The sequence below is a fragment of the Streptomyces sp. NPDC001617 genome (assembly GCF_053596855.1).
The window spans coordinates 1-57,671 of record NZ_JBSFHA010000041.1 but is presented as its reverse complement, the minus strand read 5'-3'; the positions used below and the strand labels follow the sequence as shown (position 1 = coordinate 57,671).

Sequence of the window (57,671 nt, the reverse complement as noted above, 5' to 3'; positions counted from 1 at the left end):
CGGGAGAACCGCAGGCGCTCCTTCTCGACCGCCTGCAGGGCCAGCTTCTCGCGGGCGGCCTGCAGTTGCCGTACGGCCTCGGACAGGGAGAGGATCGCGGCCGTCACCATGGTCGACAGGAAGGTGCCGTAGCCGATGCTGCCCGGGTCCGACCCGCCGCGGAGAGCGGTGACGAGGGCGGCGAACGCGGCCAGCAGGATGCCCGTCCTGCCCAGCCACGGCCCGCGCACGACCGCGCCGGTCGCCAGGCCGAGCAGCGGGAAGAACATCAGCCAGTTGCCGCCGTAGCCGATGGCCAGACCCGTGGTCAGCAGGGCCATCACCAGCAGGGCCGCCCGGGTGGACCTCTCCTCGCGCTTCTCCTTCACAAAGGAGCGGAACGTCACATAGATGTACAGGGAGTTGAAGGCGAGCAGACCGACGCCGCCGATCACCGGGTTGGGGGTCTTGCCCTGGAGCAGGTTGGAGAAGGAGCCCATCCCCATCAGCAGCCAGGGCAGCAGAGCGAAGCCGGTGGCCGGCGGGCCCATGCTGTCGGGGACCTTCCCGCCCTTGCGGGCGGCCTTCTGCTGTTCCTTGAAGCGCTCCATGTCGCTCTTCCACACGGCCCGCGACGCCTGCCAGACCCCCAGCAGGCCCAGCACCTTCCGCCGCCATGTCATGTCACAGTCCATCTCATGCCCCCCGGTCAGATGTTCCCCGCGCTGCGTCGGTACGACAGCACAGCGTACGAACCGAATGCCAGCAGCCACAGGGTCAGCACCGCGAGCGCGCCGGGCGCCGGGGCGTGGCCGGCCGCGACCGACGTGCCCAGCTGGGCGAAGCGGTACGTCGGCGTGTATCCCGAGAGGGTGCGCAGCCAGTCCGGGAACAGCGTGACAGGGAACCACAGACCGCCCAGGACGGCCAGGCCGAGGTTGCAGGCCATGTTCGCCACGCCGGTGGTCTGCCCGGTCAGCCGGTAGCCGTTGCCCAGGCCCAGCAGCGTGAACGGCACCGAGCCCAGCCACAGCAGCAGCGCGATCGTCGCCCACTGCCAGGCGTCCAGCCGTACGCCGTTCAGCAGTCCGCCGGCCACGAGCACGGCCACGATGGCCGGCAGCACGGTCACGGAGCCGGTCAGCGTCCGCCCGATCACCACCTGACGCGGCGTCATCGGCGTCACCCTCAGCTGCCGCAGCCACCCGATCGCCCGATCCTCGGCGACCCCGCCACCGGTGTTCAGCGCACACCCGACGGCACCGTAACCGGCCATCCCGACCATCGCCCCGGTCTTCCAACCCCCGTCGTCCGCACCGAGGTGGGTGAAGAGCAGATACATCAGCACGGGCATCGCGATCCCGCCGATGACGAAACCGGCGTCGCGGAGGGTCCGGCGAACCTCAAGCCGCAGGTAGTCGAGCATTACGACGCCTCCGTTTCGCGCGGGCCATGCAGTGCCGGCCCGTGCAGCCCAGCCCGTCCGGGGGCGGAGCCTCCGTGCGCGGTCAGCAAGAGAAACGCCTCGTCCAGAGAGGCCGGCGCGACCTCCAACCCCCGTATCGCATCCAGCCCGGCGAGCGCCATCACCGTCGCGTCCGAGTCGTCGGTACGCAGTCGCACCCGATCCCCCCGCACCTCCAACGACAGCACTCCGGGCAGCAGTTCGAGCCCAGCGGTGCCCCGTCCCGCCAGGTCGAAGGCGACCAGGCTCCCGCCCACCGCCCGCTTCAGCTGTTCGCCCGTGCCGTCGGCGACGATCCGGCCGGCGTCGATGACGAGGATGCGGTCGGCGTAAGCGTCCGCCTCCTCCAGGTGGTGCGTGGAGAACAGCACCGTGTGGCCGAGGCGGGCGTACGACCGCATCGACGCCCAGAAGGCGTGCCGCGCCTCCACGTCCAGCGCTGCCGTCGGCTCGTCCAGGACGATCAGCGCGGGGTTCCCGGCGAGGGCCACCGCGAAGCGCACGCGCTGCGTCTGCCCGCCGGACAGCCGGTCCACCCGGCGCCCCGCGAGATCGGCGATCCCGGCCAGCTCCAGGGCCCGCGCGACCGGCATCGGCGCCGGATAGCGGCCGGCCACGAAGGTGACCAGCTCCCGCACGGTGACCCGGGGGACCGCACGGCCCTCCTGGAGCATGGCTCCGACCCGCCCCGCCCGCACCGAGGCCTCCGGTGGGCCGCCGAACAGCTCGACGCCGCCTTCGTCGGGCTCGGTCAGGCCGAGCAGCAGTGAGATGGTGGTGGACTTGCCGGCGCCGTTGCGGCCGAGCAGAGCCACCGTTTCGCCCCGCGAGATGCGCAGGTCCACGCCCTGGACAGCACGCACGCTGCCGAAACTCTTGACCGCCCCCGTGAAGGACACCGCGGGCGGTGTCCCCGTCGTCTTCGTCATGCCTACGACGCTACGAACCCCGGGCCCCGCCCGGCAGATGCGCTTGTAGGGACTCGGGCAGGACAAATGTCACGGATGGCCCGCGGCCATGGAACTGACACGGCGTCAGGAGCCTTCACAAGTACGGACCACTGGGCTATACAGAGGGCGCCGGACTGGAACGCGTTCTAGATCGGCCACCGTGACGACCTCGGCGCGGCCGACGGTGCGGACGGCCGCGCCGGGGTCTTGAGCCATCCGAACCACCAGGAGCCGTATGCCCATCGACGCAGCGAAGGCCCTCGCCGCCGAACCCCGGTCCGGTGAGATCACCTGGGACCGCAAGGACGTCCAGCTCTACCACCTCGGCATCGGCGCCGGCCTCCCCGCGACCGACCCCGACGAGCTGCGCTACACCCTGGAGTCCCGGCTGCAGGTCCTGCCGAGCTTCGCCACCGTCGCGGGCTCCGGCTCGCCCGGCGTGATCAGCGGTCTGTCCATGCCGGGCATCGACGTCGACCTCGCCAAGGTCCTGCACGGCGGCCAGTCGCTGACCCTGCACCGCCCGATCCCCGTCGAGGGCACGGCGACCGCCACCGGCCGGATCGCCGCCGTCCACGACAAGGGCAAGGCGGCCGTCCTGGTCATGCGCACCGAAGTCGCCGACGCTGACGGCCCGTTGTGGACCAACGACGCCCAGATCTTCGTACGGGGAGAGGGCGGGTGGGGTGGCGACCGCGGCCCCTCGACCCGCCTGGAACCACCCGCCGGTGAGCCCGACCGGATCGTCGAACGCGCCATCCGCGAGGACCAGGCCCTGCTCTACCGCCTCTCCGGCGACTGGAACCCCCTGCACGCCGACCCCGACTTCGCCAAGCGCGCCGGCTTCGAGCGGCCCATCCTGCACGGGCTGTGCACCTACGGCATGACGCTCAAGGCCGTCGTCGACACGCTGCTCGGCGGGGACGTGAGCCGGGTGCGGTCCTACGGCACCCGGTTCGCCGGGGTCGTGTACCCGGGGGAGACCCTGCGCATCCGGATGTGGCAGGGGGACTCCCGGGTGAGGGTCGCCGTCAGCGCGGTGGAGCGGGACGACGCGCCCGTCCTCGCCGACACGATCGTCGAACACTCCTGAGCCATAACGCCGTCGAGGGGAGCCGCACCATGCGAGCAGCCGTACTGCACGAGATCGGCCAGGACAAGCTGGAGGTCCTCGACGACGTCGAGGCGGTGGGCTTCGGGCCCGGGCGGGTGAGGATACGGGTGCGGGCCACGGGCCTGTGCCACTCGGATCTGTCCGCCATGAACGGGGTGCTGCCGCAGCCGGCACCCTTCGTGCCGGGACATGAGGGTGCGGGCGAGATCCTCGAAGTCGGTGAAGGCGTGAGCCACTTGAAGCCGGGTGACCGGGTCGTCGTGTGCTGGCTGCCGGCCTGCGGCGCGTGTCCCGCCTGCAAGCGCGGCCAGACCGAGCTCTGTCTCGCCGGGTTCATGAACGCCGGCACCCCCAACTTCAAGCGCCCCGGCGGCGATGTGTTCGGCTTCGCCGGGACCGGCACCTTCGCCGAGGAGGTCGTCGTCGACGCGGGCTGCGCGGTGCCGATTCCGGACGATGTCCCCTTCGACATCGCCGCGTTGATCGGCTGCGGGGTGACCACCGGGCTCGGTGCCGCCCTCAACACCGCCGATGTGGAGGCCGGTTCGTCGGTCGCCGTCATCGGGTGCGGGGGCGTCGGCATCTCCGCGATCCAGGGCGCGCGGCTCAAGGGCGCGGCGGAGATCGTCGCCGTCGACCCGGTCGCCTCACGCCGTGAGTCCGCGCTCAAGTTCGGAGCCACCAGGGCCGTTTCGCCCGACGAACTGGCCGCCGCCAAGCAGGAGGTCACCGGCGGCGAGGGCTTCGACTACGTCTTCGAGGTCGTCGGCAGGTCGGCCACCGCCCGCACGGCGTACGAGAACACCCGGCGCGGCGGCACCCTCGTGGTCGTCGGCGCGGGCGCCATGGACGACTTCCTCCAACTCAACATGTTCGAGCTGTTCTTCGACGAGAAGCGGATCCTGCCGTCGATGTACGGCGGCGGCGACGTCCTGCGCTCCTACGAGCGCACCATCGCCCTGTGGCGGGCCGGTCGCGTCGACCTGGAGGGCCTGATCACGCACCGGGTGCCGCTGGGCGAGATCAACGAGGCGCTGGACCAGATGCGGACGGGCGCGGCGCTGCGTACGTGCATCGAGATCTGACGGGGGTGTCCGTGTCGCTGCCACTCGAAGGACTGTCGGCCATCGTCACCGGCGCCGGCCGGGGCTTGGGCCGGGCCGAGGCGCTCGAACTCGCCCGGCTCGGCGCGGCCGTCGTCGTCAACGACTACGGCCAGCCCGGCCGGGACGGCTCGGGGGAGGCCTCCACGGGCCCCGCCGAGGAGGTCGCCGCCGAGATCCGCGAGGCCGGCGGTCGCGCGGTCGCCCACACCGGGGACGTGGCCGACTTCCAGCAGGCCCGGCAACTGGTGCAGTTGGCGGTGAGCGAGTTCGGCAAGCTCGACGTCCTCGTCAACAACGCGGGCATCCTGCGCGACCGCATGGTCTTCTCCATGACCGAGGGCGAGTGGGACTCGGTGATCCGGGTCCACCTCAAGGGCCACTTCAACACGACCCACTTCGCGGCCGCGCACTGGAGGGAGCGGTCCAAGGCTGAGGGCGGCCCGGTGTACGGCCGTATCGTCAACACCTCGTCCGAGGCCTTCCTGGCGGGATCGGCGGGACAGCCCAACTACGCCGCCGCGAAAGGCGGGATCGTCGGCCTGACCACCTCGACGGCCCTCGCCCTCGCCAAGTACGGCGTCACGGCCAACGCCATCTGCCCGCGCGCCCGCACCCGGATGACCGAGGACGTCTTCGCGGGCTTCGAGCAGCCGGTCGAGGGCCTCGACCCGCTCGCGCCCGAACATGTAGCACCGCTCGTCGGCTACTTGGCCTCGCCCGCCGCGTCCCGCGCCAACGGCCAGCTGTTCGTGGTGCACGGCGGCATGGTGGCGGTGGTGGACCGGCCGAGGGTGCGGGCGAAGTTCGACAGCAAGCAGGACACCTTCACCTACGACGAGTTGGACGCCGTACTCAGTCCGCACTACGCGGAGCGGCCGGAGGGGGAGACGTTCGGGGCGGCCGAAGTACTCGGCCTCAAGCGGACGTAGACACAAGGAAGGGGCCCGCACATCGTCGGTGATGTGCGGGCCCCTTCGTGTGTACCCTCAGGCAGCTGCCTCGGTGTCCTCGGCCGGCTTGCGGTGGCGGCCACGAGGGGCCGTGTCACCGTCCTGGACCGAACCCGCGCCCCGGTGACGGCCGTGACCGGCGTCCTCCTGGGCATCGGCGGACAGCGGCTGCATGGTGCTTGTGTCGCTCATCGGAAGGATTCACCCCGTCAACACGATCTTTCTTACAGCCCGGCGAGTTTAACCAGCGGACCTCGGGTCGAATCCAGGCGGGCACGCCCATCGGCACTACTTCGTTACAAGACGTGCCAGAGGAGCCTCCCGCAGCGGCACAGGACGCGGTGCGGCGGGCTCCGGAGGATCCGGTTCCGATGCCGACGTCGCCTGCACGGCCGTATCGGCCGTGCACGCTGTATCGGCACCCACCGGATCCTCCGGTCCCCCGTCCTCCGATCCCCCCGATCCCCCCGTTTCCCCCGAGGGCGCCGCCATCCGCGCCACGCCGCACGGCACCTCGGCCGTCGCGTACGGCAGATGCAGCACCCCGTCCCTGGTCCACAGCCCCGCGCCCGTCAACCACCCCTCCGGCGCCGGGAGATGGAGCATCTGCCGGCGGTCCGGCCGCCACAGCCCCACCCAGCCGCCCATCGGCCCGTCCACCCTGAGCGCCACCGCACAGCTCTCCGGCATCAGGACCAGCCCCGGCTGGATGGCGAACGGTGTGACCGTGCAGTCCGGCACCCGCAGGCACTCCGGGAAGCGGACCGGCAGGGTGCTGCCGAGCACGCCCCAGCCCAGCCGGTCCTCGCCCGGCGACGGCGCGTCCGAGCGGATGAGGAGCAGTCCGCTGTCCGGGTCGGCCAGCAGCAGCCGGTCGTCGCTGCCGTCGGTGATCTGGAGGAAGGGGGAGACCTCGCCGCCCCGCTCCAGGTCGACCACGATCGTCTTGGTCGGGCCGCCGACCTCCCGGTCGAGGGCGAGCATCCGGCCCGCGTGGTCCAGCCACGCCCCGCCCGAGCAGCGGCCCGGGATCTCCGTCAGGTGCTCGGGACCGAAGGCCCCGCCCGCCACCAGCCACAGCGTGCTGGAACGCCGGCCGACCGCGAGCGCGTACGCCTTCTCGCCGCACGGCGCCGGCGGCAGCAGCGACAGACGGGTCCCCTCGTCCGGGCACTCGACCGCGCCGAGCAGCACTTCGCCGGTGCCGGGGCCGCTCGGATAGAGAAGGGAGAAGACGTGCCGTCCCTCCGTCATCCGCCGGATCAGCACCCGTCCGTCACCCATCGGCTGCACCTCGGTGCCGGGCTCCTCGGGCTGGTTGCCGGGCAGCGGGACGGCGTACGGCTCCGGGCCGTCCAGCGTCCAGCGCTCCGGGAACCAGGAGTCGCCGTCCAGCGTGAGGCGGGCGGCATAGGCACCGTCCGCGGTGATGGCGCAGCCTGCCCGCGGGGCACCGTCCTCGAGGGCGGTCTCGGGCTCGTACGCACAGGCCGTCATCGTCTGGTCACCTCCGGCCACGACGCTAGTTTTCGCACGCACACGCGTGACATCACGAGGCTCCTGCTTCACACATAAGGGTGGCAGCGGAACGATTCGCCTGAGGGAACGGGGGCGGGTGTGCTGGGCGTGGCCGACCGGGAGCCCCGCGCCCTCGGTACCCGTCGGCTTCGGTTCAGCCGCCCGGATCAGCCAGGTAGCCTTTCAGTCGTGCCCCGTCTGTCTGAAGTCATCGCCGCGCTGGAGAACCTGTGGCCCGCCGAGCGGGCCGAGTCCTGGGACGCGGTCGGCACCGTCGTGGGCGACCCCGACCAGGAGGTCGGCAGGGTCCTGCTCGCGGTCGACCCGGTCCAGGAGATCGTCGACGAGGCGGTGAAGCTGGGCGCCGACCTGCTGGTCACCCACCACCCGCTCTATCTGCGCGGTACGACGACGGTCGCGGCCACCCACTTCAAGGGCCGTGTCGTGCACACCCTCATCAAGAACGACATCGCGCTCCACGTCGCCCACACCAACGCGGACACCGCCGACCCGGGCGTGAGCGACGCCCTGGCCGGAGCGCTGGACCTCCGGGTCGTACGACCCCTCGTGCCGGACCCGGCCGACCCGCAGGGGCGCCGCGGCCTGGGCCGTGTCTGCGAGCTCGACCATCCGCTCCCGCTCCGCGAGTTCGCCCGGAAGGCCGCCGAGCGGCTGCCCGCCACCGCGCAGGGCATCCGCGTCGCCGGCGACCCCGAGGCGACGATCCGCACGGTCGCCGTCAGCGGCGGCTCCGGCGACAGCCTCTTCGACCAGGTCCGCGCGGCCGGCGTCGACGCCTTCCTCACCGCGGACCTGCGCCACCACCCGACCTCCGAGGCGGTGGCCCAAAGCCCCCTCGCGCTGCTCGACGCGGCGCACTGGGCCACCGAGTGGCCCTGGTGCGAGCTGGCCGCCACCCAGCTCGACGAGATCTCCGACCGGCATGGATGGGACCTGCGCGTCCACGTGTCCAAGACGGTCACCGACCCCTGGACGGCCCACGCGGCCTCCTCTGAATCAACCGCAGGAGCCCCCAACTGAACGCCGCGCCCGCCGACCAGATCCGACTCCTCGACGTCCAGTCCCTCGACGTACGTCTGCAGCAGCTCGCGCACCGGCGCAGGTCGCTGCCCGAGCACACCGAGATCGAGTCGCTGACCAAGGACCTCACCCAGCTGCGCGACCTGCTCGTCGCCGCGCAGACCGAGGAGAGCGACACCGCCCGCGAGCAGACCAAGGCCGAGCAGGACGTGGACCAGGTGCGCCAGCGCGCCGCCCGCGACCAGCAGCGTCTGGACTCCGGCGCGGTCACCTCCCCGAAGGACCTGGAGAACCTCCAGCGCGAGATCGCCTCCCTCGCCAAGCGGCAGGGCGACCTCGAGGACGTCGTCCTGGAGGTCATGGAGCGCATCGAGTCCGTGCAGGAGCGGGTGCGCGAGCTGACCGAGCGGGTCTCCTCCGTCCAGTCGAAGATCGACGACGCGACCGCGCGCCGGAGCGCCGCCTTCGAGGAGATCGACGGGGAGGTGGCCACGGTGACGAAGGAGCGCGAGGTCATCGCCGGCACGATCCCCGCCGACCTGCTGGGGCTCTACGACAAGCTCCGCGACCAGCAGGGCGGCATCGGCGCGGCCAAGCTGTACCAGCGCACCTGCCAGGGCTGCCGCCAGGAGCTGTCCATCACCGACTTCAACGACGTCCGCGCGGCCGCCCCCGACACGGTGGTGCGCTGCGAGAACTGCCGCCGCATCCTGGTGCGTACGGCCGAGTCCGGTCTCTAGGAGTCTGCGCCGTGCGGGAGTTCATCGTCGAGGCGGACGGCGGGTCGCGGGGCAACCCGGGTCCGGCCGGCTACGGATCGGTCGTGCTGGACGCGACGACGGGGGAGACGCTGGTGGAGGCCGCCGAGTACATCGGCGTCGCCACGAACAACGTCGCCGAGTACCGGGGGCTGCTGGCGGGCCTGCGAGCCGCCCATCAGCTCGACCCCGCCGCCACGGTCCACGTCCGTATGGACTCCAAGCTGGTCGTCGAGCAGATGTCGGGCCGCTGGAAGATCAAGCACCCGGACTTGAAGCCGCTGGCGATGGAGGCGGCGCGGGTGTTCGCGGCCGACCGGGTGACGTACGAGTGGATCCCGCGCGAGCAGAACAAGCACGCGGACCGGCTGGCCAACGAGGCGATGGACGCGGGTGGTCGGGGCGAGCAGTGGTCGGCGTCGGCCTCCACGGCCGAGCTGGACGCCGCTGCTTCGTCCGCCGCGAGCGCCACGCAGGGCGGAGTCGCGAAGGCCGACGCCGACGTCCGGGCCGCCACCGCCGTCGCGTCCCCCGGCTGGGCCCCCGCCGACATGGGCGCCCCCGCGACCTTCGTGCTGCTGCGGCACGGTGAGACGCCGCTGACGCCTCAGAAACGGTTCTCCGGAAGCGGTGGCACCGACCCGTCCCTGTCCGACATCGGCCGGGACCAGGCCGAGCGCGCCGGAGCCGCCCTCGCCCGCCGAGGCACCATCCAGGCCATCGTCGCCTCGCCCCTCACCCGGACCCGCGAGACCGCCGGCATCGTCGCCCGGCACCTGGGTCTGGAGGTGAGCGTCGACGACGGGATCCGGGAGACGGACTTCGGTGCCTGGGAGGGCCTGACCTTCGGCGAGGTCCGCGAGCGCTACCCCGACGACATGACCGCCTGGCTCGCCGACCCCGAGGCCCGGCCCTCCGGCGGCGGCGAGAGCTTCGCGGCGACGGCGACCCGTATCGCCGCGGCCCGCGACAAGCTGGTGGCGGCGTACGCGGGCCGCACGGTCCTGCTGGTCTCCCACGTCACACCGATCAAGACCTTCGTACGCCTGGCTCTGGGCGCGCCGCCCGAGTCGCTGTTCCGCATGGAACTCTCGGCGGCCTCGCTGTCCGCGGTGGCCTACTACGCGGACGGCAACGCGAGCGTACGGCTCTTCAACGACACGTCACACCTGAGGCCTTAGCCCGGCGGCCGCGCGGGCCAGCGACTCCACCCGGTCCCAGTCCCGCGCGGCGATCGCGTCCGCGGGCAGCATCCACGTCCCGCCCACGCAGCCGACGTTGGGGAGAGCCAGATAGTCGGCCGCGTTGCCGGGACCTATCCCTCCGGTCGGACAGAACCGCGCCTGCGGCAACGGCCCGGCGAGCGACTTCAGATACGCCGTACCGCCCGCCGCCTGTGCCGGGAAGAACTTCATCTCCCGCACCCCGCGCTCGAGCAGCGCCACGACCTCCGACGTGGTCGACACCCCCGGCAGGAACGGCACCCCGGACGCCCGCATGGCCTCAAGCAGTACGTCCGTCCACCCCGGGCTGACCAGGAAGCGCGCCCCGGCCGCCACCGTCTCCTTCACCTGGCCCGGTGTGATGACGGTCCCGCCACCGACCACGGCCTCGGGCACCTCGGCGGCGATCGCCCGGATCGAGTCGAGCCCGGCAGGCGTCCGCAGGGTCACCTCGATCGCGCACAGCCCACCGGCGACGAGCGCGCGGGCGAGCGGTACGGCATCGGCGGCGTCCTCGATGACGACGACCGGGATGACGGGTGCGAGATCCAGCAGCGAGGGGGAGGACATAACGCCATCCTGCCCAAGTGATGCAGCATACGCAAAAGGCGTTGCGCAGAGTGCAATGTAATGGTCGATGCTGCGGATGATCTTCGTGTGCGGGTGGCGGTCGCACCGGTCGCCGACCTGTGGGCGCGGCTGAGCCGGGGCAGCGGGCTGTCGCTCGCCGGGCACTCGGGCGGGAGATGCAGCGGCTGGCCGGCCTGGCCGACGAGAAGGCTGCGCCGCAGCTGCTGGCGGACCGGCTGACCGACCGGGTGGCGGAGGCCGGCGGTCAGGCGCTGGTGCGGGATCCGCTGGGCTGGCTGCTCGGTCACGGCCTGGTCCAACGGCCGGCCTGCCCGGATCCGCGCTGTGATGACGGGACCCGCCTCGATACCCGGGGCGAGTGCGCGTCCTGTGCCTCGCTGCTCGCCGACCGGCGCGCGGTGCGAGCCCGGGTTCGTGCCGAGGCCGCGGCGGACCTACCGGGCGCGGGTGTTGCCGAGCCGCGAGCCGTGTCCGAGCTGCGGCTGCGGGAGCACGCCGTGCTCGAGGCGGAGCGGGTCCAGCTCCGGCAGGCCCGCGCGGCCGCGGAGGTGGAGGGGCGGCGTGCGGCCGTGGCCCGGCGCCATGCGGCGGAGGCGGAGGCTGAGGCGGCGCGGTGGGCGGCGCCGTGCGCGGAGTGCGGACTGCCGGGCGCGGCAGGCCTGTGTCCGCAGTGCACCTTCCAACGCCGTACGGACAACGTGGTGCGCGAGGCGGTCGACCTGGCCGTCTCGGTACAGGCGGACCTGACGGACCCGGACCAGGTCGCGGACCTGACGGCACGCTGCGAGGCCGACACCCGGGCCCTGATCTCCGAGGTGTGCCGTCGCCGCGGCGGCGACGAGGCCTGGATGGCCTACGCCGCGCAGGAGGTCGCCGAACAGGTCCGGGACGAGCGTCGGGTTGCCGCCCTGCGGCGGCTGACCGGGAGCGAGGAAGCTGTGGCGGAGGCCGACGCCGCGTACGAGGCGGCGCTGCGCCAGCGTCCCCGCGACCGCCAGGCCGCCGCGGATGACGCCGGCCGCCGTACCGCGGGATGCCTGCTGCGTAACCGGATGGGACAGCTGCAGTTGGTTCGGGCACGGGCGGCGGCCGGGCAGGCCCGCCGCAGGTCGGCTTAGCGGGCTGCCGGCATGTCAGTTCCGGCCGGTAGCCTGGGAGTTACTCCCAGTGGCGAGCCCGGCGCGCGTCGTCCGGTCAGACACTGGAGCACATCGGTTGAGTGAGTGTTTTTGAGCCCCGGTCGCTCTCGACTTCCTCGTGGTTTGATGGCGATGTGAGTCCGAATGTGGCCTGGTCCGACTGCCATCAGATCTCTGGTCACTCCACGCAGCGCTCGTTCGTGATCAACCGGCCACTCTCGGCAGTTCCTGGCACCGTATGGGCGCCGAGCAGTCGGTCAGAGCCAGTTCCTCTGGTATTGCTGGGGCACGGTGGCAGCGGACACCGGCACAGCGACCGAATCTTGTCGATGGCCGACTTGATCACATCTTCTGGCTGCGCGGCCGCAGCGATCGATGGCCCGTTCCACGGTGAGCGGATGGCATCACCTCTCACGCCGACGGAGTACCAGGGCAGGATGGCCGCAGAGGGCCTCGGTCAGGTGCTGGACCGCATGGCTGACGACTGGGTCGCCACCTGCGACGCTTTGGCCGGGGCGGGTATTGCCGACCGAACCCGTCAGGCCTACTTCGGGTTATCCATGGGGACCCGCTTCGGCCTTGCTGCGGCGCGCGCCCTCGGACCGGAGCTGAAGTGCGCCGTGTTCGGGAAGTTCGGTACGCAGTCGATCATCAATCCCGGGCTTCACGCTCCGGACCGCGTCTTGAACGATGCCTCTGCCATCACCGCACCAGTCCTCTTCCATCTGCAGTGGGACGACGAAGTCTTTCCACGCTCGGGGCAACTCCAGCTGTTTGACGCCTTCGCGAGCCCGGACAAGGAACTTCATGGCTTCGCGGGCGGACACCGCCGCACCCCGGAACACGCTCCTGCTATCTGGCACACATTCATCAACCGCCACATCGTCTGAGCAGGGGTTATCTGGGATTGGGCAGGCATCGGTGTGGTTGATGACGCTCGTGGACAGGACTGGTTCAGGCCGTCGACTTCGGCTTCTTCGCCCAGCCGGCAGCGGGCTTCTTGCGAGTCACTCGCCTGGTCATGAGTGACCAGTTCAGGTGGGCCTCGGAATGCTGAGCGGACGTGTCGGTTCCTTCCCCGCGCGGGCCGGACGCCGAGTTGGTGCCAGCATGGGGCGCGCCAGCTGACGGTGCCGTGGCCGCGGTGCACTCTGGCGATACACCGCCACCGCACCATGGACTACGACGGCGTGAACGTCTACCGGCCGCAGGCCGGCCCTGATCCAGCCGCTGTCCGCGAGGGCGGGGAAGCTTCATCCTCCTCGTCCACCAGCTCTACTGCTCCAAGTGATCCAACCGCAGTTGCTATGCATGCAACTGGCGGTCCACGCGCATCCGGTTGGGCTCCCTTGATAACAGGTCACACGTCCTCGTCCTGTGGGTCTTCCCTCTGCTCACGTAGCCGGGACAGCAAATCGAGAGACTTCTCAAGATCGACCTGGTAGACCGCTGGATGTTCACGGGCCAACTCGCGCCGGATGCCCACGGCTTCGGTGATCGCCACCAGTGCCTCCTCCGGCCGCCCCAGACCCCCCAGCCGGATGGCGAGGTTGTTCAGGCTCAAGGCGAGGCCGGGCAGCTGATCGGGGTCATCCTTGGCGCGTTCACGTCGCCTATCGGTGATGAGCTGGGTCAGGTGGGCGGCCCAGGGTGCGAGGTTGTGGCTTGTGCGGGGCAGACGGTCTGCCCACTGCTCCAGGCTGGCGAGCGCGACGTCCGGCGTGTTGGTGATCTGGTGCAGGGCGTCGAGGAGGGGCTGAGGTCGTTCGGTCTGGGTGACGACGTCGATGGCCGGAAGAGTCAGGGCGTCGGCATGTCGTGTGCACAACTCGGTCAGGTAGGCGTCGAGTTGATGCTCATAAGCGAGGTGGGCGGCGGCACGGGTGTACACGGTGAGGAGTTGGCCGGCCTGTCTGCCGGTGATGCCGGGGATGAGGTGGTGGGCGAGGTCGGGGTGGGAGTGGAGGTGGAGGCCGATGAAGCGTTCGGCGAGCTTGTCGGGTTGGAGGGTGCCCCAGGTGCTGCCGGGGGTGGTGGGGTAGAGGCTGGTGATCCATTCACGGATGGCGGTGAGCCGGTCGATGGGCAGTCCGGCCAGCGCGGGGATGCGGGTGAGGAGTTCGTGGGCCTGCGCGGGGGTGTCGGCGCCGGCGAGGTGGGCGGCGGTGAGTGTTTCAGTGAGGGTGGTGATGGTTCGGGTGGGGTGGAGTCCGAGGGCGGTGGCGGTCGTGGTCCAGTAGCGGCGTTCGTGGACGAGGAGGCGGTCTTCGACCGTGCCGTGTCCGTCCGGGGTGGTCGGGGCGCTGTCTGGGGTGTGCCGGCGGGCGGCGTCGAGGAGGTCGGCGAGGGCGGTCATGTGGAGGGTGAGCGCGGTTTCCAGGCCGGGCCGGTCCAGACGGGCGGGTGTGGGGTGGGGGGCGCGTGGTGCGGTGAGGTGGTGGGCCAGGGCGGGCCAGTCGTGGTGCTGCCAGCCGCGTACGCAAGGTAGCTGTGCGGCGTAGCCGTGGACGGCTTCGTGGTAGGCGTCGGTGCGGGAAGAACCGGCTTCCGGTTCGAGGACGGGCAGTTCGATGGTGGGGGTGCCGTCCAGGAGTTCTTCGGTGAGGTGGCTGTGGGCGTGGAGTTGCTGCCACCAGTCGCCGGCAGCCCGGGCCACCAGGAGGAGTTTGAAGGGGGGCGGCCGGTGTGGCGGGCGGCGGTGTGCAGCAGGGCGGTGAGTTGGGGGGTGCGGGTTTCGGCGTAGTCGACGACGACGAGCAGGTGAACGGTGGCCGCGGCCAGGACGGTGAGCGTGTCGGCGGACATGTCGGGGCGCAGCCACAGGGCGGTCCAGCGCTGCTGGGTGAGGGTGGTGGCGAGGTGCTGGGCCAGGCGGGTTTTGCCCTGTCCGCCGGGGCCGTGCAGCAGCAGTGCGGAGAAGCCCGGTTCGCCCGCCCAGGTGCTGAGGCGGTCGAGGAGGCGGGTGCGGCCGCGGAAGGGGACGGTCTGGCGGCGGGCGCGCAGCAGGGCCGCGGGGGAGCCGGCCAGCGTGCCGGCCGGATCGGCGGGTTCGCTCAGGTGCTGCCATTCGGCGGGTTCGAGGACTGGTGCAGCGTGGTGGGACAGGTGGTCGGCGAGGGCCGTGCGGAAGGCGGGGGCGTTGAAGAGGACGTAGGTGGGGACGGCTTCGAGGGCGGCGTGGGCGTGGCCGGCCGGGTCGGTGGCGATGACGCCGGTCAGCAGGTCGCCGCAGAACAGGGCGGCCCCGGACAGTCCGCCCCAGGGCGAGGAGCCGTCAGCGGGGGGTTGCGGGGGGTGTTGGTCGAGGTGGAGGACGTAGCGGCTGCCGATGTGGCGGTCGCCGGGGTTGAGGGTGCCGGTCGGGTGCCAGGTGTCGGCCGGCCGGCCCTCGCGCTGCACCAGGTCGGGCCCGCCCCAGGTTTCGCACGGTGTGCCGGGCTGGTCGGTGGCCAGCCGGCCCCACCGTGGGGGAGCGTCGGGCAGCGGGGCGAAGGCCGGGTCGGCGATGTCGAGGAGGGCGGCGTCGTCGCGGCCCGCGGGGGTGCCGCGCCAGATCACGGTGGCCGACCACACGTCCGTCCGGCCGGGCCGGAACACCGGCACCGTGTGGCCGGGGTCGGGGACGACATGAGCGGACGTCAGGACCAGCCGCCGGCCGATCACATAGCCTGATCCCCGCCCGAACGGTCCCTGTTCGGCGACCACCCGCTCACGTTCCACCCAGCACCCCCGAATACCGTCCGCGCCGCGCCTGGCTCCTCAGGTCTACGGCTCGATGTGCCCGGACACGTCACCGGGACCGGCCGCTTGATCGGCGCGGCCGTGAATCAGCAGATCGCCGCCGCCGGCCTGTTGCGGGGTGAGGGAGATCTTCACGCGGTGGGTGCGGGAGCGTCCGAGGCCGGCTTCCGCCTCCCCGGTGACCACCCACGCCTTGAAGCCGGCCTTGGCCTTCGCGTCCGCACGCAGTTCCACCGCGAATTCCAGCTCGACCGGCCCGACCTTGAACGCAAGGCTCTGTCCCGCGCCCTGGGCCGCGGCCTCCAGCAGCTCGTCGCGCACCGCGGCCACATCCTTCACGAGTTCGATCTCCACCGCGGTTCCCCCTCATTCCCGTGCCCCGGCTCTGCTCCTGACGGCAGGTCAGGGCGTTTTGTGCAGGTCACTCACGGTAGAAGAAGACACAGGACAGCCGCAGCCAGTTCCACGTCCCCGCAGCATGCTGAGCGGCGTCTCGAGAGGGTCGCAAACGGGGTGACTGCCGCAGGGTCTGCCCGTACTACGGCTGCTGTCGCGAAAGACGATCAGGGTGAGTCTGGTTGAGGGGCGCGGGGCGGTGCACGGCACGGAGTACCGGATGTGGGCGGGCCTGGCCCGGCCGGACGACGTACTGGAGGAGGCGCTGGCCGCGGTCGTCGACAGCTGCGAGCGATTAATTGGGGCGCGCTCTGAGTGACGCCTGTGGTCTGATGTCATGGACGCGACGGGGGGACGCGTGAGTTGACCGATGTGCCCCTGTCGGCATGACCAAAACAGGGGGTACAACTTGAGATTGAGAAATCTGCTGTCCGTCGGGGCTGTCGCGGTGGGGCTGCTGGGTGGCTCCTTGACCAGCGCGCAGGCTTCCGACGGCGCCCCGTCTTCCGCGCCGGTCCCGGCTGTCATCACGCCGAAGACGACCGCCGCGCAGGCGAAAGCGGCCTGTGAGGCCCGGCTGCAGGCCGCACGGAATTCCGGAAGCGGGCAGCCGGTCGCCTGCGTCACCTGGGGGACGAAGTCCTCCGCCGCCGGCCGCCAGGCAGCCATCACCGCGTGGCCCGTGCCGAGCTGGTGCACCGACCACGGCGCCAATGCCACCTGGTACGTCACCCGGTTCAAGGCCTGCGGTGTCTTTCCTGCGGACCTGACCGTGACGGATCCCCGCTCGGGTGAGGTGGTCGGGCGCATGCACTACCTGGTCGTCGCCTACGCCTACAGCGCCTACGACATCAACCGGTGGGCCTACCAGGTCGAGGTCGAACAGGTCAGCGCCTCGGGCGCGGCCGTGGGCAGCAGTGCGGACGGCTCGGGCACCTGCGCGGGCAAGTGCAAGGTGAACGACAGCAAGTTCCCCTCCCAGCCGCTGAGTTCGAGCAAGAACGCCGTCGGCCAGTTCTTCTTCGACAGCACCATCCGTGCCACTCCCAAGGGCGACAAGGGCGAGGGCCAGGGGGCGGCCAGCTGGAGCTTCACCAACCCTTCCTGGGACGGGCCGTCCACCGCGTCGACGCTGCCCACACCGCCCGTGCGATGCGACAACGCGCTGCCGGGAACGTCCCGGATCGGCTGCGTCATGCCCTACATTCCCGAGATGGTGTACGCCAAGAGCGGGCCGTACCCCGAGCTCGCCAAGCACATCGCGTACGCGCAGAACACAAAACACCTGCCGGGCAAGCACGGCACGAAGAAGTACCTGACCCGGCTCACCGACAAGACGAAGATCAAGAAGAACCGGAACAAGGCATGCCCCTCCAGCCGTCACCGGCCCACGGGCAAGGAGTGCGACGAGTACCCGTTCGCCTCCACCTGGCAGGGCGCCTCCACCGGAGGCGGCCACTTCAGCTGGCGCATGATCAACGCGACGCAGAACCAGAACGGCGGGAAGGCCCTCGCCAACTTCTACCTGTACAACCGGATCATCGAGAAGGATAAATTCCTCGTCTGGATCAAGAACTAGCCATCCGCCGACCATCCGGGACACGCCATGAGGGATCAAGCCGAGCAGGGGCGCCAACTCGTGCCGGTGCACTACCACCAGTTCCGCATCAGCGACGAAGACGGCCCCGTCGGCCCCGACCTCCCCCGCGAGCACAACGGGCTGGTCGAGGTGGAGGACGGCATCGCCACGGTCCTCACCGGCATCCACACCGGTGACGTCGACGTCACCGTCACCTTCCACCACGACGCACCGCCGCCCCCGGACCCCCAGTGGCAGGAGATCGTGGAGGTGTCGCTGCACTCCGCCTCCGGAGAGCTGATGGTGCGGGGCCTGATGGCAGACCTGGACGAAGAGTTGCCGGTGCTGTCCTTCGACGGCGCCGGCGACTACCGGCTGCGCATCCACGCCCGCGGCCGGGACACCGCCGTCGACCTGGCCCCCGACGAAGTCACCGAGTGGTACCTGATCCAGGTGTGGCCAGCACCGCACCGGGAGGTGACGGCACTGCGGCAGAGCGACAGTTACGGAGCCTCCGTCCGAGCAGGCTGACCTCCAGCAGTGGGTCCCAGCCGTTCCGGGGGCGGGCAGCAGGCGGGGCCAGGTACGTCATGTACCTGGCCCCGCCGTGTCATGGGGTGCGACTCAGTCCTGGTGGATGGTGATGGGCGGGTCGGTGCGATTTCCGTTCTTGTCGATGCCGAAGCGGCCGCTCGCGCCGGAGACCGGGCGTTGGACACGTCCGTGTCCCGGATGGGACGGGGCACGTCGTCGTCCAAGTGGTCGGCGCTCGAAATCCTTCGGGGGTAGTGCTGGGCGCCATCACGGCCGTGTCAGCGGCTGTGGCCGCCGCTCCGGTAGCCGCCGTCATGGCCCCGGGATGTTTGGCCACAGCCCCAGTGTGTGCCGCGGAAATCGCGGAGATAGCGACCGGCGGAGCGTCCGGGGGAAGCGCGGTCGTGGGGGGCGGGGCCGTTGCGGCTGGTACCAAAGCCCTAGCGACCGGCAGGAGCGTGGCCGACAACCCGGGAACCCTCAGCGCAGCGCAGCGCTTGCTCGCTTCCATCGGTGAGGAAGGCAAGACGGCCGGCGTTCTCGAAATCGACGGTACGTTGATTCCCCTGGTGTCGGGGAAGTCGGCGTTGCCGAACTATGCGGCGAGCGGACACGTCGAAGGGCAAGCGGCCCTGATCATGCGGGACCTGGGCGCATCCAGCGGCAGGCTCATCATCGACAACCCGAACGGGATCTGTGGTTACTGTACGTCGCAAGTCCCCACCCTGCTGCCCAAGGGAGCGACTCTGGACGTCGGGACTCCGGCCGGGACAGTGACCCCCTCGGGGCGGTGGAGTCCCAGCAAAACATTTGTTGGGAACGACCGGGACCCTAAGGCATGGCCTAGGTGATGCCGGGAATTTCGGAGGTGAAGAGATGGATGTCGTGTGGTCGATGACGTCACTGGAATCTGGACGGTTCAGCCCAGGTGAGAGACAGTCGGAACTGAGCGATCTGGTGACCAACTTCAACCAACTGCGTTCACGCGGTCAGGGGTACCTGGAAGTTCGGTTGCCGGACAGAGCGTTCCCCCAGCTGACCCTGAGTTTCCGAGACGACCATGCAGTAGTCCACCTTTTCACTGATGAAGAGAGCACGTCCCTGCTCTTCGGGGATGGGACTCTTCCATCTGAAATGCCAGTCGAGGTCCCAATCTTGAACGATCTGGCAGAATTCACGGGCGATTTCGTAGTGACCGTTGACCACGCGTGGGATGCCGTACGGAGTTTCGCTCAGGAAAGAGCGGTTGAGGAGCTGGGCCAGTGGTGCGAGCTGTAGGGACGAAGGTGCCCTAAAAGGGGTAAATGTCCGAGCCTGGACGGGCATGGCAAGGGTTGGTTCGAAGCTCGAAGCGGTCCCCGGAGTCTCCGGACTCCGGGGACCGCAATCTTCGTGGGGCACGTCGTCCACGGCCGCCTTGGGGCGGAGAGGGCAGGGGCCGGCGTTCGTCATCAACGACCCCATCGTCCAGGTCCTCGAAACAGGCGGCGGAAGGCACAGTTGTCCGGGTCGGCGTCGAGGCCTGCGGCCCTCGGGGGAGCAGCGTCCCTTGGCGCCATCGCCCGCTTCGCCGCCGATACCGACTCCGACCTGCGCGAACGACTCGGACTGGCAGCACACCGAACGCCTCCACGCTGGGACGACTCCTGTCCCGCCTGGACGGCGATGCCCTGGAGGACGCCGTGGGCGCCCGGCTCGCCTGGTACGCCGCCGACCCGGTCGATGTCACATGTCACATGTCACCGGGGCTGGGCGCTCAGTGGACCTCGTCCACCAGCACATCCAACGTCCACGCCCTCCCCGCCCCCTTGGGCGCCTCCACCTCCACCACATACCCGAGCTCCCGCAGCGCCTCCACCAGCTCGGCCGGCCCCTGCGGCGCGATCCCGGCAGTCAGCAGGCTGCGTACGATCCGCCCCTTCGTCGCCTTGTTGAAGTGGCTGACCACCTTCCGGGTCGGCGCGTGCAGCACTCGTACGCTCGCCGTCCGGCCCGCGACCTCGCCCTTCGGCTTCCAGGCGGCCGCGTACGCGGAGGACCGCAGGTCGAGCACGAGCCCGGCGCCGGCGGCCTCCGGCAGCACCTCGGCCATCGGCGCCCGCCAGTGCGCGCCCAGCGCCCCCAGCCCGGGCAGCTTCACACCCATCGAGCAGCGGTACGAGGGGATCCTGTCGGTGACCCCGACCGCACCCCACAGCCCCGAGAAGACGAGCAGCGACCGCGCGGCGCGCTTCTTCGCGGCCGCGTCCAGGGAGGCCAGGTCGAGGGCGTCGTAGAGCACACCGGTGTAGATCTCCCCGGCGGGGCGTGCCCCGGCGGTCCGCAGTTCGGCGTTCTTGGCGACCTCGCCGCGCAGGCCCTCGCTCAGTCCGAGCACCTCGCGTGCCTTGTCCTCGTCCGCGGCGCAGAGTTCGACCAGCTCGTCGAGTACGGCCGCACGGGCGGTGGCCAGCCCGGGCAGGGACAGGGACTCCGGCTTCAGGGGGGCGCCACGGCCGGAGGTTGCCTTGCCTTCGGAGGGAGGCAGCAGGACGAGCACGGGTGATCTCCTTCGGTTGAGCTCCCGGACAGCGTACGGGGCCGGAACTCCGCACCACGCGCATGACAAAATCGGTGCGTGCAGATCGGGATGCTGGGTCCGTTGGAGGTGCGCTCGGACGACGGCCGCCTGCTCGACGTGCCGGGTGCGCGGCTGCGCGGACTGCTGATCGCCCTCGCCCTCAAGCCCGGTCAGGTGGTCCCGAAGGCCTCGCTCGTCGACTGGATCTGGGGCGAGCGGCCGCCCGTCGACGCGACGAACGCCTTGCAGCGCCTGGCCTCCCGGCTGCGGAAGGTGTTGCCGGAGGGGGCAGTCGAAGGGCGGGCGGACGGGTATCGGCTGACGGTGGAGGCCGACGCCGTGGACGCCGTGCGGTTCGAACGTCTCCTCGGCGCGGGGCAGGCCCGTACCGAGGACGTCTCCGGGCGGGTGCGGTTACTGCGCGAGGCTCTCGAACTGTGGCGCGGGGCCGCCCTGCAGGACGTCGGTCTGCGGGACAGCGCCGCGTGCGACGCCGCGGCCGGACGGCTCGAAGGGCTGCGGCTGACCGCCACCGAGGAGCGGGCCGACGCCGAGGTCGCCCTCGGGGGCGGCGCGGAGCTGGTCACCGAGCTGACCGACCTGGTCGCCGAACACCCGCTGCGGGAACGGCTCATCGCCGCGCTGATCCGCGCCCTGGCCGCGGCGGGTCGGGAGAACGAGGCGCTCCTGGTGTACCAGCGCACGCGCGAGGCGCTCGCCGACGCGCTGGGCGTCGATCCCGCGCCGGAGCTGGCCGCCCTCCATGTCGCGCTGCTGCGGGGCGAGTTGGGGCAGCGGGAGGAGAGCCGGAAGACCAACCTCCGTGCCGAGCTGAGCAGTTTCGTCGGCCGGGACGGCGATGTCGCCGCGGTGCGCGGGCTCGTCGCCGGGCATCGGCTGACCACCGTCATCGGGCCGGGCGGCGCCGGGAAGACCCGGCTGGCCACGGAGACCGCGCGCACGCTGCTCGGCGAACTGCCCGATGGGGCCTGGCTGGTGGAGCTCGCGGCCGTCGGCGCGGACGGCGATGTCGCCCAGGCGGCGCTCACCGCGTTCGGGCTGCGGGACACCCTGCTCGGCGGGGCCCCGAACGCCGAGCCGGTGGACCGTCTCGTCGCCGCGATCCGGGACCGGGAGGCGCTGCTGATCCTGGACAACTGCGAGCACGTGATCGAGTCCGCGGCGGTCTTCGCCCACCGGATGCTCGGCGAGTGCCGGCGGCTGCGCATCCTGGCGACGAGCCGGGAACCACTCGGCATCACCGGCGAGGCCCTCTGGCAGATCGAGCCGCTCGCCCTGCCGGAGCCGGACGCGGGCCCGGACGAGATCGAGTCCGCACCCGCCGTACGGCTGCTGCGGGACCGGGCCGGGGCCGTGCGCCGGGACCTGGCGGCCGACCCCCGCACCCTCGCGACGATGGGGCGCGTCTGCCGGGCGCTGGACGGGATGCCGTTGGCGATCGAACTGGCCGCGGCCCGGTTGCGCACCATGTCCGTCGACCAGCTCGCGAGCCGGCTCGACGACCGGTTCCGCCTGCTGACCGGCGGCAGCCGCACCGCACTGCCCCGGCACCGGACGCTGCGCGGGGTCGTCGACTGGAGTTGGGAACTGCTCACCGACGCCGAGCGGACCGTGCTGCGCAGGCTCTCGGTGTTCGCCGGCGGGGCGAGCCTGGAGGCGGCCGAACGGGTCTGCGCGGGCGACGAGGTCCAGCCGGAGCAGGTCCTCGAACTGCTCACCGCGCTGACCGAGAAGTCGCTGCTGGTCGCCGAAGACACCGGCACCCCGCGCTACCGCATGCTCGGCACGATCAAGGAGTACGCCGGGCAGCGGCTCGCGGAAGCGGGGGAGGCCGAGCGGGTGCGCCATGCGCATCTCGCCCACTTCGCCCAGCTCACCGAGGCCGCCGAGCCGCATCTGCGCCGGGCCGAGCAGCTGGAGTGGCTGGCCGTGCTCGCGGCCGAGCACGACAACATCGGTGCGGCGCTGCGCGGCGCGCTCGTGGCCGGTGAGGCGCAGGCGGCGATGCGGCTCGCGGCGGGCGCCGGCACGTACTGGTGGCTCGGCGGACACCGGGCCGAGGGCTTCGAACTGCTCACCGCTGCCTCCAGGCTGCCCGGCGAGGTGACCGACGAGGCCCGGGCCATGGTGTACGCGCTGGTCGTGCTGTTCGTGACCGACGGACGGGGCGGTGAACAGCAGGCCGCGGAGTGGATCCGTGAGGCGTACCGGTTCAGCCGGCGCGTCCGGCGTCGCCCCCCGATGTTCGGGCTCGTCGACGCGATGGAACATCTGCTGCGGGAACCCGGCCCGTCCGCGTTCGAACCGCTCCTCGACAACGAGGACCCCTGGGTGCGCGCGCTGGCCCGGCTGCAGCTGGGCAAGATGCGGATCGTGCTCGGCCACGGCGGGCGGGACGCGGACGCGCACCTGGAGAAGGCGCTCGCCGAGTTCCGGGCGATCGGCGAGCGGTTCGGGATCATGTTCGCGCTGAGCGAGCTGGCGGGCCGGACCGCCGTGCGGGGTGAGTTCGCCGAGGCGTGCGCGTACTACGAGGAGGCGGTCGCGGTCGTCACCGAGATCGGTGCCACCGAGGACGTCATCCGGCTGCGGTCGCAACAGGCCTGGCTGTACCGGCTGTTGGGCGACGAGGACGCCTGTGCCGCCGCCCTGGCCGAGGCGCGGCGGTACGCGGAGCGGGTCACCTGGCCGGACGCCCTGGCCGAACTGGCCTTCGTGCGGGCCGGGCTCGCCCGGTGGGACGGCGACACCGAGGAGGCACGTGGGCAACTCGACGCCGCGACGGCCCTGTTGGGCGACGAGGCGGAGCTCGCCCACATGCGCGCGATCCGGCACGACCTGCTCGGCTACCTCACCGACGACCTCGACGAGGCCCGGGCGCACCGTGCGGCCGCCTGCGACGCGGCGGCCGAGTCGGGATACCCGCTGGCGATCGCGCAGGTGCTCGTCGGAGTCGCCGAACTGGCCCTGCGCCACGACGAGTTCGCACAGGCCGCACGGCTGCTCGCGGCGAGCGCGGCCGTACGGGGCCTGGAGGACCGTTCCCATCCGGACGCGGCCCGCATCGAGCGGACGGCACGGAGCCGCCTCGGTGACGCGCGGTTCGCCGAGGCGGCTTCGGAGGGGACGCGGACCAGCTGGACCCAGCTGGTCGAAGTCACGCTCGCTCCTTGAGCGTTGAGGTCACGCCCGTTTCTTGAAGGTGGTGACCGCCCACACGTACCCGACGACCGCGAAGCCGACGCACCAGGCGAACGCCGCGATCATGTGGCCGGTCGCCGGCTGACCGCCCGACAGCAGCCCGCGCAGCGTCTCGATGATCGGGGTGAAGGGCTGGTACTCGGCGAACTGCCGCACACCGGTCCCCATCGTGTCCGCGGGCACGAACGCGCTGCTCAGGAACGGCAGCATGATCAGCGGGATGACGCCGAAGCTCGCCGACTCCACGCTCTTCGCGGCCAGCCCCAGGGCGACCGTGAGCCAGCTGGCCCCGAAGCCGAGCAGCAGCAGGATGCCGACCGCGCCGAGCCAGTCGAGGAAGCCGGCGTCCGAACGGAACCCCATCGCGAGGCCGACGCCGATGATGACCGCGTCGCCGATCAGACAGCGCACCGTCGTGGAGACGACATGACCCGTCAGCACGGCGCCGCGAGAGACGTCCATGGTCTTGAACCGGTTGATGATGCCCTTCGTCATGTCGTCGTTCACGGACGCGGCGGTCGCCCCCAGCCCGTAGCTGATGGTCATCACGAGGAGGCCCGGCAGCGCGTAGTCGACGTACTTGCCCTGGATCTTGAAGGCGCCACCCAGCACATAGACGAACATGACCATCATCACGACGGGAAACAGAACCGAGTTGAACAGCGTGACCGGATTGCGGACCGAGTGCTTGAAGTTGCGGCGCAGCATGATCGCCGAGTCGCCGAACGACGTGGAGACACCGCTCACTGTGCGATCACCTCCGCGTCGGTGCGCCCGGTCAGCGCGAGGAAGACGTCGTCCAGGTCGGGGGTGTGCATCGTCAGCGCCTCGGCCTGGATGCCGGAGCCTTCGAGTACGTCGAGCACGGCGCGGAGTGCGGGGATGCTGCCGTCGCTCGGGATCTGCAGGGCGAGCGCCTCGTCGTCCCGTGTGACCGTGCTGAGCGCGAGACGCCGCTCGGCGGCGTCCAACTGACGGACGTCGTTGAACTGGAGGCGGATATGGCCGCCCGGGACCTGGCGCTTGAGTTCCTCGGGGGTGCCCTGGGCCACCAGCCGGCCCCGGTCGAGCACCGCGATCCGGTCGGCGAGCTGGTCGGCCTCGTCGAGGTACTGGGTGGTCAGGAAGATGGTGGTGCCCTCGGCCACCAGCTCGCGCACGATCTCCCACATGGTGCGCCGGCTGCGCGGGTCGAGACCGGTCGTCGGCTCGTCCAGGAAGATGATGCGCGGCCTGCCGACCAGCGTCATCGCCAGGTCCAGCTTCCGACGCATACCGCCGGAGTAGGTCGACGTCAGCTTGTCCGCCGACTCCACCAGGTCGAACCGCTCCAGCAGCCCCGCGACCACGCGGCCACCGTCCCGTACCCGCTGCAGATCCGCCATCATCCGCAGGTTCTCCCGCCCCGACAGCAGCTCGTCCACCGCGGCGAACTGCCCGGTCACCCCGATGACCGCACGTACCTCCCTGGTCGCCGTCGCCACGTCGTGCCCGCCGACGTACACCGTCCCGGCGTCGGCCCTCAGTAACGTCGCCAGGACGTTCACGGCCGTCGTCTTCCCCGCCCCGTTGGGCCCGAGGAGGGAGAAGACCGAACCCGAGGCGACATCGAAGTCGATGCCGTCGAGCACGACCTTGTCCCCATATGCCTTGCGCAGCCCGGAAACTGCGATCGCCGAACTCTTCATGCCCCCACAATCCCGACGGGCCCTGACACCGGCCTGTCACCGCCCTGACACGGCGGTCCGCACCCGCGTGATCGCGTCGACGAGGCTGTCGGCGTCGTCGGCGTGGAAGCGGATGACGCCGACCTCCCGGCGGCGGCCCAGGAAGGTGAAGTGGGGTACCGGCTCGGTGAGTTCGAGGGTGACGGTGGTCCGCGCGCCCATGGGGAGGTCGAGTCGGCCGTCGGCTCGCTCGTGGGTGGTGCGCAGTTCACGGCGTACGGTCGCGATCAGGTCGAGGGGTATGCGCAGATCCACATGGACGGCACGCCGGATGCGCAGGGTGTCGGGGGTGAGCACGTGCGGTCGTACGACCGATGCCGCGTGCAGTCCGACGACGAACACGACGGTGTACACGTCCAGTACGAGCAGTGTGCGATGGGCGGCCGGGTAGTCGCGGAGCAGCACGGACATCGTCAGCGTCTCGACCACGCACACGAACGCGAAGCCGAACATCATCGCGCCCTGTCCCCGCGCGTACCCGAACGTCCGCCCGCCGTCCGTCCCGTGGGTGCGCCGGGCCAGCCACAGGGCGAGGCTCGCGAGCAGGCGCAGCTCGTGGCGGACGAGAACGTACGCGGTTCTCATGGCTGTTCCCCGGTGAGCAGCCGGAGTGTGCGGCGGACCGCCTCCGCCTGGGCCGGGGCGAAGTCGGCGTAGAAGGCGCGCAGGAAGCCGTCCTCCTCGTCGATCCGTGTGCCGGGGAGCAGGTCGCGGGGCAGGCACGCGGCGAGGGCGTGGGCGGCCTCCTCGACGCGCGGGTCGGCCGGGTCCGCGTCGGTGAGTTCGTCGAGGAGTCCGTACGCCCGCACCGCCCGAGCGACGGCCTCGGGAGAGGTGAGGGCCTCACGCATCAGGCCCAGCAGCCGCTCCCGGTCCTTCACGGCCGCCATGGTGTCGATCAGGGCGAGCAGCTCGCGGTCCTTGGCGGCCATGGGGGAGTCGGGCGCGACATGCGCCAAGTCGCCGAGCAGTGAGGCCACTTGGGGCGAGACCGGCCCCTCGGGCGTCAGCCCGTGCTCCGCCTCCCGCAGGGCCCGCAGCCGGGCCCGGCGCTCCTTGATCGCCGTCTCCTGCCGGGCCAGGTCCTCGTCGAGTTCGTCCAGCACCTCGGCGAGGTCCCGGCCCGCGTCCTCCGCGAGCACGTCCCGCACCTCCGCGAGCCCCAGCCCCAGCTCGGTCAGGCGGCGGATGCGGGCGAGCACCACCGCGTGGCGCAGGGTGTAGTCGCGGTAGCCGTTGGCCAGCCGCTCGGGCTCGGGCAGCAGGCCCTGATGGTGGTAGTGCCGCACGGTCCGCGTGGTCACGCCGACCGCGGCGGCGAGTTCTCCGATCCGCATGGCTTCAGTAGAAAGGCTGACGTCGCGGCAGGGTCAAGCACCGAGCCACCGCTGCAGGGCGTCCTCCAGCTCGTCCCCGCCGTCCTGTCCCGCGTCCGCCGCCCACGCCACGAACCCGTCCGGCCGTACGAGCATGCCGGCGAGCTCCGGCCGTCCGGCGCACTCGGCGGTGACGACGGCGACCCGGTCGCCGTGGCCCTCGGCCCGCGCCCGGAGCTTGGGGTCGTCGGCGAGGTCGAGCAGGAGTGCGCGGCCGGTGTGCAGATGGTCGGCGAGCCGGGTGCCGTCGGAGAGCTCCAGGTCGGGGGCGCTGCGGCCGACGAGCGGATGGTCGCCGGGAAGGTCGTAGTGCTGCCACACCCCCGAGATCTTCTTCGCGAAGAACGTCGTCCCGGTGACGGTCCGCGTCAGCTCGGTGATCACCTTGCGCAGGGCGCGCGCATGCGTCTCGGGCCGCATCAGGGCGATCTGCGCCCGCGTCCACTCGAGCACCCAGGCACCGATCGGATGCCGTTCCGCCGTGTACGAGTCGAGCAGTCCCTCCGGGGCCCGGCCACGCACCACCGCGGCCAGCTTCCAGCCGAGGTTCATCGCGTCCCCGAGCCCGAGGTTCAGCCCCTGCCCGCCGAACGGCGAGTGCACATGCGCCGCGTCACCGGCGAGCAGCACCCGCCCCTTCCGATAGGTGCTCGCCTGACGGCAGTTGTCGGTGAACCGGGTCGCCGAGTGCACCGCCGTCACGGTGACGTCCACGCCGGTCACCCGGCGGATGCTGCCCTCCAGCTCCCCGGCGGTGATGGGTGTTTCACGGTCGGCGGGCGGCCCGCCGAACTCCACGGTGAGGATCCGCTCCGGCACCGGGCCGTGCGCGTACGTCCCCACGTCCGTTGTGTGCCAGCCGGTTTTCAGCTCCTCGGTGCCGGTCATGCCGACGAGGGCCTGATAGCCGGTGATCTCCGGTTCGGTGCCGGGGAAGTCGAACCCGGCGAGCTTGCGCACGACACTCCGGCCGCCGTCACAGCCGACGAGCCAGCCGGCGCGGAGGGTCTCGGTCACGGAGGGGTCGTCGGTACGGGTCAGCCGTACGACCACCTGTTCCTCCGCGTCCTGGAACCCGGAAAACTCGACCTGGCGGCGCACCTCTACGCCGAGTTCGTCGGCGTGCCGGGCGAGGATGCGCTCCAGCTCGGCCTGGGGGATGAAGCCCACGTGCTCCGCCGGGCCCAGGTCCGCGAACGCCGGGTCGGACTCGTCGAGCAGATCGCCGTGCAGCCAGATCCCGGCGAAGTGCCCGGCGAACCGGGGCGGCGGAGGAGCGTTCTCGTCGTCGCCCCGCGCCTTGCGGAACTCCCGGAAGCGGCTGAACGCCCGTTCCTGCACCTCGGCCAGCGCGGGCAGCAGCCCGCGGCGGTAAAGCGCCTCTGCCGACGGCGAGTTGATCGCCCCCGCCTTGATCGTCTCGTCCACCTCGGCCAGCCGCTCCACGACCAGCACCCGCGCCCCGCCCAGCCGCAGCTCGCAGCCCAGCATCAAGCCCACGGGGCCGGCTCCGGCGACCACGACGTCGTACGCCGTATCGGTGTCCATCGTCGTATCGCTGTCCATCGTCGTATCGGTGCCCATGGCGATGAGTGTAGTCACTAAAAAATTCGGTCCGCTACACTTTTCCCGTGAACCAGGAAGCGACAGCCGGCGAGCTCTCCCTCGAACTCTCCCTCCGGGAGCGCAAGAAGAGAGCCACGCGACAGCGGATCTCCGACATCGCGACGACCCTGTTCAAGGAGCGCGGCTTCGACCAGGTGACCGTCGCGGAGGTCGCCCGCGCCGCCGACGTCTCCGCGATGACGGTCTTCAACTACTTCCCGCGCAAGGAGGACCTGTTCCTCGACCGCATCCCGGAGGCCGTCGAGATGTTCGCGGGAGCGGTACGGCACCGAGCCCCCGGCGAGCCCCCGCTCACCGCCCTGCGCCGCCTGGTGCTCCAACTCCCCGACCAGGGCCACCCGTTGTCGGCCGTGGGTGCAAGCTTCCCGGTCTTCTGGCAGGTCGTCGTCGACTCACCGGCCCTGCGCGCCCGCGCACGAGAGGGCGTGGAGGAGGTGGAGTCCGCCCTGGCGACGGCCCTGCACGAGACGGCCCCGGAACTCCCCGACCCCGACCTGCTCGCGGCGCTGACGATCGCCGCGTACCGCTCGGTGTACATGAGCACGGCGCGGCGGCTGATGGCGGGGGAGCGGGTGGAGACGGTGGCGGAGGAACACCGGACGAGGGTGGGGGCGGCTTTCGACGCGCTGGAGCGGATGTTCTGAGGGCCCCTGGGCGTTGCACGAGGTGGACGGAGGCAGAGGGAGTGCTGCCGGGCAAGGGGGTGCCGTATGACCGGACGGGCGAAAGGGGGTGCCGTATGACCGAACAGGCGACATGGGCCAGGGCCCGCCTGGGCCGCGGTGGTCCTCCCCTCGACCTCCTGGCGGCCCGCTTCGTGAAGCACGTGTACGCGCCCCACGCCCACGACGAGTACTCGGTCGGCATCTGTGTCGCCGGCTCCGAGGTCATCGCCTACCGAGGCGGCCATGTGCGCCCCGGTCCCGGCTCCATCGTCGTACTCGCCCCCGGCGACATGCACACCGGCGGCCCGGCCGACACCACCGACGGCTACGCCTATCGCGCCCTGTACCCCACCCCCGACCTCCTCACCGACGGCACCCTCGGCGGCCTCCCGCACTTTCCGGAACCCCTGATCGACGACCCCGAGCTGGCGCGGGCCTTCCGCCTCACCCACACCGAGCTGCACGCCTGCCCCGACCCCCTGGAGGCCGAGTCCCGCCTCCCCTGGCTGCTCACGGCCCTGGCCCGCCGCCACTCGACGGCGCGCCCGACACCGGACACGATCCCCGGCGCGGACCGCATCGCAGTGGTCGTACGAGACCGTCTGGCGGACGAACTCCTCGATCCCCCCTCCCTCTCCGACCTGGCGACCGACCTGGGCCTGTCCCGCTACCAACTCCTGAGGGCCTTCCGTACGACGATGGGCATACCGCCGTACGCCTGGCTGGCCCAGCACCGGGTGAACCGGGCCCGCGGCCTCCTGGCGTCGGGCCTGCGCCCGGCCGAGGTGGCGGCCCTGGTCGGCTTCGCGGACCAGGCACATCTGACGCGCTGGTTCCGCCGGGTCCTCGGGGTGACCCCGGCGGCGTACCGCAACAGCGTTCAAGACGCCTGACGGGCCGTGGCCCTTGGATGGCCGTATGACTGCACGCGGCTGGTTCCTGTTCTCCCTGATGGGAGTGGTCTGGGGCATCCCCTACCTGATGATCAAGGTGGCGGTGGACGCCCCGCTGTCCCCGTCGGTGGTGGTGTTCACGCGGTGCGCGCTGGGGGCGGCGCTGCTGCTGCCGTTCGCGATACGGCAGGGGGGTCTGCTCCGGACAGTCCGTCTCCATTGGCTGTCGATGCTGGGCTTCGCGTGCATAGAGATCATCGGGCCGTGGTTCACGTTGACGGACGCGGAGCGGCATCTGTCGAGTTCGACGGCCGGGCTGCTGATCGCGGGGGTACCGATCGTGGGGGTGGTGCTGGCGCGGTTCTTCGGGGATACGGAGCGGTTGGGGGCACGGCGGGGGACGGGACTCGGACTGGGCTTGGCGGGTGTCGGAGTCCTGACGGTCCCGCACTTGACGGGAGGGGATGCGCGCTCGCTGGGCGAGGTACTGCTGACGGTGCTCGGCTACGCGACGGCACCACTGATCGCGACACGCTGGCTGAAGGAGGTCCCGACCTTGCAGCTCACGGCGCCGTGCCTGGCGCTGGCGGCGCTGGTGTACGCCCCGGCGGCGGCAGCGACCCGACCCGCCTCGCTCCCTGCCCCGTCGGTGCTGGCGTCCCTGGCCGGCCTGGGCGTGATCTGCACGGCGCTCGCCTTCGTGGCCTTCCTGGAGCTGATCAAGGAGGTGGGGCCGACGCGGGCGACGGTCTTCACGTACGTCAACCCGGCGGTCGCGGTGGCGGTGGGGGCGGTGTTCCTGGGTGAGGAGCTGACGGTGGGGGTGGGGGCGGCGTTCGCGCTGATCCTGGCGGGGTCGGTACTGGCGACGGCGTCTGGTCCGGCTCGTCCGGGACGCCCGGTAACATGGTCGACACGGCAGACGAGCCGGGCGGGCGGCCGCGTGGAGTCCCTCAGGGGGCTTCCCGAGGAACGTCCGGGCTCCACAGGGCAGGGTGGTGGCTAACGGCCACCCGGGGTGACCCGCGGGACAGTGCCACAGAAAACAGACCGCCGGGGGCCTTGGCCCTCGGTAAGGGTGAAACGGTGGTGTAAGAGACCACCAGTGCCCAGGGTGACCTGGGCAGCTAGGTAAACCCCACCCGGAGCAAGGTCAAAAGGAGCCGCCGCTTCGAAAGAGGCGCGGCTCTGCGCGGACGTTCGAGGGCTGCCCGCCCGAGTCCGCGGGTAGACCGCACGAGGCCGGTGGCAACACCGGTCCTAGATGGATGGCCGTCGCCGGGGGGTTCGCGAGAGCCCCTCGGAACAGAACCCGGCGTACAGCCCGACTCGTCTGCCGCTCTTCATTTTCGCAGGTCAGAGGCCATGTTTTTGCGCTGAACAAACTGCCGGGGTCGAATCCGGGCCCGCGTATTGTCGCCCCTGTCCACTGTTCAAGCAGAAGATCCGGGCATTTCGGGCCGTAAGTGTGGGTCCGGCGCCGGTCTGCAGTGGACGTCGGCCGTGCGGTCGGGCAGCACGTCGATCCGCTCATGCGTCTCGGTATCGATGATCACGGTGGCGTGTCGGTGCCGCCGGCGCAGGGCGAAGTCGTCGACGCCGATCACGCGGGGTGTCCGACCTGCGGGCAGGGGGATGCGCAACAGGGTACGCAGAGCCGTGTGACGCGAGACGCCCGCCGCGGGTATCGCCGGCAAACGTGCCCCCGCCCGGCCTGCTAACTCCTTGACCACCGCCTTGACTTGCCTGGTCAGGCGGGTGGTGCGTCGCTGGTATCGGTCCAGGACTCCGGGCACCTGCTCGCGGAAGGTATGTCGGCAGCCGCGGGTGGGGCACACCAGACGCCGCACCCGCACACGGACCACCACCCGCCGCCCGTCGACCGGCACGTCAGCCACAGTCCGCCAGTGATAGCCGTGCACCCGCCCCGACGACACCCCGCACACCGGACACAGCGCCATGTCCTGTGGCGTTCGCGCCCGCACCACGATCCGCTCACCCTCGTCGACCACGTCGTCTATGACCAGCGGGAACAGGCCCGAAAACACCATCTGGACAAGCTCGTTGACATCCTTCACACGCATGTCAACTACGCGTCACGACGCTCCGTCACCACCGAAAGTGAGACAGGGCCGTCTATCGGACACTCCCGCCCTGGATGGCCGTCGAGCCGGGTGATCGTCTCGTACATCGCCGTCCGCAGGTCCTGCTGGACGTCGAGGGCGAGTCTGCCGCCGTAGTGGCGGCGGATGTACGCCATGACGTAGACGAGGAGCGCGGCGCCGATCAGGGCGCCCACCCAGGGGCCCATGGACCGGCTGGGGTCGCCGATCACGTCATCGCTGATCACCTAGGTGGTCAGCGGCACCAGTGGCATTTCGCGCCCACCCCGGCTGCGTTGCTACGTCGATGCCTCCCTGAAGCCCTGGTCTACCGGAAGGCACCAACGCGGACGGAGGCGGATTCATCCCTCCGCAACAATTACGGCAGTGATCAGGCCAATGGTCACGCACGCACTCGCAGGTAAGGGAAACGGGTCGTCTGCGTCGCGTTCGCGTTGTCGTCGCTGACCAAGAGCACCTTCAGGCGGCCTTTCCGGTCGTGCCCAGTGACCGTCATGCCCTCGATGTTGTCGAGGAGGGGGTTGGGCTGGGGCTGCTTGGCGGTGGCGCCGAGGGAGGGACAGGTGGCGATGTCGGTGAGGAGGGTCTTGTGGATCAGGCGTACGCCTTCCTGGCCGGTGAGGTTCTCGATGCCGCTGGTGGCCGTGGCGTGCCGCAGGTCGGCGCGGTAGAGGCGGATCGTGTTGCCGACGCCGGGGGTGAAGCCGCGCTCCAGGACCAGCAGACGGCCGTTGGGGAGGGCCTGGATCTCGGGGACGCCCATGAAGGCGGCGTCCGTGCGGTAGGCGTACTGGGCGCCGAGCCGGAAGTGGTCGTCGCTGGTCCGGGTCCACGTCTGGAAGCGCAGGATGCCGGCCGTGTCGCCGGAGATCGCGTACTCCATGGAGGCCAGCAGGGTGTGACCGCCGGGCACCATGGTCAGACCCTCGAAGGTCTGGTTGGTCGTGGCGCGTCCGGCGAGCGCGAGCCATCGGCATCTGGGGCGGGGTAGGTGCCGGTGGAGGACGACGAGTCGTCCGAGCCGCAAGCGGTCGGCGCGACGGCGAGCGCCGCCGCGCCGACCGTCGCCACGCCGGTGCGGCGGGCCGGTGCCCCCGTGGGCTGAAGCTGTTCGCGGGTCAAGCGGGGTATCTGTACAGGGGTACGGCTGGTCGCCAGGCGCGGACACAGCGTCCGCTCCGGTCTCAGAAACGGCCCTGCCTGTTTTCCGAACCGTCGGAGCCGGGCGCCGTGGCCCCGACGGCGTACAGGTCATGGATCGTGTTGCGGGTGCCCTGGTCGTGGTTGTACTGGAACTGGAAGACGTACGTGCCGGGATCGATCGTGATGCCCGCGTTGAGGATCACGACGTAGTCCGCTCCGCCGTCCGACGCCCTTGCGCTGTGCACCGTGACCTTGTCACCGAGCGAGGTCCACACGCCGGTGTTCGCCACGCCACCGGTCTGGGCTATGTGCACGACGACTTTGAGCGCGGTGAGCTGCTTCGTGGTCGTGACGCTGACCGAGTTCTGGCTCCAGTACGAGTTCGGGGACTGCACGGAGGTCTGGACGGAGAGATATTCGCTCTGCTGGGAGACCTGGGCCTGGGAGGTGTGCGCCGGTGTGGGTGCGTGACCGTCGAGTGTCGTCGCCCCGTCCGAGGCCGCCTTGCCCCCGTGCGGCGCGGCCAGGGGCAGCGCGGCCAGGGGCAGCGCGGCCACGGTCGCCTTCCCGGCCCGTGGCGCAGGGTGTTCCTTGACAGGTGCCGACGGGGCCGCAGTCGGGGTGCCCGCCGTGTCGAGGTCCTTGCCGGGGCCCGGGATCGGCTCGGGTTGCTCCTTCGCGGACGCGGAGGACGGATGTGAGCCCAGTCCCTCGGACGCCCCTACGGCTGCGAGCAGGCCGCCCGCCGCCACGGCGGCGCCGAGCAGCCACTTCGAGACGGCGTGGCCGGCGACGGCACCGACGCCCAGGGCAGCCGGCGCCGCGTGCGCACCGCGCTTCTTCTCGGCGACAGCCGCCTGCCACACTTCAGCTTCGGACTCGTCGGGAGCGGCCTCCGCGGGACGAGCGGCCGCCTCGGGGTGGTCCGTCGCCTCGTCCCCTGCCTCAGGGGCCGCGGCCGGCTCGGTCTGCGAAGACGTGGGCTGCCCGGCGCTCTCGGGCTCACCGGTGTACTGGGGCTCATGGGCGTTCAGCGGGGCAGCCCATGGCAGGGGCTGATCCCATACGGCGCCGGACTGTCCGTCCAGCCCGGCAGCCGCGAGTGTGGCCTCTGCCTGGAGCTGTCCGGCTGAGCCGTACGTCCCGCCGAGTTCCGCGGAGACGTAATCGCTGGTTCTCATCTGTGTGTTGTTCCCTTCGTCATTCCATGTCGGTTCGGCTGCCGGAATCGTCAGTGCGGTGGGCACCGTAGATCCGCGTGAGAAACCTTTCTGCGCTGGCCTCGGCGGTCTCCGCTTCGGCTGATCCTGGCTCCGGCACCGCTGATGGGTCGTCGGTCAACGGCACCGGAGCCTCGTGAGCCGAGCGGCCCTTGTCGACAAGGGCCAGGAACGCCTCGACTTGGGGATCGGCCGGCGTCGTGCCGTGCTTGACGGTGCCTTCCTCCCGCTCGTCCCGCTCGTCCTCCCACTCGTCCTGTGGCGCGTCCTGGACGAGGAGTTCGAGCTCCAGGACCTTCGGGAGAGCCGGCATGCCCAGCGACTCGTAGCGGGCGACCACGTGCGGAGGCAGCTTCACCAACCGGAACTCCGGGAGGACGGGCAGACCCTCGGGAACGGTCGGCAGGGGCTGCTGCCCGCGTCGGGCCGCCCGCGGTACGTCATCCGTGGTGTCGCCGGACGCGTCCTGCCCAGTCTGCCGCTCCTCCCGCGCTTCCTCCGCGACGGCCCCGGACGCCTCGCGCCCGGCGGGCTGTTCCTGCTCAGCGGATTCTTCCTGCGCAGCGGACTGCTCCTGCTCGGCGGACGACCCCTCCTGCTCGGCCGGCATCTCGGCCGTCGTCGCCTCGGCCGTTCCCATCGGGGCCTTGCCACGGCCCGTGACCGTGCTGCCGGACGACTCGCCCAGCTGCGGCAGCACCTGACGGACCAGCACGCCCCTGGTGTCGAAGCGCCACTCGGCCACGGCGCCCTCGTACCGGCCCGTCAGCGGCATGGTCGCGGTCAGGCCGTCCGGGAACCGGGCCAGCCGTCCGCCTTCCACCGGAACGCCCTCGCGGTCCAAGAACTGCAGGGGTCCGTCGATGCCCACCGGCTCCCGCAACCGCACCACGTGGTCGACGCCCGGCAGTCGCAGTTCGCGGTACTCGAAGCGGGCACCGGAATCCAGGTGCAGGTCGCCCTCGGGACCCCGGACGACGAACCCGCCGTACTCACGCTGCAGCACCGTCCGGTCCGGCACGACCTGGTCCGCGTCGTCCACCAGTTCCAGCCGCGAGGACGCCGGGGTGGTCTCGGTCGCCGCACGGTCGGTCCGTCGCAGGCGGTGTCCGGCGAGCCGCGGGAGGCCGTGCAGCGGCTCCTCCACCACCCGCACCGCCGGATCCACGGCGGGTCGGGGTGACGGCTCCGCCAGGTCGCCCTCGCGTTCCTCGGGCACGGCCGGCAGCGCGGCCCGGGTGTCGTCACCGGGCTCGCGCAGCCCCAGTCGGGCCAGTCCGTCCTGGTCGATCTCCACCAGGAGGGGCTCGTCCGGGCCTGTCGTCATCGGTGCCTGCCATTGCGCGGGGACCGCCTGACGCCGCCCGAGGAAGAGCTTCTTGTCCCGGTAGGCAGGCGTGACCGTCCACCGCGGTGTCAACCGGACCAGATACCGCCGGCCGCCGGCCGTCGCCTCTGACTGCGGCGCATGCCGCTCGGTGGCGAAGGAAACGACTTCCTTGTCCTCCCGTTCCACCCAGTTGGCGGCCACGTCGGCGATCATCCCGAACGGGCGGTAGGCGGCGGTCTGGTGGCCCACTTCAGCGTCGGGCGCACGCAGATCCGTATACCAGTACGGACCCGCTTCGTACACGCGCTCGGAGCCCATTTCGACGTGCGACTTCTCCGCCGAGGTCTGGGTCAGGGAGCCGCCCTCGAGGGGCCGCACCAGCTCCCACGCCACGAAGTCGACTGTGACCGTCACGTGGGACAGCGCGTCCCCGGCGACCTCGACCTTGTAGCCCTGGGGCGACATCGCCTGCCGCAGTTTCGAACGCAGCAGAGCCGAACCGGTCTGCGCCTGCAACTGGAAGCCGGCGCGCGGACGCAGCACCGGCCGCCCGTCCTCGGGCCCGGGGTACGCCACGTCGTCCAACGCCGCGTGCAGTCCCGGTGCGTCGAACGGGCGCACCCAGGCCTTCTCCGGCAGCCCCACCGGCAGCCCGGCACCCCGCTGCCACTCCAGCAGCGAGCCCCGGACCGGCACTGTGGTCGACGGTCCGGCTTCGTCCTCGGCCGGCAGTATCTCCTGCACCGGAACCGTCGACCGCACCGAACCCGCCAGCAGGAACTCCTCACTCCACTTCCCGCCGAACCGGCGCCCGCCCAACTTCGGCATCCATTCCGGCAGATGCTGGCTGTAATGACCCGGACGCGCGTACGGATACACGTCCATCGTCACCACCAGGTCATGCAGGAACTGGACACCATCCTGGGACCCGGCGCTGGTGACGGACTGCTCGAACTCCCGCGCGAATTCCCAGTCCTTGGTCCGGGCGTGTACTCCGGAGAGGGGCCCGAACAGGAAGATCGGGGCCGGCTTCCCTGGCACCGAGGGATACCAGAACGCCGTGGGGATCACTTCGAACTCCCAGCCGGTGCGCTTCGTCCTGCCCGTGCGGTGTGTCGACTCCAGGCCGGAGTTCGACGTGCGCCCGGTGATCACCCCGTGGTAGCCGCCCTGCCCCAGCCGGGCCCGGAGCACCACCAACTGCTCCACCTTGCCGAACGGGGTGTCACCCTCGATGAAGAGGGGCCGCCCGCCGTTCAGCATCTCCTCGATCACCGCTCCGAAGCCGGACATGCCAGCTATCGGACCCAGCACGTCATGGACCAACCGGTCATTGATCCGGTCGAACTCCGCCACCCGCGCCGGTGGCTCAGCCGCCTGCTCCACGGGCCTGCCCAGGAGTTGATAGGCGATGTCCATCCAGCTGCGCGCCATCCGGCCGTTCGCCACCGACCACTCGTCCAGCCGCCGCGCGATCTGCTGCACCAGCTCGACGCCTGCCTCCAGTCGGTACAGCTCCACTCGGCCGCTGCCCCGGCCCACGTTCACCGGTGGCCGCACCGCGGGCGGCACCTCCACGATCGACAGACCCGGATCGGACCCACCGGGTTCGTGTCCGGTCTCCGAGGGGGCCTCGGCCCGCCCGGCCAGGTAGCGCCTGACGTCAACGTCCTCCAGCTTCTCGACATCGGCCTCGGTCAGTGTGCCGATCCGATGGATCTCACTCGCCGGCACCCACACCCTCACGGCGTCGGGCACCCGTACCCACTTCGACCGCTCCTGCGCCGTCCCCCGGTGGAGGAGGGTGGAGATGTCCTGCCACGCCCGGCCGGTGGCGGTGTGCACCTCGTACGTGGCGTCGAAGCTGACCAGGTAGCCGCGCTCGACCCATTCCTCGGCGGAGACGTCCTTCGCCGCGTCAACCGCCGACACTCCCTGCACCCGGGAGTACATCGCCGCAGTGTCCAGGTCCGGCCCGAAGTAGCCGACGACATGACGGATCACTGCCATGATTCCGCCGCCGAGCTTGGCCCTGACGCCCCACCCCCGCAGCGCTTCCGTTCCCCGCTCGGTCGCGCCGAACCGCGTACCACCGAACCGGCGCGCGTCATCGCGCGCCAGCACCCGTACACCGGTGAGACGAGCCGCCAGGTCCAGCCGCGCGAACAGCTCTCGGGTGCCGGCCAGACCGGCCCGGTTGTGGCTCTTCAGACGCACGGTGTCCTTGAGTCCCACCGCCCGCTCGAACCCGGCCATCCGGGCCTCGGGGCTGGTGAAGCTCTCCAGGACGTCCAACGACGCGTTGCGCTCGTTCAGCTCGTCCGGAACCCGCTCGAACCAGTTCCTGCCCTGGTGCTGGTCGAACGGCACCGGAGCGGCACCCAGCAGCGGCCGCCGGTACAGCTCCCGCCACTTCGTCCCGCCCGGGGCCGCGAGCATCTCCGCCATGGTGCTCTGCAGCTTGGGCACCGGCTTCAGCGCCTCCAGGGTGAAGCCGGCCGGCAGATACCGCGACTCGTCAGCCGGCGCCGGGCCCTCCTGCCATGCCACCGCCGACGCTTCGCCTGCCGAGTCCGACGGATCCGCCAGTGCCACCGCGCCGCGTTCGGGCACCACCACCTCGACCCTGCCGGGAACCACCGACGCCGAGTAGCCCTCGGAACCGTCCGCCTCACGCCACCGCGCCACCTCGCCCGGTACCGCCCAGCGACCACCCACCAGCACCTGGAACTCGACCGGGTAGTCGAAACGGTGGATGCGCTCGCCGCCACCCAGGGACTGCTCGAAGCCCTCCTTCTGCCCGGTCACCTCCGTGGCGGCCCGGTTCTTCTTGTAGGTGATCTGGAAGGTGCCGAACTCGATGTCCTGATCATCTTCGAGGTAGCCGGCGCTGGCGATACCGGTGGACCTGTCCCTGCGCTTGGTGACCGCGACGTTCTGCGTGTGGCTCGCACCGATCGAGCCGTCGAGAGTCACCCCCACGCCCTCGCCGAGATAGCGCGCGTCCGCGGCCTTCATGACCCCGCGGATGAAGACATCCGGTGCCCCGCTGACCCACGCGCTCAACGGGAACCGCACACCGTCGGCGCCGTGCGTCAACTCCCGCGCGTGATCCCGCAGGAACGCGCGGAACTCCGCCGCCACCTTCGGCAGACGCTTGGCGGCCAGCAGCCCCTCGGCCTCCAACCGGTGCAGCACCCGGCCCGCGATGTCCTCCACCGTCTCGTCCGGGATCCGGTACGCGGCGTCCATCCGGTCGGGGACGTCGAACCGGCTGACCCCGGCCGGCTCCGCCGCGGGCACCACCGGCGCCGGCGATTCGCCGGGCTTGCGGGTCCACAGCGTCGCCGCGCCGCCGTCCACCCGCTGCACCACGTGCTTCGGGCCCGAACCCACCCTCACCACGTAGGTGAACTCGACCCGGCGCATGGCGACCGGACCGGCGTACGTCTCTGCCGAGACGTGCTCGCGCCGCTCGGTCGTACCGCTGCCGGTCTTGGTGAGGCGGTAGTCCATGTGGACCACACCGATGTTGGCGGTCAGGGCCTCGGTTCCGCCGACGCCCACGATCACGCCGCCGCCCGAACGGCGTACATAGCCCTGCTCGGACGTGCTCTGCGCGCCGACGGTACGGGTGTGCACGATGCTGCCCTCCGTCTCCGGGAGGTCCCGCACGACCGGGTCGGCGATCGCCACCGCGACCGGGGTCCTCCCCCACCGGCCCGCGAAGGGGAAGGACTTCCGCACGACCTGACCACCGAAGAGTTCCGGCGCCTTGTCGCCCAGCTGGTGCAGCCAGGCGCGGAACTCCCTCGCGGCCGGGTCGTTCAACTTGAAGTCCCTGCCCAGCGCGCTCTGCACGGCCTTGTCGACCTCGCCGAGACCGGCGAGGACGGCGTGCTCGATCTCCTTGGGCTGCCCCACCGGTGCCACGGTCTCGGTGTCCGTGCCGGCCCCCGCGGTCAGATCGTGCCGGGGCCAGGCCAGCCTGACATCCACGGGGACGTAGTCCACCCGGGTCACGGGCTTGCTCCACGGCCAGCGGCCGCGCACGCGGATGGAGAGCCGGTACAGCGCCGTGTGCCCGGCGGCCGTGCTCGGTACGTTCGCCTCGACGACGGTCGTCTCCCCACCGCGGTCGACGGCTGAGGAGAGCGCCGAACTCCGGTGGTTGACCAGCCCGGCGATCTTGCCGAAGAAGAGGAAGAACGGGATGGGCACCCGTATCAGACGTGGCTCGAGCAGCGCCCGGGCGCGTCCGCTCGACACGTTCTGACCGGCCGACTGGTGGGTTCGGCCGAACCCGAACTCCGTGCTTCCCGAGCTCAGTCCGTGCGGGCTTCCCAGACCCACGGCCTCCAGGACGATCTGCGGGCCACCGTTCACCCCGGGGCTGAGGTCGGCTGTGTACCCGCCGTCGAGCGCACGGTGGAAATTCGCCTTGAGGTTTCCGTCCGAGAAGGCGTGCTCGACCAGCTCTCGAATGGTGGGGTCGGCAGCGGCGGCGCCGAGCAGCCGGCCGATCGCGTCACGCACCTCCGCTCCGTCGATGTGGTTCAGGACCTTCGGCCGGTCAACCCGCGCCTGCCGGGCGAGTGCGCCGGGATCGGTCGGCAACGGCCACCGCTCGGCGAGGTCGCTCGTGGCGGAGTCGGCGGACACCGCCCGGACCTGCTCGTCGTACGGCAGCACTCCGCCCTCGGCGGCGTGGGACGGCAGGCCCTGCGCCGTGGCGTCTTCGGTGGCGGACGTGGCGGACGACGCCGACGGGGCCGCGTCCTCCTGGACCCTGCTGAGGAACCGCGCCAGGCCCGCGGCCTCGTCGTCGTGAACCAGCGGCTCGACGCCGCCCGGGTCACCTGCGTGGGGACCGTCCTGTCGGTTCCCGGTGTGCGGACCGGTGTCGTCTGCGGGCTGCCGCAGACCCAGTCGGGCCAGTCCCTCCTGGTCGACCACCACGAGGAGGGGCTCGTCCGGTGGGGTGGTGACCGGCGCCTGCCACTGCGCGGGGGCGGGACGACGCCGCGCGGGGAAGAGCTTCTTCTCGCGGTAGGCGGGCGTGACCGTCCACCGCGGTGTCAGCCGCACGAGGTAGCGGGCGCCGGCGTCGCCTTCCGCCTCGGGCTGCGCGGCCACGCGGGTCGTCGTCCCCGCGACCGACTCCGCCCCCCCGTACGTCAACCAGGTGCTGTACGAGTCCTCCACCAACAGCAAGGGCCGGTTCGCCGCGGTGTGGTCGCCGGCGTGGATGTTCGGCTCGCGCAGGTCGACGATCCGCTCCGGGCCCGCTTCGCCCGCGCTGGTCCACGTCGTCCCGGTGCGCGAGGTGTCGTGGGCGGTCCTGTCCAGGGAGTGGTCGCGCAGCACCCGGACCACTTCCCGCGTGACCACGTCGGCCCTGACGACCACGTGCGCCAGCGCGTCACCGGAGACCTCGACCATGTAGCCCTGCGGAGACAGCGCTTCCGTCAGCCTCGACCGCAGCAACGCTGAACCCGTCTGCGCCTGCAGTTCGAAGCCCGCACGCGGACGCAGCACAGGCCGCCCGTCCCGGCCGCCGAAGGCGAGGTCCTCCACCACCGCGTGGAGTCCCGGTGCGTCGAACGGACGCACCAGCACCTTCGCGGGCAGGCCCACCGGCAACCCGGCACCGCGCTGCCAGTCGGCAAGCGAACCGTGGACCGGCGTCTCGGCCGACAGCTCCGTCTCGTCCGCCAGGGGCAGCACCTCCTCCGCCGGCACGGTGGAGCGCGCCGCACCGGGAAGAGTGAACTCCGTCGTCCACGAGCCGCCGAACGAGGGGCCGCCCAGCCGGGGCATCCAGTCCGGCAGGTACTTGCTGTAGTGCCCGGGGCGCGCGTACGGGTACACGTCCATCGTGAGCAGCAGATCGTGGAGGAACTGCACCCCCTCCCCGGCCCCGGAGCTGGTCACCGACTCCGTGTGCTGCTGCGACACCTCCCACTGCGTGGTCCAGCTGTGGACACCGGCGGGTCCGGCCAGGAGCGCCGCTGCCGGGCGGCGCGTCGTGCCCGGATAGGCGAAGGCGTACAGGCCCCACAGTGCGGACCAGCCCGACTCGGTCGAGTCGGCCTTGCGCTCGGTCGTCTCCAGGCCGTCCCGGGACGTGCGGTGGGAGAGCGTGGCGTGGTAGCGCCCCTCGCCCAGCCGTGCCCGCAGCACCACGAGCTGTTCCACCTTGCCGAAGGGGGTGTCGCCCTCCAGGAACACCGACCGCCCGCCGTTGAGCATCTCCTCGATCACCGTGCCGAAGCCGGACGCGGGCAGCGTCGGGCCGAGCACGTCGTGCACCAGCCGGTCGTTGATCCGGTCGAACTTCGCCACCCGTGCCGGCCCGGCCTCCTGCAGCGCCGGCCGCCCCAGTACCTGGTAGGCGAGGTCCAGCCAGCTCCGGCCGGCCCGCCCTTTCTGCACCGACCACTCGTCCAGCCGGCGCGCGATCTGCTGGACCAGCTCGCCGCCGGCCTCCAGCCGGTACAGCTCGACACGGCCGCTGCCCCGGCCCGTGTTGGCCGGCGCCCGCACCGCCGACACGTCAGGCTCCGGCGACTCCTTCACCGGCGTGTCGTCCGTCTCCGCGGGCGCGGGCGGCTCCTCCACCGGCGTGTCCGCAACCGCCTGTGACCCGGCGTCCACGGCGGCCACGTCCGCGGCCGCGAGGTAGCGTTCGGCGTCCTGTGCCGCCAGCTTCCCGAGGTCCGACTCGGTCAGCTCACCGACCCGGTGGATCTCGCTCGCCGGCACCCACAGGGTGACCGCGTCGGGCACCCGCACCCACCTCGACCGCTCCTCGACCGGCGTGCCGTGGGTCAGTGACGTGATGTCCTGCCATGCCCGGCCCTTGGCGGCGCGCACCTCGTAGGTGGCGTCGAAGCTCACCAGGTAGCCGCGCTCCGTCCAGTCACCGGCGGACACGTCCTTGGCGCCGCGCACGGCGGACGTGCCGTCCGTCCGCCCGTAGGTCACCACGCCGGCGGCATAACCGCCGAAGTAGGTGAGGAGTTCCTCGACCGGGGCCAGGACACCTCCGTCGACCTTGAGCCTGACGGCCCAGCCCTGCTGGCCGCCTGCCGTCCGCTCGACCTCGCCGAAGCGCGTGCCGCCGAACCGGTGCTCCTCGTCGACCGCCACGACCCGCGGGTCACCGAGCCGAGCCGACAGGTCCACCCGCGCGAACAGCTCCCGGCTGCCCGCGAGTCCCGCCCGGTTGTGGCTCTTCAGACGGACGGTGTCCTTGAAGGCCACCACGCGCTCGAACCCGGCCATCCGGGCCGCCGGACCGGTGAAGTTCTCCAGGACGTCCAGCGAGGCGTTGCGCTCGTTGATCTCCTCCGGTCTCCGCTCCAGCCAGTTCCTGCCCTGGTGCTGGTCGAACGCGGCCGGGGCGGAGCCCAGCAGCGGCCGGCGGTACAGCTCCCGCCACTTCGTTCCCCGCGGTGTGGCCAGCATCCCGGCCACCGTGCCCTGCAGCTGCGGCACCGGCTTCAGCGCGTCCAACTGGTAACCGGCCGGGAGGTGTCCCTCGCGCTGGTCCGGCGCCGGCGCGGGGCCTTCCTGCCATACCTGGGCGGACGATCCGGCCGACCGCTCCGACGGCCCCGCCAGCGGCACCACGGCACGCTCGGGCACCACCACCTCGACATGGCCGGGAATCGTCGTGGCCGCGTAGCCCGCGGCCCGGTCCGCCTCACGCCACCGCGCCACCTCGCCCGGCGCCGACCAGCGGCCGCCCACCCGGACCTCGAAGTCGACGTCGAAGCCGAAGCGATGGACCTCGGTACCGCCGCCCACCTCACGTACGGACCCCAGCCGCTGCAGCACCTCGTGGGTGACGACCTCGTTGGACTTGTACGCCAGTCCGGCACCGAGGAGCTCGACCTCGTCGCCCTGGACGCGCGTCCCGGCGCCCGCCACGCCGACGGTACGGTCCTGCCGCTTGGTGACCGCCGTGTTCTGGGCGTGGCTCGCCGTGACGGAACCCGTGAGCGTGATGTGCGCGTCGCCCAGGTACCGGCCGTGCGCGGGCCGCAGCACACCGCGGACGAAGACATCCGGGGCGCCGCTGCGCCACGCGCTCAACGGGAACCGCACCCCGTCCCCGCCGTTCGCCAGCTCCCGCACGTGCTCCCGCAGGAAGGCACGGAAGTGTGTTGCCGCCTCCGTCAGCACAGCGGCGTCCAGCAACCCCTCCGCGTCGAGACGGTGCAGCACCTGGCCGGCGATGTTCTCCACCGTCCGGTCCGAGAGCCGGTAGGCGGAGTCCAGCCGGTCCGGCGCGGTGAACCGGCTCGCGTCCGGCGGCTCCGGGACGGACCGCGGCGTGGCGGCCTCGTCCGTCTCGGCGGACACCGTGTTCCCGATGTCGTCCCCCAGAGCCGCCGCGTCACGTTCCCGCGTCCACAGCGTCGCCACACCGCCGTCCACCTGCTGCGCGGAGCCGTCCGGGCCCCCCACACGGACGACGAGGGCGAACTCCACCCGGCGCTTGTGGATCAGTCCCCGGTGCGTCTCGGCTTCGGCGTACGTACGCGTGTCGGAGACGTCGGTGACGTTCTTGGTCAGTCCGTAGCCCAGGAAGACCGGGCCGATGACGCCGGTCGCGTGGGCGGTGTTGCCGAATCCCAGCGTCAGACCGCCACCCCAGCGCCGGGTCAGTCCCTGCCCCGAGGTGCTCGCCTCGCTGATCTCGTGGGTACGGGTAACGGTGCCCACCGCCTCCGGGAGGTCCCGTACGACGACGTTCTTGGCGATGGCCACCGCGACCTGGGTTCTGCCCCACCGGCCCTTGAACGGGAAGGACCTGCGGAGCACCTGGCCGCCGAACAGCTGCGGCGCATGGCCGGGAAGCTGGTCCAGCCAGGCACGCAGTTCCCGCGCCGCGGGGTCGTTGACCTTGAAGGCGCTGCCCAGCTCGTCCACCACCGCCTCGAGGACACCGGGGCCGACACCGGTGAACTCGGCGTGCAGAACCTCCTCGGTCCGAAGCTGTGCGCTCTGCGCACCGTCGTGCCGCGCGGCGGCGTTCTGGGCCGGGCGGGGCCAGTCGAGGGTCAACGGGACATGGACGATGTCCTCCTGAGTCCTGGCCTTGCTCCAGGGCCAGCGGCCCGGCTTGCGCACCACGACCCGGTACGCCACCGTGTGGCCGGCCCGCGTGACCGGTACCCCGGTCTCGACGACCTCCGTCGTCACGTCACGCCTGGTCTGCGCGGACAGGTTCGTGTCCCGGACGTTGATCAGCCCCGCGATCTTCGCGGCGATCTGGAAGAACGGCAGGGGAACGCGGCCCGCCCGCGGTTCGAGGATCGGCGCCTGACGCATGACCGACGAACTGCGGTCCTCCACCGTCTGGGTCCGGCTGAACCCCAGGTCGCCGGTGCCCGACGTGATCGTGTGCGGCGTGCCGAGGCCCACGGCCTCCACCACCACCTGCGGCCCGCCGTTCGCACGGGCACTGAGGTCGACGCTGTATCCGCCGTCCAGCGCGCGGTGGAAATTCTCCCTGAGCTGCTCGTCCGAGAAGGCGGTGTCGATCATGCCGTACGTACCGCGGTCGGCCGCGGCGAGTCCGACCATCCGGACGATCGCGGTGCGCACGTCGAAGCCGTCGAACTCACCGGTCACCCGCGGCCGCTCCACCCGAGCGCGCCGCGCCAGCTCGGCGGGGTCGAGCGGGGTGTCGCCCAGGCCGAGCGCGTCCTCCTGGTCGGCCCTGGCGAACACCTCGCTCAGCGTCCGCCCGACGCCTGTGGCGGTGGCCTGCTGCGCGGCATCGGAGCCTGCGTCCGTCTGCCCGGCCACGCGCGTCTCCCGCACCGCGACGGCGTCCGCGTCGTCGAGCCCCACCCGGGAGACCTCGTGCCCGGTGCCGTCGATCAGCACCGTGTTGCCGCCGGTGCGGTCGTGGCGCCAGTACCGGCCGTTCGGTGCCGAGTCGGCGGCGCGTGCGGCGAAGGTCTCCTCCAGCACGTGCCCGTTCCTGGAGTTCACCACGATCCGCTCCCTCGGCTCCGCGAGGGGCGTGGTGGGCACCAGGGCGACGGTCTCGTGTCCGAGGAGCTCCGCGCGCAGCGGCAGCCGGGACGGCGCCCGGTCCGGACCGAGCAGCCGCGGCTGCCCACCCGGACGGAACAGGTCGAAGCGCAGGAAGCCCAGGTTCTCCGCCAGCGGCTGGTCCCCGGCGACCGGACGTCCGTCGGCGAAGTAGTGCAGCCGGCGGCCGCTGACGCCGTCCCGGACACTGAACTCGGCCATGCGGCCGTCCCGGAGCTCCCGCGGCGCCTCCTCGACGGTGAACCTCGCCGTCGCCCGCGGATCGCCGAGCAGTTCGAAGCCCTTGGCGATCTGCCCGCCGGCCTGCCGGTCGTGGTGCACGGCCACCTTCGACCCGCGGAGCTCCGCGGGCCCGAAGCCGGGCGTCACCTCGTGGTAGGCGACCTCGTGCCGTTCGCCGCGGAACCTGGTGACCAGACCGGTGGGCAGGTGGACGACCTCATGGCCGTTCGCCGTCCGCGTGACGGTGAAGTCCTGCCCCGGTCCGGGCTCCGTCGGCGCCTCCCGCCGCCTCGACCGGCGCGACAGCCGGCGACCGGTCGGCTCACCCAGGTGCGCGGCGAGCGCCTGGCGCGCGTCGTCCACGGGGTCGTAGGCGGTCACTCCCGGGCCGCGGACCAGCTCGTCCGGGAAGAGACCGTCGTCCGCGACATGGTCGCGCAGCTCCTGCTCGGTGAGTGGGCCCAGGTGGCGGTAACGCTCCCAGTTGTCGTGGTATTCGAAGCCCAGTTCCGCGCCGTTGGGCAGATGCTCGGCCGTGTCGGCCCACCGCTCGGCGGCCTGCAGCACCTCGTGCAGCGTGTGATGGCCGCTCGCCAGCATGTTGCCGACGACGGCGAGGCGGAACCAGCGCAGATCGATACCGGCGTCCCAGGCGATGTTGGCGCGCGCGGCCAGGTCGAGCAGCGACCAGGTGGAGCCGGAGATGCCGGACATGATCAGTCCGCCGCTCTGCTGGGCGGTCGCGTGCGGACCCGAGAACAGCGTCTGCTCGTCGTACGTGGTCGGCAGGCCCTGCTCGTCGACCGGCAGGTGCCGCGCGGCGTGAAGCTGCTCACCGCCCAGCCATGCCTCGCCGTCGTCCGTCCAGGCGCGCTCCCTGTCACTGAGCGGGACGGCGCTCGGGTAGTCGACGTGGCGTGGCTCCAGCACGTCCGGGAACGCCTCCTGCCACAGTTCCCTTCTCTCGCCCAGTTGCTTCGCCGTGGGCTCGACCCAGCGGTCCAGCCCCGCCATCACATCGGCCTTCATACCGACGTACAGGAACACCATCTGCTCGCGGATGTTGCCGTGGTAGGCGACCTCTTCCAGGGCCTCAAGATTCCGGCCGACCGCTCCGACCGCGTATTCCTGCTCGGAGCCGACGCCGAACTTGTGCCGCTGTTCGGGATCGGCCTTCTCCCAGGCCAGGCGGGCGAGGGTGGCGACCTGGCGTTGCGCCTCGGGGCGCTGCGCGAGGTAGGAGCCGAGTCTGCGCTCGAAGCGTTCGGCCTCGCGCTGGAAGGCCAGCCGTTCCATGTCGGCGGCGCTCGCGGCGTCGGACGGGGCCTCTTGCCGCTCCGCCGGCCGCACCGGCTGGGACGCCGGGCGCTGCGTGAGGCGGCCGAGGAAACCGGCGCGGTCCTCGTTCAGGGCCGCCACCGTGCGCGCGTACTCCGGGTCCTCGCTGGTCAGGACACGTGTGAGCGGCGTCGTCGGGTTGTCCGGCCCGGCGACGGACAACTGCTCCCGGCGCGGCTCCCCGACCGCCTCCGAAGCCTGGGCCCGCTGCGTCCGCTCCTGGAACAACCGGAACGCGGCTGCGAACTCGGGGTCGTCCTCCTCGCCGTCGACCTCGTCGTTGCCGACCTCCTCGTGCGGCGACTCGTCCTCTGCGGCGTCCGGCTGCGGAGAATCCTTGTGCGTCGGCACGGCCTCCTGCTGCTCCATGACCGCGGGCTCGGTCAGGTGCTCGGGTTCCCGCTCGTCGCGGGTGGCGGTGGTGTCCGGGGAGACCGGGACGTCCTCGCCCGTCCCCGCCACGTCCACGGGCCGCTGCGGAACCTCCTGCACGTCGGCATCGTCCTGCTCGACCATGTCCGTGGTGTCGTGCCCGCCGCTCAGCTCCTCCTGCGAGAAGACAGGATCGGCCTGCTGCTCGGACAGGTCCGCATGCGCGGTGGAAGCGCCGGCCGCGAGGCCGGGGTGCTCCTCGGTCTCCGTGGCGAACGACGGTGCCTCAGCCGCGTCCATGGGTGCCTTGCCGCGACCCGAGACCTCGTCACCGGCAGGCCGGCCGAGCCGCGGCAGGACCTGACGCACCAGCACACCACTGGTGTCCAAGCGCCACTGCGCCACGGTGCCCTCGAAAGGGCCCGCCAGCGGGACGGTGACGGTCAGGCCGTCCGGGAAGCGGGCCAGCCGCCCGCCCTCGACCGGAACACCCTCACGGTCCAGCAGTTCCAACGACCCCTCGATACCCACCGGCTCGCGCAACCGCACCACGTGATCGACGCCCGGCAGCTCCAGTTCGCGGTACTCGAACCCGCCACGGGAATCCAGGAACAGATTGCCCTCGGGCCCCCGGACGACGAACCCGCCGCCCTCACGCGGCAGCACCGTCCGATCCGGCACGACCTCACCCGCGGCGTCCACCAGATCCAGCCGCGATGACGCCGGCGACGTACCGGTCGCCGCGGTGTCCGTGCGCCGCAGCCGGTACCCGGCCGGCTGCGAAGCGCCGTGCAGCGGCCCCTCCACCACCCGCACCGCCGGTTCGGCGGCGCGGTCCGGTGCTTGTTCCGGCGTCGGCGTCTCGGTCTCCGTATCCACGACGGCGTCCGCACCGTAGAGGTCCGGGCGGGAGATCTCCGGCCCGGTGCCGTCGCTCAGCTCGGCATGCACGGACTCCGGCTGCTGCGGTTGCGGGAGTGCCTCGTCAGCCATGGGCGACTGGGTGCGCGGCGCCTCGGGAGCGGAGGTCTCGGCGCGCGCGGCCACCACCCCCTGCGCAGCGCCCGGCTCCGCTTCCGCAGACGGCTCCCGATCCTGCTCCTCGTCCTCCTCGTCCTCCTCGTCCTCCTCGTACACGGTCGGCAGCACCCGGGGCCGTTTCCGCTCCAGCCGCACCAGGCCGGCGGGAAAGACCTCGGTGGTGGGGACCTCCGGGATGTGCTGGGGCACGCCGGATGTGTCGTCCGCGAGAACGTCCGCTTCGCCTGGAGGCGAGGTGTCCGCACGGCCGATCGGGGAGCCGTCCAGCTGATAGCGCACCGACAAGCCGTCACGATCAGTGATGACGTACGACGCCCCGTCAACGGGGAGTCTCACTACGCCCTTCTCGTCGACGGTCTCGGCATTGCTGACGGTGCGGCCGTCGATGACCTCCTCGGACCCGAGCAGCTCGTGCGTCGTCACCATGTCCTCGAAGTCCTCGCGGATGCCGACCCTGAGACCGGTGGGCTGGCCCACGGGAACGCTCTCCTGGTACACGAGGTCGCCGTCGCCGTCGTACTCCATCCGCAGACCGGTGGGTTCATGGACGACCACGTGGCCGTCGGCGTCGCCCGGCATGACGGTGAACTCTCCGACGCGGGAGCCGCTGTCCGGGCTGTCCGAGCCGAGGTACTCCTGCAGGGCCTCCTGGGCGGCGGTGAGCAGGTTCTGGTGGGCGTCGGCCCGGACGGCCGCCAGGTCGGCGTCCATCACGTGCGCGGGCAAACCCCATTGCCGCAACGTTGCCGCGGTCTCTTCGGTGAGCTGGAGGACTTCGGCCATCCCCTCGTCGAAATCGGCCACGCGTTCTATGGCCTCCAGGGGAGCGGCGGAGCGGTCCATGCTCACGCCCGGGGCAGCCGCCGACCGGCTGGTCTCCGCGATGTTCGCCTGGTTCCACCTTCCGGCTTTGTCGACGATGCGTCGGAAGCGCCGTTCCAGCGCCGGGTCGTAATCCGCGACCCAGCTCGGGTCGCTGATCAGCCGCCACATCTCAATCCCGAGCCCGCCCTGGGCCGCCGGTCCGCCGACGGCGCTCTCGCGATCGGTTCCCTCCTGCGGCGACGATGCGAAAGAGGCCGCTCCGGTGTCGCCGCGCCCCTCCTGAAGGGGACGCGACGAGAAGAGCCCGCCCATCGAGAACTGCTCCTCGACGGGTTCTTCCGAGCTTTGCGTGCTGTGCGTCCCGGACGAACGCTGCTCCGAGTCCGGCGACACGGCGCGCTCGCCGGCCTGCTCGGCGGGAGCGTCGACCTCGACGCTGAAGGGCCACGCCTGATGGTTGCGCTGAAAGACGGTCTCCCGCCCGGTCCTGGGATCGGTGTGGAAGTCCTTGTAGCCCGGATTGATCCAGTTCCAGCGCCGCGTGCCGGACAGCAGCTCGACGCCGTCGGCGTCGAAACGGGTCCAGGTCCAGGTGCCGTCGGCGCCCTGCCGGGCACGGACGACACCGCCGTCGGCCGTCGGATGGTAGGTGCGTACGGCGAGGAGGGTCACCGATGGCTGGAGGCTGCTGGGCGTGTCGTGGAAGGTCCGCGTCCTGGCGTCCCAGGTGCGCGTGCCGTGAGCGACCTGGTTCCCGGCCGCGTCGAACTCGGTCCAGCCAAGTTCGCCGGCGGCGCTCCGGTCGACCTGCACGAGGTGACCGCCACCCAGCGGTTCCTGCTCGAAGAGGACGACATCGGGCTGCTGCCGACTGGTCAGGCGCAGCGCACCGGTGGGAGACGTACCGATGGTCACGAAGCCGTGCGGGCCGACCACCGGGGTGCCGGTCGTGTCGATGCGGGAGGCCGTGCCGGTGCTGTGGTCGATCCGCCAGTGCTCACCGGTCGGGACGCCGTCCCGTCGGCGGATGGTGACGGTCGTCTCCCCGATCCGCCCGGATCCGAGCGCGACGGCCTGCACGGTGTCGTCCCGCCGCGTGCCCTCGCCCGGGGCGGCCGAGGTCGCGTGCCCCGTGTCACCGCTGATGTCGAGCGGCTCGGAGACCGGCTCCTCCTCGATCGGGACGAGCGCCGGCGGCTCGGTCGGCCGCAGCCACTCGTCCAGGTTCGCGTCGGACGGGAGCATGAGGTACAGGCCGTCGGGGACGGTGACCCGCAACTGTCCGTGGCGGCCGGTCAGGACGAGGCCGAGGGTGGCCTTGTAGTAGAAGTACGGCTGCCGCGCCCGCTCCCGGTTGGCCTCGTTGACGTCCTCGGCCTCGCCCGAGGTCTCCTGGCTGCGGTCCCAGCCGTAGCTGTACGGGTCACGGTTGATGACCCGGGGGCCCTGCTCCGGGTCGTTGGCGCTTTCCAGGCCGACCCCGACGTACCACCCGGAGGACTCCTTGACGGGGTCCTTCTCCGACTCGTGGGCCTGGGTGTAGTGGCGGGCCTTGAAGACGGCGGGGTCGGCCGGTCCGATGCGCGTGACGCTCCTGACGTCGATGCCCACGGTGACGAGCCGCTTGCCTACCGGCACCTCGTACTGGTGCTTCAGCAGCTTCTCGAAGCCGGCCCGCAGCATGTTCTCGCCCGTGTGGTGGGCGTACGCCACGCCGGCCACGATCTCCGGCCCGGGGGCGTTCCAGGTCTCCGGAGCCGCCGCCTCCAGGTTCTCGCGCTGCACCCGCGAGGGGGCCGCGGCCAGCGCCGCCCACTTGTGCACCGCCGCGTGCGCGGGCAGCGCCCACGGGTGGCCGTCCTTCAGCAGCCGCTCCAGCAGGGACTCGGGTGTCGTACTGGTGGAGGTCTGCGGCCGTCCGACGGCGGACGGCTCCCACACCGGGTCGGTGCCGACGGCACGGGCCGGAGCGGGCGGCTGCTCGCCGGTGGTGACCAGGTGGCCCGGGACCAGGAGGCGCACATCGCCGCGTACGGTGCCCGCGTCGGTGTCCTCCGGCTCCGGGAAGCGCCTGACGAACGTCTCATGGGCCTGCCACCAGTCCCCGGCGGCCTGGCGGTACCCGGTCCAGCCGGCCACCGTCAGCGCGGCGCCGCGCACCAGCCCGAGAGGAGCGCGCAGCGCGTCCGGCAGCTCGTAGGAGAGACCCATCCGGACATGGAAGGTCACCTCGTGGCCGAACTCGACGGAACCCTCCCGGGTCTGCGCCCGGTAGATCTCCATCTCCTTCTCGGTTTTCTCGTGGCCGACCTCGGTCCCCTGGCGGTAGCCGGCCTCGACCTCCGGGCCGAAGTGGACGTGGTTGCCCATCAGGGCGCGCCCCACCAGAGCGGCCTGCCATCCGAAGGACGTCCCCTTGGTCGTGCCCGTCTCCCGCACCGCCTGGTTACGCAGCGTCAGCCGCACGTCGGGCCGGTCGAGCTGCTGCCGCGGCCGCCCCACCTGGGCGGTGACCTGCACCCACAGGTAGCGGGCACCGAAGGCGGAGGGTACGGCGAGCCACCGCGACACGCCGCCGCCGGTCAGCACCGAGTACTGGCTGAGCAGGGCCTCGGAAGAAAAGGACCTGTCCAGTTCGCGCACCAGCAGGTTCGGCCGGTACTCGTCGCCGCGGTCCTTGACCAGGCCCTGTCCGGTGAGCCACTGCTTCATCAGCTCCAGCACACCGTCGGCGTGCAGCACCTCCGCGTGACCCACTCCCGGCAGCAGCGCGGGGTCCACATGGCCCGTCGGCTCGTGCGGCGCCACCGTCACGTCCGTCGGTGTCGGCAGGCCCAGGTCCGCGATCCGCCGCTCGGGTACGAGGATCTCCAGTCCGCCCGCGACCCGGACGGTCTGCGTCAGCGCGGTCATGTGCCGACCGGAGCCGCTCAGCCGGTCGAACAGGCCGATGCTCTTCCACCGGAAGACGGTGATCTCGAACACCGGATCCGCACGATAGGTGTGGGTGGTACCGCCGTAGGTGGCCCGGGTGATGCCCACCGGGCCCGTGGCCGTGCTCTCCTCACGGCTGCGGCCCCACTCCCAGTTCGCCTTGCCGATAGCCGCGACCTTGGCGTGCGGGGAGTGCGCCTTGTCACCGATCTCGAACCGCAGACCGGCACCGGCGGTCAAGCCGGCCGAGCCCTCCTTCCCCCTGCTCGTCTCGTGCTGCGCCTGTCCCTGCGAGTACTGCTCGACCTCCACCTCCTCGCCCCGGCCGGCGTGGACGGTGAGGTGCCGGGGCTCGGTGACCACCATCCGGACGCGCAGCATGTGATGCCATCCGCCGTCGGTGGTGGGCAGGTCGACCAGCAGACCCGGTCCGACCAGTTCCGCGAAGTGGGCCGCCAGTTCCGTGGACGCGAAGGTCCGGTTCAGCGCGGCGGGCCAGTTCGCCCAGTCCTCCAGCCAGTCGCCGTCCAGGCCGTCGGCCTGCTGGAGCAGCCGTGCCGCGGCGAGCGGCAGGTCGCGGGGGGTGAGGAAGGTCGGGAAGACGCCCGCGACGCCGCCGTGGAGGAAGGCGGTCGTCGGCTGCGCAGCCTCGGCCGGCACCTCGACCCGGCCGGCCTCGCGCGCCTCGTCGTGCGTGACGGGCTGAGCCGGGACGTGCTGGTGCGGAACGACGATCCGGGCCACCGCGTCGCCGGGCCGGTCGATCCACCACCGGTGCGGCGAGTGGCCGGAGGAGCGCACCGACAGCTCGTAGACGAGGTTGTAGACATGCTCGTCCACGGAGCCGACCGTCTCCGTGCGCCGGTAGGACTTGGCGGCACCGGCGAACTCGCTGCTCCGGCTCAGCCCGCCACCGATCGACAAGCCGACGTTTCCCACCTGCAGGCGCAGCAGCTTCTTGACCTTCACAGCCAGCCGGGCACCGAGCTGGAATTCGGCGTTCCAGGAGGTCGCCCGGCTGCCGGTCGTCGCGGCGCTCTCCAGCGCCCGCGCGTTGACGATCATCGGATAGGCGTCCACGTCGGTCCGGCCGTGGACCCGCTCCAGCAGGCGCGCCCCCACCGACACGGTGTACGTCCGGCCGCTCACGGCGATGTCGTGCGTCACGCCCGCCAGCAGCCGCGGCAGGTCGCTCTCCAGCGCCGGGCGGTCGAACCACGTGGCCAGGTCGTCCTCGGCCTTCGACCAGTCGGGCGCCTTCCGGCCGCCCGTCCGCTGCCGGTGCAGGGTGGCCAGCACCGTGCGGATCTGGGGGAGCACCAGCTCCGCGCCGGGCAGGGCGATGGCCATGCCGAAGCCCTGACCGAGCCGGGACGCCAGCGCGAACGGCTCGCGCGGATGCGGTTGCGGCAGCGGGGCGTCCAGGCGCGCCGGCCTCTGGTAGGCGGACTCCGGCAGTCCCACCCCGTGGTCCGCGGCCAGGGTCAGCAGCCGCGCGACGTTCGGCGCCGCGTCGACGGGACCGTCCAGGGAGAGTGCCTCCTGGCGCAGCGGCGGCGCGTCCTCACCCAGCAGCCGCTTCTCGAAGTCTGCAGCCTCCCGGCCGGGGACGCCGATCTCCGCGTCGACGACGTGCTCCACGGGGGCGATGGTGTGGGTGTCCGACACCACCTTCACCGTCACCCGCAGCCCCGCCCGGTACCGAGCCTGCTCGCTGGCGGCGTTCAGCACGGTGTGGGACATCGCCACTTCGGCCAGACCGTGCCCGGCCTCCCGGGTGCGGTCGTACGTCAGCGCGCCGGAGGGCATGAACCGGACCGCACCGTCCTTGCCGCCTGCGCTGGCGACGCCGACCGACAGCCGTCCCTTGTCCGTCCGTGAACGGGCGACGGTGATACCGACGCCGGAGTCCTCGCGCACCGAGATGTCGGGGGTGTCACCGAGGTACTGCAGGTCGTGGATGCTCGCCTGCACGGAGAAGCTGCCGCGGAACGCCCTCCCGCCCGCACGGACGTCCACCCGGTTGACCACCACGCCGTTGCCGAGCAGGTGCCTGCTGCGGTTGCGGGCCGACTTCTCGTTGAGACGGGCCAGCACCGTCTCCGCGATCTGCCGCACCGCCTCGGCGGGCAGCCCCGCGGAGCGCAGGCGCCGCTGCAGCTGGGCCGCGACCGGTACCAGGTCGACGGCGTTGATCACCTCGCGGGCGTGATGCGGGCGCGCCACACCGGTGCCCCGTGGGCCAGGCTCGTCCACGGTCTCAAGGCGCGGCCCGCCCGGCTTCGTGAAGTCCGACGGCAGCTCCACCGTCACCTGGGCCGGAACCACCAGCCGCTCGTCCCCGGTGACGTAGGGGCGCGGCTCGCCGTCCACGAAGACGCGCAGGTGCACACCGCCGGACAGGAACCGGAGCGTGTCCTTCACGAAGACCTTGCGGCCCGCCACGACGGTGCGTTCCAGTTCCGTGGCCTGTGCACGGCTCCACTGGCCTCCGACCAGCGGGATCACGGGCAGCAGGGAGCCGCCGCCCTTGGCGACCGACAGGACCGTGAGGGGGACGATGTCCAGGCCGTGCGGGCGCTCGATCGCGGTCTTGTTGGTGGACGACTGCCCGGCGAAGGACACCTTGTACTCGCGCACGGCCGCGTCCGCGTGCGGGTCCACCGGGGCGGGAGCGAGCTGCTTCAGCACCGGCCGCACCCACACCACGTGGTCGCCGGCCACCACCATCAGGCCCCGCTGCAGCGCCCTGTCCCAGGCTGCCACGGGCGTGCCGGCGTGCTCCTCCTCGCTGTCGTGCTCCGCCGTTCCCACCGCGGGCGCGCCGACCAGCAGCCCGCGGACCGCGTCGTAAATGCCCTGGATCAGCTCGGTACCGTCCCCCGGCCGCGTCACCTCGAACGCGACCCGGTCCGCCCACCGCTGTGCCAGGTCATCGTCGAGCGCCGCGGCGTCGTGGACGGTCACCTCTCCGAGAGCGCCCCGGTCCACGTACCACGGCACCTCGGCGACCGGCGGTTCCTCCGCTGTCGTCCGGTCGGGGGTGGGCGCCTCCTCCCGGGTGCGGGTGTCGTCGGCGACGGGCTCCTGCTCGAGTACGCGAGTGCCGTCCGCTGTCTGCGCCTGCTCGGACGCGCTCGCCTCCTGCGCGGCCCGGACCTCCTCGGAGACAGCGGGAGGCATTTCGACGTCGCGCGCTTCCTCCGCCGTACGGCGGTCCGCCGGTGTGCGTTCCGGGTGGCTGACGGTGATGACCGCGCGGCGGTGCGCGGCCGGGCCGTCGGCGACGCTCGTGCCGGCCGGGAACTCACGGCCGCGTGAGGTGGGTACGACGTTGAAGTGCGCGGCCTGCAGCTCCGGTGGCGCTCCTGCCGCCTCCAGGTGCCTGCGCAGGCTCTCCTGGAAGGCGTCCGCCACTGCCTCGGCCCGTTCCTGCCCCCGCTGGACGGCACGGCCGTAGTGGGGCCGTCCAAGCCGGGTGCCGTTGCCGTGACCGCTGACGGACACGACGGGCAGCGGCCCTCCCTGCTCGAAGGCCGCCACACCCTCCTGGGCCGTGCTCGCGGCGAGTGCGTCGATGGCCCGCAGGGCCTCTGCGGACGGCCTGCTGGATCCTGCGTCGAAGGAGATGTGCCGGATGACCGGTTCCGGAGCCCGCACCTGCCGTGCCGCACGGTCGAAGTAGTACTCGGTCGACGTACGCAGATCGGTCACCCGGAAGCCACCGGACAGCCGCGTCGCCGCCTCGCCCCGCGGCACGTCGGCGTGCAACCCCGTTCCGGCGATCTGCGGTACCAGCCGTACCTCGCGCACAGAGCCCTCCGGTGCGAAGCGCAGCCGCACGCGCTGACCGCTGAGCGGGTTGCCCCGGTACACCGTCAGCGGCCCTTCCATCGACTCCAGCACCCGGTCGGCGTCGTAGTGCCACGTCACCGGGCCCTCGGGGCGGCCCTCGACGTGCACCACGAGCCCGCCGTCCCCGGTCGGCTCGACCCGTACGCCGGTGCCCGCCCCGGTCCCGGTCCCGACGGACACGACGGGCAGCAGCTGTCCCGACTCGACGTCGACCCGGATGACGTGGCCGGTGCCGGGCAGCGTGATGTCCTCGTGCTCGGCGATGGCTTCCAGCCGCGCCGGCCCGGCGCTCGTCCCCGCGGCCCGCTCCGGCGCTGCCTCCGGCACCGCACGTGACGACGAGGCCTGCGTGTCGACGGCACCGCCCCGCAGGCCCGGCCGCCGCGACGCGTCGACGCCCCGCTCCGTGGCCAGCGCCCTGGCCACCTCGACGGCCCGCTCGAGCCGGTCCGGCGCGCCCTCGTTCTTGTGCAGTTCCTGGGCCACGCGCATCGTCGCCCAGTACTGCTCGGAGTCCCGCTCCAGCAACGAACCGGGGCCCTCGGCCACCGTGAGGCGGAAGGGGTTGTGTTCCGCCGTGACCCGCGCCGCCTCAACCCACAAGCCCTCGGCCGCACGCTCGCCCAGCTTGCCGAACGTCACGGCGAACCGCCGCAGCTCCGCCGACGGCGGCGGCACCTCGCGGACCCGGATGTGCTCGAAGTCGCCTTCCTCGTCGCTGTAGACCGTTCGGGCCTCGATCCCCAGCCGGGCTCCGGGGAGCAGCAGCACCTCCTCCTCGTACGGTTTTTTCGAGAACGGCGTGATGTCCCGGCCCCAGTTCCCGGTGAGCTCCACACGGACCAGCACGGGGAGTGTCCCCGGCAGCGGGGTGTCCCACATGAACGCACTGGCCGTGTACTCGTCGCGGCTGAAGCTGGCGAACGCCGGGAAGGTGAACTCGGAGCGGCCGGACGCGGCCGGGTCGCCATGGCCGGTCCCCGCGAAGAGTTCCTCGGCGGAACGCTTGCCACGCCAGACCTCACCGGTCGCGGGCGGCAA

The 57,671-nt window shown here is 71.5% G+C and carries 31 protein-coding genes, 1 other RNA gene and 4 pseudogenes (1 of these 36 running past the window's edge); 16 read left to right on the top strand and 20 right to left on the bottom strand.

All coding sequences use genetic code 11. The features are described 5' to 3' along the window. The 3 genes in view from ACWC09_RS28250 to ACWC09_RS28240 are tightly spaced (at most 26 nt apart) and all read right to left on the bottom strand, a layout consistent with a single transcriptional unit that may run on beyond the window. Positions 1 to 662: the 5' portion of a sensor histidine kinase gene (locus ACWC09_RS28250; RefSeq protein ID WP_450853606.1), read on the bottom strand. The gene continues 616 nt to the left of window position 1, outside the view; the window shows 662 of its 1,278 coding nt (coding positions 1–662); it begins with the start codon at positions 660 to 662; its stop codon lies beyond the left edge, outside the window. Positions 663 to 688: 26 nt separating this feature from the next. After that, the gene (locus ACWC09_RS28245) at positions 689 to 1,405 is read right to left on the bottom strand and encodes an ABC transporter permease (RefSeq protein WP_450853604.1); all 717 of its coding nucleotides are present in this window, start codon (positions 1,403 to 1,405) and stop codon (positions 689 to 691) included. After that, positions 1,405 to 2,373 carry an ABC transporter ATP-binding protein gene (locus ACWC09_RS28240; protein WP_450853602.1) on the bottom strand — a complete coding sequence of 323 codons (969 nt, stop codon included), beginning with the start codon at positions 2,371 to 2,373 and terminating at the stop codon, positions 1,405 to 1,407. Before ACWC09_RS28240 ends, ACWC09_RS28245 begins: the two co-directional genes overlap by 1 nt. A gap of 256 nt (positions 2,374 to 2,629) precedes the next feature. Between ACWC09_RS28240 and ACWC09_RS28235 the strand changes: the two genes are divergently transcribed. Genes ACWC09_RS28235 through ACWC09_RS28225 form a run of 3 tightly spaced genes read left to right on the top strand, consistent with a single transcriptional unit; the run spans position 2,630 to position 5,543 of the window. Beyond that, on the top strand, positions 2,630 to 3,487 hold the full coding sequence (locus ACWC09_RS28235; RefSeq protein ID WP_450853600.1) for a MaoC/PaaZ C-terminal domain-containing protein: 858 nt from the start codon (positions 2,630 to 2,632) through the stop codon (positions 3,485 to 3,487). A gap of 29 nt (positions 3,488 to 3,516) precedes the next feature. Next, positions 3,517 to 4,593, top strand: a complete 1,077-nt coding sequence (locus tag ACWC09_RS28230) for a Zn-dependent alcohol dehydrogenase (protein WP_450853598.1) — start codon at positions 3,517 to 3,519, stop codon at positions 4,591 to 4,593. Between the two features lie 11 nt (positions 4,594 to 4,604). After that, a complete protein-coding gene (locus ACWC09_RS28225) occupies positions 4,605 to 5,543 on the top strand; it encodes a 3-oxoacyl-ACP reductase (RefSeq protein WP_450853596.1) in 939 nt (312 codons plus the stop codon). A gap of 57 nt (positions 5,544 to 5,600) precedes the next feature. Here the strand turns inward: ACWC09_RS28225 and ACWC09_RS28220 are convergent, their stop codons facing one another. Both ACWC09_RS28220 and ACWC09_RS28215 read right to left on the bottom strand, forming a co-directional pair. Further along, complete coding sequence (locus ACWC09_RS28220) at positions 5,601 to 5,756, bottom strand: hypothetical protein (protein WP_450853594.1); 156 nt, start codon at positions 5,754 to 5,756, stop codon at positions 5,601 to 5,603. 96 nt (positions 5,757 to 5,852) lie between these two features. Beyond that, positions 5,853 to 7,061 carry a hypothetical protein gene (locus tag ACWC09_RS28215; protein ID WP_450853592.1) on the bottom strand — a complete coding sequence of 403 codons (1,209 nt, stop codon included), beginning with the start codon at positions 7,059 to 7,061 and terminating at the stop codon, positions 5,853 to 5,855. Positions 7,062 to 7,271: 210 nt separating this feature from the next. Here ACWC09_RS28215 and ACWC09_RS28210 point away from each other — a divergent pair, with 210 nt between their 5' ends. Genes ACWC09_RS28210 through ACWC09_RS28200 form a run of 3 tightly spaced genes read left to right on the top strand, consistent with a single transcriptional unit; the run spans position 7,272 to position 10,062 of the window. Next, positions 7,272 to 8,123 carry a Nif3-like dinuclear metal center hexameric protein gene (locus ACWC09_RS28210; protein ID WP_450853590.1) on the top strand — a complete coding sequence of 284 codons (852 nt, stop codon included), beginning with the start codon at positions 7,272 to 7,274 and terminating at the stop codon, positions 8,121 to 8,123. Then, complete coding sequence (locus tag ACWC09_RS28205; protein ID WP_450853662.1) at positions 8,120 to 8,863, top strand: zinc ribbon domain-containing protein; 744 nt, start codon at positions 8,120 to 8,122, stop codon at positions 8,861 to 8,863. The genes ACWC09_RS28210 and ACWC09_RS28205 overlap by 4 nt, the downstream gene beginning before the upstream one ends. 11 nt (positions 8,864 to 8,874) lie before the next feature. Then, positions 8,875 to 10,062 carry a bifunctional RNase H/acid phosphatase gene (locus ACWC09_RS28200; RefSeq protein WP_450853588.1) on the top strand — a complete coding sequence of 396 codons (1,188 nt, stop codon included), beginning with the start codon at positions 8,875 to 8,877 and terminating at the stop codon, positions 10,060 to 10,062. Here the strand turns inward: ACWC09_RS28200 and ACWC09_RS28195 are convergent. Further along, positions 10,045 to 10,674 carry a bifunctional 4-hydroxy-2-oxoglutarate aldolase/2-dehydro-3-deoxy-phosphogluconate aldolase gene (locus ACWC09_RS28195; RefSeq protein ID WP_450853586.1) on the bottom strand — a complete coding sequence of 210 codons (630 nt, stop codon included), beginning with the start codon at positions 10,672 to 10,674 and terminating at the stop codon, positions 10,045 to 10,047. The two genes, ACWC09_RS28200 and ACWC09_RS28195, sit on opposite strands and share 18 nt — an antisense overlap. Positions 10,675 to 10,850: 176 nt before the next feature. Between ACWC09_RS28195 and ACWC09_RS28190 the strand changes: the two genes are divergently transcribed. Both ACWC09_RS28190 and ACWC09_RS28185 read left to right on the top strand, forming a co-directional pair. After that, entirely contained in the window at positions 10,851 to 11,813 is a 963-nt protein-coding gene (locus ACWC09_RS28190) for a hypothetical protein (protein WP_450853585.1), read from the top strand. A 350-nt stretch (positions 11,814 to 12,163) separates the two neighbouring features. Next, complete coding sequence (locus ACWC09_RS28185; RefSeq protein WP_450853583.1) at positions 12,164 to 12,724, top strand: dienelactone hydrolase family protein; 561 nt, start codon at positions 12,164 to 12,166, stop codon at positions 12,722 to 12,724. A 470-nt stretch (positions 12,725 to 13,194) separates the two neighbouring features. Here ACWC09_RS28185 and ACWC09_RS28180 read toward each other — a convergent pair whose 3' ends face one another. The 3 genes from ACWC09_RS28180 to ACWC09_RS28170 are packed head-to-tail and all read right to left on the bottom strand — an operon-like array spanning position 13,195 to position 15,929. Continuing rightward, positions 13,195 to 14,190, bottom strand: a complete 996-nt coding sequence (locus tag ACWC09_RS28180) for a hypothetical protein (RefSeq protein WP_450853581.1) — start codon at positions 14,188 to 14,190, stop codon at positions 13,195 to 13,197. Beyond that, the gene (locus ACWC09_RS28175) at positions 14,187 to 15,554 is read right to left on the bottom strand and encodes an AAA family ATPase (protein ID WP_450853579.1); all 1,368 of its coding nucleotides are present in this window, start codon (positions 15,552 to 15,554) and stop codon (positions 14,187 to 14,189) included. The genes ACWC09_RS28180 and ACWC09_RS28175 overlap by 4 nt, the downstream gene beginning before the upstream one ends. 45 nt (positions 15,555 to 15,599) lie before the next feature. Continuing rightward, positions 15,600 to 15,929 (bottom strand): trypco2 family protein, encoded by a 330-nt coding sequence (locus ACWC09_RS28170; RefSeq protein WP_450853578.1) that lies wholly within the window; start codon positions 15,927 to 15,929, stop codon positions 15,600 to 15,602. 457 nt (positions 15,930 to 16,386) lie between these two features. On the opposite strand from ACWC09_RS28170, the gene ACWC09_RS28165 reads away from it, so the two are divergent. The 3 genes from ACWC09_RS28165 to ACWC09_RS28155 all read left to right on the top strand — a co-directional run bounded on the left by ACWC09_RS28165 (position 16,387) and on the right by ACWC09_RS28155 (position 18,935). Beyond that, on the top strand, positions 16,387 to 17,550 hold the full coding sequence (locus ACWC09_RS28165; protein ID WP_450853577.1) for a NucA/NucB deoxyribonuclease domain-containing protein: 1,164 nt from the start codon (positions 16,387 to 16,389) through the stop codon (positions 17,548 to 17,550). Positions 17,551 to 17,577: 27 nt separating this feature from the next. Next, complete coding sequence (locus ACWC09_RS28160) at positions 17,578 to 18,081, top strand: hypothetical protein (RefSeq protein WP_450853576.1); 504 nt, start codon at positions 17,578 to 17,580, stop codon at positions 18,079 to 18,081. A gap of 461 nt (positions 18,082 to 18,542) precedes the next feature. After that, positions 18,543 to 18,935: a DddA-like double-stranded DNA deaminase toxin gene (locus tag ACWC09_RS28155; RefSeq protein WP_450853574.1), complete on the top strand. Its 393-nt coding sequence runs from the start codon at positions 18,543 to 18,545 to the stop codon at positions 18,933 to 18,935. A gap of 905 nt (positions 18,936 to 19,840) precedes the next feature. On the opposite strand, the gene yaaA is transcribed toward ACWC09_RS28155, so the two are convergent. Continuing rightward, on the bottom strand, positions 19,841 to 20,623 hold the full coding sequence (gene yaaA, locus ACWC09_RS28150; RefSeq protein ID WP_450853573.1) for a peroxide stress protein YaaA: 783 nt from the start codon (positions 20,621 to 20,623) through the stop codon (positions 19,841 to 19,843). Between the two features lie 78 nt (positions 20,624 to 20,701). Here yaaA and ACWC09_RS28145 point away from each other — a divergent pair, with 78 nt between their 5' ends. Further along, positions 20,702 to 23,839: a BTAD domain-containing putative transcriptional regulator gene (locus ACWC09_RS28145; protein ID WP_450853571.1), complete on the top strand. Its 3,138-nt coding sequence runs from the start codon at positions 20,702 to 20,704 to the stop codon at positions 23,837 to 23,839. Between the two features lie 9 nt (positions 23,840 to 23,848). On the opposite strand, the gene ACWC09_RS28140 is transcribed toward ACWC09_RS28145, so the two are convergent. The 5 genes from ACWC09_RS28140 to ACWC09_RS28120 are packed head-to-tail and all read right to left on the bottom strand — an operon-like array spanning position 23,849 to position 28,553. Further along, entirely contained in the window at positions 23,849 to 24,613 is a 765-nt protein-coding gene (locus ACWC09_RS28140) for an ABC transporter permease (protein ID WP_450853570.1), read from the bottom strand. Then, positions 24,610 to 25,554 carry an ATP-binding cassette domain-containing protein gene (locus tag ACWC09_RS28135; RefSeq protein WP_450853569.1) on the bottom strand — a complete coding sequence of 315 codons (945 nt, stop codon included), beginning with the start codon at positions 25,552 to 25,554 and terminating at the stop codon, positions 24,610 to 24,612. Before ACWC09_RS28135 ends, ACWC09_RS28140 begins: the two co-directional genes overlap by 4 nt. Before the next feature lie 36 nt (positions 25,555 to 25,590). Next, the gene (locus ACWC09_RS28130) at positions 25,591 to 26,178 is read right to left on the bottom strand and encodes a hypothetical protein (protein ID WP_450853567.1); all 588 of its coding nucleotides are present in this window, start codon (positions 26,176 to 26,178) and stop codon (positions 25,591 to 25,593) included. Further along, entirely contained in the window at positions 26,175 to 26,930 is a 756-nt protein-coding gene (locus tag ACWC09_RS28125; RefSeq protein ID WP_450853566.1) for a MerR family transcriptional regulator, read from the bottom strand. Before ACWC09_RS28125 ends, ACWC09_RS28130 begins: the two co-directional genes overlap by 4 nt. Positions 26,931 to 26,963: 33 nt before the next feature. Next, entirely contained in the window at positions 26,964 to 28,553 is a 1,590-nt protein-coding gene (locus ACWC09_RS28120; RefSeq protein ID WP_450853564.1) for an FAD-dependent monooxygenase, read from the bottom strand. Positions 28,554 to 28,600: 47 nt separating this feature from the next. Here ACWC09_RS28120 and ACWC09_RS28115 point away from each other — a divergent pair, with 47 nt between their 5' ends. The 4 genes and pseudogenes from ACWC09_RS28115 to rnpB all read left to right on the top strand — a co-directional run bounded on the left by ACWC09_RS28115 (position 28,601) and on the right by rnpB (position 31,489). After that, entirely contained in the window at positions 28,601 to 29,239 is a 639-nt protein-coding gene (locus tag ACWC09_RS28115; RefSeq protein ID WP_450853562.1) for a TetR/AcrR family transcriptional regulator, read from the top strand. Positions 29,240 to 29,334: 95 nt separating this feature from the next. Next, complete coding sequence (locus ACWC09_RS28110) at positions 29,335 to 30,153, top strand: AraC family transcriptional regulator (RefSeq protein ID WP_450853560.1); 819 nt, start codon at positions 29,335 to 29,337, stop codon at positions 30,151 to 30,153. Positions 30,154 to 30,178: 25 nt separating this feature from the next. Beyond that, positions 30,179 to 30,961, top strand: a pseudogene (locus ACWC09_RS28105) (DMT family transporter); the annotation flags it as partial. Positions 30,962 to 31,076: 115 nt separating this feature from the next. Next, positions 31,077 to 31,489, top strand: an RNA gene (gene rnpB / locus ACWC09_RS28100) — RNase P RNA component class A. A 160-nt stretch (positions 31,490 to 31,649) separates the two neighbouring features. On the opposite strand, the pseudogene ACWC09_RS28095 reads toward rnpB, so the two are convergent. From ACWC09_RS28095 to ACWC09_RS28075, 5 genes and pseudogenes are all read right to left on the bottom strand, one after another. Next, positions 31,650 to 32,237: pseudogene (locus ACWC09_RS28095) on the bottom strand (transposase family protein); the annotation flags it as partial. A gap of 77 nt (positions 32,238 to 32,314) precedes the next feature. Next, positions 32,315 to 32,530 (bottom strand): annotated as a pseudogene (locus ACWC09_RS28090) (hypothetical protein); the annotation flags it as partial. 128 nt (positions 32,531 to 32,658) lie between these two features. Beyond that, positions 32,659 to 33,240, bottom strand: a pseudogene (locus ACWC09_RS28085) (esterase-like activity of phytase family protein); the annotation flags it as partial. Positions 33,241 to 33,460: 220 nt separating this feature from the next. Next, the gene (locus ACWC09_RS28080; RefSeq protein ID WP_450853559.1) at positions 33,461 to 34,600 is read right to left on the bottom strand and encodes a hypothetical protein; all 1,140 of its coding nucleotides are present in this window, start codon (positions 34,598 to 34,600) and stop codon (positions 33,461 to 33,463) included. Positions 34,601 to 34,619: 19 nt separating this feature from the next. Beyond that, entirely contained in the window at positions 34,620 to 57,512 is a 22,893-nt protein-coding gene (locus ACWC09_RS28075) for a hypothetical protein (RefSeq protein ID WP_450853557.1), read from the bottom strand. Between the last annotated feature and the right edge of the window lie 159 nt (positions 57,513 to 57,671).

What these genes read in the sequence shown, in the direction of transcription:
- ACWC09_RS28245 (WP_450853604.1), bottom strand. Translation starts at nt 1,405, where the DNA reads ATGCTCGACTACCTGCGGCTTGAGGTTCGCCGGACCCTCCGCGACGCC.
- ACWC09_RS28240 (WP_450853602.1), bottom strand. Translation starts at nt 2,373, where the DNA reads ATGACGAAGACGACGGGGACACCGCCCGCGGTGTCCTTCACGGGGGCG.
- ACWC09_RS28235 (WP_450853600.1), top strand. Translation starts at nt 2,630, where the DNA reads ATGCCCATCGACGCAGCGAAGGCCCTCGCCGCCGAACCCCGGTCCGGT.
- ACWC09_RS28230 (WP_450853598.1), top strand. Translation starts at nt 3,517, where the DNA reads ATGCGAGCAGCCGTACTGCACGAGATCGGCCAGGACAAGCTGGAGGTC.
- ACWC09_RS28220 (WP_450853594.1), bottom strand. Translation starts at nt 5,756, where the DNA reads ATGAGCGACACAAGCACCATGCAGCCGCTGTCCGCCGATGCCCAGGAG.
- ACWC09_RS28215 (WP_450853592.1), bottom strand. Translation starts at nt 7,061, where the DNA reads ATGACGGCCTGTGCGTACGAGCCCGAGACCGCCCTCGAGGACGGTGCC.
- ACWC09_RS28195 (WP_450853586.1), bottom strand. Translation starts at nt 10,674, where the DNA reads ATGTCCTCCCCCTCGCTGCTGGATCTCGCACCCGTCATCCCGGTCGTC.
- ACWC09_RS28190 (WP_450853585.1), top strand. Translation starts at nt 10,851, where the DNA reads ATGCAGCGGCTGGCCGGCCTGGCCGACGAGAAGGCTGCGCCGCAGCTG.
- ACWC09_RS28185 (WP_450853583.1), top strand. Translation starts at nt 12,164, where the DNA reads ATGGCCGACTTGATCACATCTTCTGGCTGCGCGGCCGCAGCGATCGAT.
- ACWC09_RS28180 (WP_450853581.1), bottom strand. Translation starts at nt 14,190, where the DNA reads ATGACCGCCCTCGCCGACCTCCTCGACGCCGCCCGCCGGCACACCCCA.
- ACWC09_RS28160 (WP_450853576.1), top strand. Translation starts at nt 17,578, where the DNA reads ATGAGGGATCAAGCCGAGCAGGGGCGCCAACTCGTGCCGGTGCACTAC.
- ACWC09_RS28135 (WP_450853569.1), bottom strand. Translation starts at nt 25,554, where the DNA reads ATGAAGAGTTCGGCGATCGCAGTTTCCGGGCTGCGCAAGGCATATGGG.
- ACWC09_RS28130 (WP_450853567.1), bottom strand. Translation starts at nt 26,178, where the DNA reads ATGAGAACCGCGTACGTTCTCGTCCGCCACGAGCTGCGCCTGCTCGCG.
- ACWC09_RS28125 (WP_450853566.1), bottom strand. Translation starts at nt 26,930, where the DNA reads ATGCGGATCGGAGAACTCGCCGCCGCGGTCGGCGTGACCACGCGGACC.
- ACWC09_RS28120 (WP_450853564.1), bottom strand. Translation starts at nt 28,553, where the DNA reads ATGGGCACCGATACGACGATGGACAGCGATACGACGATGGACACCGAT.
- ACWC09_RS28110 (WP_450853560.1), top strand. Translation starts at nt 29,335, where the DNA reads ATGACCGAACAGGCGACATGGGCCAGGGCCCGCCTGGGCCGCGGTGGT.
- ACWC09_RS28080 (WP_450853559.1), bottom strand. Translation starts at nt 34,600, where the DNA reads ATGAGAACCAGCGATTACGTCTCCGCGGAACTCGGCGGGACGTACGGC.
- ACWC09_RS28075 (WP_450853557.1), bottom strand. Translation starts at nt 57,512, where the DNA reads ATGTGGGACACCCCGCTGCCGGGGACACTCCCCGTGCTGGTCCGTGTG.